The organism is Rhizobium sp. T1470 (genome assembly GCF_042140505.1).
In the GTDB taxonomy this organism is placed as follows: domain Bacteria; phylum Pseudomonadota; class Alphaproteobacteria; order Rhizobiales; family Rhizobiaceae; genus Rhizobium; species Rhizobium favelukesii.
This window is the reverse complement of record NZ_CP148092.1, coordinates 1,609,580-1,666,634: the sequence shown is the minus strand read 5'-3', so window position 1 is coordinate 1,666,634 and position 57,055 is coordinate 1,609,580. Positions and strand designations below refer to the sequence as shown.

The following is a 57,055-nucleotide window of genomic DNA, read 5'->3' as shown; positions in this document are numbered from 1 at the left end:
GTTATGTTGAGATTTGCGGTCGTCGGGATCGATCATGGACACACGTTCGATCACGTGAAGGGCCTGCTCGCGGCCGGTGCAGAATTCGTCGGCTATTGCCCGCAGACATCCGTGCCGGCGCTGTTGGAAGCTTTCCAGAGAACCTATCCGGGTGCGCCACAGATCGACCGCGAGACGATTTTCGCCGATCCGTCGATCGACGTCATCTGCATTGCTGCGATCCCTCGTGACCGCGCAGGCCTGGCCATTCGCGCCATGAAGGCCGGCAAGGACGTGATGACCGACAAGCCCGGTGTGACGACGTTTGCTCAGCTCGAAGAGGTGAAGCGGACTGTCACCGAGACCGGCCGCATCTTTTCGATCTGCTTTTCCGAGCGTCATTGCGTGCGGTCAGCCGTCAAGGCTGGCAAGCTCGTCAACGCCGGGGCGATCGGCACGGTCATCCAGACGCTCGGCATCGGACCCCACAGGCTGCAACTGCCGACGCGGCCGGACTGGTTCTTCGATCCGGAAAAATTCGGCGGCATCATTGTCGACATCGCTTCGCACCAGGTTGACCAGTTTCTCTTCTATACGGGTTCGACGAGCGGCGAGGTCGTGGCAAGCTCGGTCGGCAATTTCGGGATGCCCGACAGGCCCGCCTTCCAGGACTTCGGCGAAGTCCTGCTGCGTTCGGACAAGGCCTCGGGCTACGTGCGCGTCGACTGGTTCACGCCGGAAGCGCTGCCGACCTGGGGCGATGGCCGCCTGACTATTCTCGGTACCGACGGCTATATCGAATTGCGCAAGTATATCGACATCGCCGGACGCCCCGGCAAGGACCACCTGTTCCTCGTCAACGGCAAGGAGATGACGCACATCGATTGCAGCGGCGAGAGGCTCGACTATTTCGATGCCTTTGCTGCCGACGTGCGCGAGCGCAGCCAGACGGCGATGACCCAGGCTCATGTCTACGAGGTCTGCCGCCTTTCGCTCGAAGCACAATCAAGGGCCGCGCGCCTGGGTCATCGCTGAGGAAGCCACCATGTCCAAGAAGTTTCGCGTCGGCGTCATCGGAGCGGGAATCGCCTCGCGCCACCTGTCTGGCTTTTCCTGGAACAAGGAAATGTTTGACGTTGCTGTTGTCTGCTCTTTGGACGAGGACCGCGGCGCTGCGCTTTGCGAAGAGTTCGGTGTTCCAGAATACACGCAGGATGCCGAGACGATGATTGCTCGCTCCGATCTCGACATCATCGACATCTGCACGCCGCCAGGTTCGCACTTCGCACTGTGCCGCAAGGCGATCGAGGCCGGAAAGCACGTCATCTGCGAAAAGCCGCTGTTCGGTTCGATCGCCGAAGTGGACGAGATGGCCCGTATCGTCGCGCGCGCCGAGGGCCCCAGGCTCATGCCGATCTTCCAGTATCGCTATGGTTCCGGACTCCAGAAACTGAAGATGCTGATCGATCTCGGCCTAACCGGCACTCCGTTCCTGACCACGATCGAGACCCACTGGTGGCGCGGCGCGGATTATTATGCCGTCCCGTGGCGGGGAAAATGGGCGACCGAGTTCGGTGGCGGCCTGCTTGGCCACGCAATCCACGCGCACGACATGCTGAACTATGTGCATGGCGCATGTGCCGAGATCTTCTCCTACGGGGCGACGCTGGTAAATCCGATCCAGGTCGAGGATACGGCGGCATTGTCGGTGAAGATGAAGAACGGTTCGCTGGCGACGCTGTCGATGACGCTCGGCTCCCGCAAGGAGATCTCTCGTCTGCGGTTCTGCTTCTCCGATCTCGTCGTCGAGAGTATTGTCGAGCCCTACACGATGGGTCGCGACCCTTGGACCTTCATTGCCGGCACGGAGGCGCATCAGAAGCGCGTGGATGACGCACTTGCCGGCTATGTCGTCAAGGAAGACGGCTATACCAGACAGTTCGAACTCTTCCACCATGCGCTGACGACCGGCGGCCAGCCGCCGGTGACGTTGGAAGATGCCCGCAACTCGCTTGAGCTTGTCACTGCCGCCTATCATTCGCAGCGCACCGGCGTGCCGACGAAACTGCCGATCCTCTCGGATCATCCGCTCTACCATTCATGGCTGCCGGAAGAAGAGCGACGCCAGGCCGCTGGGGCCTGAGGCGAAAATGGTGAAAGGCTTCGAGCATGTCGGCATGGTGACCGGCGACATGGAGCGGTCGCTTGCCTTCTATTGCGACCTTCTCGGCCTGCGCCTTCATCTGCGCAAGACCATGGCCAATGGCACGGAAGTGGCTTTCCTCGATGCCGGCGGCGGCATGCTGGAGATCTTCGCCCCGCCCGCAGGCGCGGCGCGTGCCCCTGACCTGCCGCCGGCCACATCAGGCGTCCTGCATGTTACCTTCCTTGTCGAAAGCGTCGACGAAAGCTTTGCGACGTTGAAAGCGGCAGGCGTCGAGATCAGGGAGAGGCCACGCCCTGCGGTCAACTCGGAAATGCTTGACAGAGTCGCATTCCTTCGCGACCCCGACGGGATCATTGTCGAGATCGCCGAGCGCCGCTGCGCGTTGAAGCGGTCCTGATCGGCGGAAAATATATCGAACAGCAGATCAAAATTTCCGCACTGCGGTAACCACTCGGTAATGCCGATTTGTCAGCCTGAAGAAGACGATACATTCCTTCACGGCTGGGGGTTGGCATGTCACGCAATAAGGACGACTGGATCAATCAGCGCGCTTATGGGCTCTGGGAAGCCGAAGGGCGGCCGGAGGGTCGCAGCGGCGACCATTGGCAGCAAGCGGCACGCGAATATCAGCAACTCGAGCTTACCCGCGCCTCCGTTGACGGCAGCGACCTTGTCGAGCGCCTCCGGGCGATGGGCAAACTGATGCGTTCGATAGACGTTGAGGACGGCAACGATGTTGCCGCTGACAAACGAAAAGCGTCTGATCATTCCCGGACGAGAAACTTGTCTGACTGCAGCCAGAATGGTGGCAGATAAAGCGGCGTGGAAGAGAGCGGCAGGATGTCGTCGGAGAGCGCCACACCGAGCTTGTCTGACATGAAACGGCGCCGCGCGGCAATGCGCGCATGCATATCAGGATAGCGTTGGCGTATCTCTTCGCGCAGCTTGGCGTCCGCAAAGGCCACCATGTCTTCGCAGTTGAGAGCCCAACCGGCTGGCATCGGCACCGGGATGACATCGACCTGGAACGGCATGCCGGATCGCAAGCGCTCGATCGAGCCGGGCCGTACTGGCGAATGCAGCCATTCCGTGACTGCCAAGGTGGCCGGGGTTCAGCGCCGAGTTGAGGCCCGCCGATTTTAGCTTCTCGGTGACCGCGGAAAACAGATCGCCGCCGGTCACGCCAATACGTGCCGTCTCATACCAGGTGATCAAGGCTTCGAAATAGGCCTTTGCGGGCGTCAGGAATGCCTCGTCATGATCGGTGAGGAGGCCGGCGCGGGAAGACAGCGCTCCCCAATAGCCGAGTGCCGTCGTTACGCCATCTCCCTTCTTCAGGCGGCGCGCGGTCGGGCTCCGCAGACCGATGATGTTCCCGCCCTCGCTGACGGAGGCAAACATCGTGTGGTCGTTTACCGGGTCCCCTTCATAGCCGAGGCGACCCAGAGCCTCGAATTCCGTATCTCCCACCCAAACACCGGCAACGACCCTGAAGAGCGCCTGCGAGCAGCGCACGGCGGCCCATTCGAAGGCCGCGAGTTGATCGACGTCGACGATCGCGCGATGGCCGGTCTCCGGATGCATGAGCACGGGCGTCGCGTCGATCAGTTGCGCTGAATGACCAATCGATCGGCCCAGTGCGTTAACGATGAAATGCGGAACGAAGAAGCTCTGGGCGCACTCGTCGTCCTCCTCAGCCGAGAGATATTTCCAGCCGACCAGGCCGATAGAATCCCCGGCCTTGATTCCCGCATCGCGCAGCCGATCGCTTAGCCGCGGGTTTTGGCTGCGGTCCTGTCCCATGAGGCTGAAAGTCTGCGCGCGCAGCACCTCGATGCCGCCAAGACCGGCAATCGCCGTATAGCTCTCGGATTCGTTTCCGGTGATGATCACGCGACGACCGCCCGGACCAAGAAGCAGGAGGGCCTCCTCGAAACGCGGCTCGAAGCCGGAGAGATGCATGATGTTTCCGAAGTGCTCGCGATCGGCATAAACAACCAGCCAGTCGGTGCCTGCAGCTTGCAAGGCTGCGTCTGCTCGCGCTGCGTACGTCGCCGACGGGATTTGCGGCTGCGTCAAGAGGGGGCCTAAATCCGGCAAGGCAACAGGCGCAAGGGTGATTTGCATGCGGTTCCTCCAACCGAAACGAATGTCAAACAAAGATGAAAAGCACAAAAACCGTGTGTGGTAGTGGGCCAGCGGCCAGGAAGCGAAAGATTAGCATAGCCGAAAGACACGACACTGCGGTATCACACCTTCGAAGGTGGAAAGCTCACGATCATGAATCACGACCAAAGCAGCGGTGGTCCTCCCACGATTGCCGACGTGGCGCGCTTGGCCGGTGTCTCGCGCGCCGTCGCAAGCCGGGCGCTTTCCAACGAACCGCGCCCGGTGTCGTCCGAGAAGCGGGAGCGCGTGATCGCCGCCGCGACAAGCCTCGGCTACAAGCCGAACCTCTTGGCGCAGAGCCTGACCACCAAGACGGTCAATCTCGTCGCCGTCGTGGTCAACCACATTCACGATCTCTCAGACCTCGATCTTTTTGACCGGCTCATTGATCAAGTCCAGATGATCGGCAAGCAGGTCATCCTGATCCGCATTGGCTCGGTCGCACGCGTGGAGGAGTTCCTGCGCAATGGTGTCGCCTACCATGTGGATGCCGCGCTGGTGTTTTCCGATTTTGCCGACGCACCGACCGTCCGTCGCATGTTCCGCTCGGATCATGTAATCATGCTGAACGGCCTTCACGACGAGTTCTCGCCAGCGATCATCCCGGACGAGCATGCCGGCATCGCCGAAGCCGTCGCCGATGCCGCGTCGAAGACCGTGCGGACCGCCGGGCTCGTCACAGGGCGCGCGTCGTCTCCGGTCGAGCAGGCACGCATCCGCTCGTTTCACGAAGCCTTTTCGCGTTACGGGATCAATCTGCTTAAAACGGTCCAGGGTGATTATTCCTATGAAAGCGGACATGCCGCAGCCAAGGCGGTTGCCGATGCCGGTTGTCCCGACGCCGTCTTCTGCACATCCGATGCGATGGCGATGGGCATTCTTGACGTATGCCGGACCGATTTTCCCGGCGGCCGGCCGTCGCGGTTCCGGCTCTATGGCTTTGACAATCTGTCGCTGACCGATTTCGACGCCTATCCGATATCGTCGATCGGCTACGATAAATCGCTCTATGTCCGATATATCGTCGAATCCGTTGCCAGTCCCGGCAATTTCAGGCCGGGTCAGCCGCCTGTCACCGTGCCGACACGTTTCGTTCCACGCCTGACGGCCTAATGAAAACGGGCCGCCCGAAGGCAGCCCGCAATTATGTTACCACTGAGGGTTCAGGGCAGGGGGATTGGAGCCGGCACCCCACCACTTCGTGTAATTTGCGGCATAGGCCCCAGACTGGATGTAGTCGGAAACGAACATATCGAGCCAGCGCACGAATTCCGGGTCGCCCTTGGCAACGGCAATGCCGATCGGATCGTTGGAATAGAGGCCCGGCAGGGTGACAAGTGACGGGTTCTTGGTTGCGAGATAGTCGAGCAGTGACGAATCTTCGATTGCCGCGTCGACGCGCTTCTGCTGCAACTGCAGCACGCCATCGGGCGCAAACTGATCGACGTAGACGAGTTGCGCATCGGGAACTGCGATCTTCAGGAAGCTCTCACCCGTCGTGCCGCGACCGACGACGACCTTCTTGCCGGCGAGTTCCTTCAGGTCCTTGATGCCTGCATTCTTTTGAACGATGACGTGCAGGCCGGCGCGATTGTAGGGAATGGTGAAGTTCACCGTCTTGGCACGCTCGGGCGTTGCCGAAGTGTTGGCGACGGCGACGTCGATCTGGCCCGAAACCAGCATCGAGATCCGGGCGTCACCCGACACGTCGACGAATTCGACCGGCACACCGAGCTTCTGGGCAAGCATCGTCGCGACATCGACGTCGTAACCGACTGGATTGTTCTGCGCGTCACGGAAGCCAATCGGCTCGCCACCGAGCGACACGCCGATGCGAACGGTGCCCCGCAAGCGGATATCGTCGATCATCCCGGCGAAGGACGGAAGTGCTGAGCCAGCCGTAATGGCCAAGGGTCACTAGAATGCGCTTCGTGGTTCATTCCCTCTTTTGATTATGCCAGCTTCGCTGTCCGCAATTCCGGTTCGGGCATCGAGTCCTCCCAGAGCCAGTAGCGAATCTCGCCCTCGCATCTGAAATTCACGACCTCATGGTTTCCCTTGGCGTCGACCGCATGGATGACGACGCCGGCCAGGAACCCAGCGGAGAGTTCATTAAGCTCATCAACGGCGAGTTTCACCGCATCGCAGAGCGAATAGCCGAGCTTCATCGCCAGTACGACGGTACGCGCTGTCGAGCAGCGCATCGTCATCTCGCCGGTATGCGTGCAGGCGGCTGCGCCATAGCGGCTGTCGGCATAGAAGCCGGCGCCCGGGATCGGGCTGTCGCCAAGGCGACCCGGATATTTCCACGCCCAGCCTGACGTGGATGTCGCCGCATGGGTGCCGCGTCTCGGATCGGATGACAGGAAGACGGTGGTATCGCGTACGCGCTCCGGATCGGTGATGGCGCGGCTGAGCGGTGCAAGCGCAATGTCAGGGAATTTCGCGAGGTCCTCCGGCGACAGCTCCTCTTCCAGCCGTTTCCACCAGACCCGCCTGCTGTCTTCGAACAGCACGTCATCCTCAGCGAAACCGATTTCAGTGGCAAAACGGCGAGCGCCGTCACCAGTCAGCATGACGTGTGGAAGGCGTTTCATGACTTCGTGGGCAAGGCGTGCGACCGACAGTGTATTCGGAACGGCACCAACGGTACCGACCTCACGCGTGTTGCCGTCCATGACGGCGGCATCAAGCTCCATATTGCCAAGCATGTTCGGCCAGCCGCCATAACCGACGCTGCGCACCTTGACTTCCCTCTCCACCTTGCTGATCCCGGCGACCATCGCGTCAAGGCTGATTGCACCGTCGCGCAGCATCTCCACGCATGTCGGAAAGCCCGGCCAGGCTTCTTTATTGGCCAATAGCAGCATCTAGACCTCTATTCTTTGCGCATCTTGGAAAGGAACTGGGCAACGCGCGGGCGCGCCATGCCGCCTTCGGCGGCGAAGAATTCTTTGGTTGGCAGATCGACCAGCAACCTGCCGTTGTCGAGAAAGACAATGCGATCGGAGTTCTGCCTGGCGAACTCGACCTCGTGCGTGACGAACAACATCGTCGTGCCGTCCTGCGCGAGCTTGGCAAGGATCGCCAGCACCTCCGCCGTCATCTCCGGGTCAAGCGCGCTGGTCACTTCGTCCAGCAGCAGATAGCGCGGCTGCATGGCAAGCGCCCGGCAGATGCCGACGCGCTGGCGCTGACCACCCGAGAGCTGCGCCGGATAGGCGTCGGCCCTGGAACCGAGACCAACGGACTTTAGCAGGGCACGCGCCGTCGCTTCCGCCTCGGCGCGTGGTTTCTTCAACACCTCGATCGGTGCGAGCGTGATGTTGCCGAGCACCGTCATGTGTGGATAGAGGTTGAAGAGCTGGAAGACCGTGCCGGAGCGCTTGCGAGCCTCCGCGATCTCGCGAGGCTTGCCGACATCGAACTCGTCGACCATGATCAGGCCACTTTTCAGCTTCTCCAGGCCGTTGATGCACCGGATCAGCGTCGATTTGCCGGAGCCCGAGGAGCCGAGGATCGAGACGACCTCACCGGGCGCGATCGTCAGATCGACGCCGTCAAGCACAGTGGTATGGCCGAAGGCCTTTTTTACATTTTCAACTTTGATCATGTCAGAGCCCCCTCCAGGCGCTGTGGGCGCGAAGGCGATTTTCTAAGCGCGACCCCAGCGAGGCGACCAGCTTGGCGGCGGCGTAATAGAGCAGACCGACGGCCACGTAGAGGAACGCAATCCGCCACAGGAGTGCAGACGAGGATGTTCGCGCGATCGCCACGAAAGCGCCCATGATGCCGCCGCCGGCGAGCGCAAGGGCACATGTCTCTGCCGTCAAAAGGGCGCCCTGCGCGAGAAAGCCGAGATGGGGCAAGAGAATCGACAGGTCGAGCCGCACGATCTCGCCATAAATGAGAGTGAAACCGGTTTCATCATCTCCTCGTGACGCCTTATTGTCAAGAACGCAGCTGGGATCTCCTGATATATCTGGTCCGCATCGAGCCGATGGGTTAGCAAGCTTGTGCAAGAATTCTTGAAGACGGCTTCGAGCTGGAGTCGGCCAAGCCTCCGTATCTCGCAGACGCCCGTTAGCCCTAGCCACATCGAACGAGCATGCCATGAGCCATATCCCGCAGATCGACTACGCCACTGCTTCAGAAGAGATCCGTGCCGCACATGACGAGGAGGTGAGGGTACGCGGGCGCATGACGAACATGAAGCGGACGTTATTGCATTCACCCGCAGCCCATCGCATCTACGCCGAATGGTTCACGCTGCGCGCCGAACTCTCGGCAATCGCGGATCGGCCGATCTGGATCTTCTCGCATGCCATTTCGAAAGCGGCAAAATCGAAGATCGCCATCACCTTCTTTCGCCGGGCGCTGATCAATGCCGGGTTCAACCCGGACGCGATGCTGTACTCCGAAGAAGAGGCGCTGCTCGATGCCTTCGGCAAGGCAATCGTTGCCGATTCCAACGCGATTCCCGCCGAGATCTGGAAGAAGCTGAAGGAACGCTACGATGGCAAGACGCTCGTCGATCTCGTCGCCTTTGCAGGCATCATGCTCGCGACAGCCGTCTTCAACAATGTCGTCGAGGTCGACTTTGATCCCGAGCTCGAAGCCTTCGCCGAAAATGCCGGCCTGTCAGATGCGTGAGGTCAATCATGGCGCCAGCGCCAGCGGGCCTTCGCCCCTGCGGCGAAAGAAGTGATATGACTAAGCGCAGCGGCTCAGGGTCGCTACCTGCGCAGCTAGCTCGCCTGCCACGAAGACTGCATGTTCGGTGATCTGTGGCAGCCCCATGAGCTCTCCAAAGGTTCCGCGCGCCAGCGGGCCAGAAATCAGCAACGACGGGTCGGGCCGGCCATCGGTCGCGATCGCCTCTGCGCGCTCCGAACAAGCGATGCCGAGACCGGTCGGGTCAAGTTGCAAATGTGACTGATCGCGCAGAGCGGCTAGCCATGCCTGGCTTTCGAGAATGCCACCATGCGCGGGACCCGTTGTGACGACGACTGCATCATAGCTCTTCTTAAGCGGCAAGGCATGTCGGCGTTGCAGCTCCACGTGGATGGCCTCACCCTCGCGCTGCACCCGACCGACGGAGGCCGCCAGCACTTCCATCCTGCCCTGCGCGATCGCCCGCTCCAACACGTCTTCTACCTGCGGCGCGATGCGGAACCGATGAACGTCCCAGTAGGGCCTGATGTGGCGCACGATCCGGCAACGTTCGGCAATCGGCAGGTTCTGCCAGATCGCATGGCCGTGGCCGCGCACCTGGTCAATCACCGCGTGCCACGTCAACCCCGCCGTCTTGGCTTGCGCAATGGCGTGCCGAACGCTCTGCAGCAGTGCCGTCGCACTATGAGCCGGGGCCGTGTCAAACTCGCCGAACGGGTCCTGCGGGAAAGGCGCATGTCCCGTCGACCTCAGCCCGCGGCGCGAAATCGACGTGATCGGCCCGCGATGGCCAGTGCGCGCCAGCGAGGCGACGATGTCGGCTGCGGTCAGACCATTGCCGACAATCAGCAGCCGGTCGTCGGGACGCACGACGTCGAGCGCACCGGCAACGGTGGAATCGGCCACAAACCGGGGATGTCCTTCAAGAGCTCGCAGAGCCCCGGGCGCCGAGGGCGCGGGATGACTGGTGGCGATCACCAGGAAATCGGCAAATATCTGTCCGCCCTGGCTGTCGAAGATCTCCCAGAGCGCGCCGTCCCGGCACACAGCCGTAACGACCGCGCGACGATGGCGCACGGTGCCGCTTTGCACGAGAGGCGTGAGCGCCGAGGCGATGTAAGAGCCGAAGACATGGCGTCGGGGAAAGAGGCTGCCATCAAGCCGATGTGCTTCCGGATCGTCCGCAACGGCATCATTGCGCCCAATCCATTCCAGAAAATCCTCAGGCTGATCCGGAAGTAGGCTCATGCGGGCGGCGGGAACATTGATGCGATGCGCCGGATCAGTGGTATCATAGGCAAGCCCTCTGCCGAGCTCGCGCCGTGGCTCAAAAACGACGATTGCTGGCGGTCGGTCCGTGATGGAACGCGCCAGGTGGTACGCGACGCCCGCTCCGGAAACGCCCCCACCGATAATCGCCACCAGGGGTCGCCGCGTCCGGCGATCGGTGTCATGTCGTGATTTCGCGCTGTCCTGCTTCAATGCCCGCGGTCCAGATCACCTTGCTTGCGAGCGCAGGTTTGGTCTTCGCGCTCGGATGGTTTAGTTTAGGGTCAGGCAAGCATGCCGGCAACGCCAATATTCTACAAAATCAGTAGAATTTTTATCCCGCTATTGTGTTCAGGCGCCGAACAGTTTTTCCGTGCTGCAGCGCAATAGAGATCGGCTTGCTTGGTTTACCATCGGCAGTTTTGAAATTATCTGACCGTTCGAGGCAAGCCTCATCAATTCAAGACGGGAAACACCACAATGAACAAGAAGACGTCCGCCACATCAAGCCTGACGCGTCGTGCAAGCCTTGCCGCTATCGTCGCCTCGGCAATTGCCCTGGTTGCATTCACAGCGCCTGTTGCCTCCTTCGCGGACGACAAGTCGATCAAGGTCGGCATCATGAGCGGCGAGGATGAAGACGTGTGGCGCGTCGTGACCGCGGAAGCCGCCAAGAAGGGCCTGACGATCGAGACGGTCGTCTTCAACGATTACACACAGCCGAACGAGGCGCTTGAACGCGGCGAAATCGACGCCAACGCCTTCCAGCACAAGCCCTATCTCGACAATCAGGTCGAGCAGCACGGCTATCATATCGTGCCGGTCGGATATACCGCCGTCTGGCCGATCGGCCTTTATTCCAAGAAGCACAAGGCAGTCTCGGAAATCGCCGAAGGGGCCACCATCGGGGTTCCCAATGACCCCTCGAACGAGGGCCGCGCACTACGCGTTTTGCAGAACGAGGGCATCATCAAGCTCAAGGACGGCACGGGCATTCTCGCCACCGTGACCGACATCTCGGACAATCCGAAGAATGTCGAGATCAAGGAACTGGACGCTGGCGTCGTCGGACGCGCTATCGAGGATCTGGACGCGGCCGTCGTCAACACCGACTGGGCCTTGAAAAGCGGACTGTCGGCCGCCGACCGCATTGCGCAGGAGCCGATCGCCGACAATCCCTATCGCAACTTCATCGCCGTCAAGCAGGGCAGCGAGAATGAGGCCTGGGTCAAGACCCTCGTCTCCTCCTACCAGAACGATGCGGTTAAGGCCGAGTTCGACAAGGTGTATAAGGGAACCGGCGTCAGCGCTTACTGATCGACATTCGCGCCACGCATTGGGCGCGGTTGAACAAGGCGGTCCGGGCGTTCCTTGCCCGGGCCGCCTTGGACGTTTCCGAAGGGAAAGAACATGAATTCAATCATATCGGCCTCGGCCATCGAGGCTCCGCCGCAGGCCACGGCACAAGAGGTGGTGCGCCTCGTCGACGTGCATCGGCATTTCGGTGCCACTGCCGCTCTCGACGGCACATCGCTCACCGTCCACAAAGGCGAGATCCTCGGCATTATCGGGCGCAGCGGCGCCGGCAAATCCACGCTGATCCGCTGTCTGAACGGCTTGGAGCGCCCCGATCGCGGCCAGATCGAAATCGAGGGCCGCAGCATTGTCGGTCTCGACGAACAGGAGCTGCAGCCGCTTCGCCGCCGCGTCGGCATGATCTTTCAGCACTTCAACCTACTGGCGTCGAAGACGGTCGAAGAAAATGTCGCACTGCCGCTGAAGATCGCCGGCGTCGCAAAGGCGGAACGCCTGAAGCGCGCGCATGAATTGCTGGAGCTTGTCGGCCTCGCTGGCAAGGCAAAAGCCTATCCATCGTCTCTGTCCGGTGGCCAGAAGCAACGGGTTGGCATTGCTAGAGCGCTCGCGGCGCGCCCGGCATTGCTGCTCTCGGATGAAGCGACATCGGCGCTCGATCCCGAAACGACCCGTTCGATCCTGACCCTTCTGAAGGACATCAACCGCAAGCTTGGCCTGACGATCCTGCTCATCACGCATGAGATGGAAGTCGTGCGCAACATTGCCGATCGCGTTGCCGTCATCGATGCCGGTCGTATTGTCGAGGAAGGACAGGTCTGGTCGGTGTTTGCCGATCCGCAGGCGCAGATCACCCAGAGCCTGCTTTCCGGAAGCCGCCCGCAATTGCCTGAGCACATCGCCGCCCGGCTGTCTCCCACCTCCGGCCAGGAGGCGATCCTGAGCATCGACATGGCGGGACCGGCCGCACAGGGGGCGGTTTTTGCCGACCTATCCACGGCGCTGCCGCAATCCTTCCGGCTTGTACACGGTGGTATCGACCATATCCAGAACCAGCCGGTGGCGCGGTTCTTCATTGCCGTCCCGATGCGCGATCCCGCCCTGAAGGACAAGGTTCTGCAGTTTCTGAAGGCTCGCTCGGCGCGGGTGGAGGTTCTTGGCTATGACACCGATCATGTTTAATCTCTTGCTTCGCTCCTTGTGGGAGACGATCCTGATGACCGGCGCCTCAGGCCTGCTCTCGCTCGTCTTCGGCCTGCCGCTCGGTCTCGCACTGGTGCTTACCAACAAGGGCGGTATCGCCGAGAATGCCTGGGTGAATGGCATCCTCGGTGCCATCATCAACGGCTTCCGCTCAGTCCCCTTCATCATCTTGCTGGTCGCTCTGATCCCGCTGACGCGCCTCATCGTCGGGACCGCGCTTGGCACGTGGGCGGCCATCGTGCCGCTCGCCATTGCCGCAACGCCCTACTATGCGCGCATCGCCGAAGTGTCGCTGCGCGAAGTAGACCGCGGCTTGATCGATGCCGTGCGCGCCATGGGTGGCGACCGCTGGACAATCATTCGCGAAGTGCTCGTTCCCGAAGCATTGCCCGGCATCGTCGCCGGATTCACGGTGACGCTGGTGACGCTGATCGGCGCATCTGCGATGGCCGGCGCGATCGGCGCAGGCGGTCTGGGCGACCTTGCCATCCGCTATGGCTACCAGCGCTTCGAGACGACCGTCATGGTGGCGGTCGTTGCCGTGCTGATCGTGCTGGTTTGTGGCATCCAGTGGCTCGGCGACCGGCTGGTCGCCAGGCTTGACCACAAGTAGTCAATAACGAAACGCGGCGGCAGGGTGCGAGGATGGCAGCCTGCCGCTGCCGCCGAACAGCTTTTGCCTGAGCGGTCCCTCGGCGTAGTCCGCCTTAAACAGGCCGCGCTCCTGCAGCACCGGCACGACGAGGTCGACAAAGTCGCGCAGGCTTTCGGGTGCCACCGTGCGCGCCAGATTGAAGCCGTCCACACCAGCATCCAAGACCCATGCCCCCAGACGATCCGCCACCTGCTCGGCCGAGCCGACAATCGGCTTCATGCGACTGCCAAGCACCATCTGGTCGATGATCTGGCGGAGTGTGACCACCTCGCGAGCCTCCCTTGTGATTGCGGCGAGCGCAGACTGATTGGCATTGGTGGATTTCTGCTCGATCGGATCATCGAGGCCATATCTGGAGAGGTCGATGCCCGTTGAGGCGGAATAGTGCGCCAAGCAGGCCTCGACGCTCGCATGCCTGCGATAATCCTCGAGCTTGTCTTTCGCCTCCTTCTGCGTGCGCCCAACGACCACCGTGACGAGACCGAGAACGCGCAAGGCATCGGCACCGCGCCCAACCAACAAGGCTTTGCGTCGCAGTGCCTCCACAGTCGGTCGTGCCGCCTGTGGGGTCGGCGCTGCGATGAAGACGCATTCGGCGTGGCGGGCCGCAAAATCCTGTCCACGCGCAGAGGCCCCTGCCTGGAAGAGCAGCGGCGTGCGCTGCGGCGAGGGCTGTGCAAGGTGGATTGCCTCCATCTTGTAGTATGGACCCTCATGCCTGACGGCGCGCACTTTCGACGCGTCGGCGAAGACGGCCCGAGACTTGTCGCGAAGCACAGCCTCGTCGTCCCAGCTTCCCTCCCAAAGCTTGTAGAGGATTTCGAGGTATTCATCGGCCGCATCGTAACGCGCGTCATGCTCGGGCAACGCTTCAAAGCCCATCGCACGCGCGGCACTGTCAAGATAGCCGGTAACGATGTTCCAGCCGATCCGGCCCTTGGTCAGGTGATCGAGCGTCGACATCCGTCGCGCCAACAGAAAGGGCGGCTCGTAAGTCGTGTTAACTGTGACCCCGAAGCCGAGATGCTTGGTGACATAGGCCATTGCCGAGATCGGCATCAACGGATCGTTGACCGGAATCTGCGCGCCTGCCTCGATGACTGGCGCGGGGCTGCCCTTGTAGACATCATAGACACCAACGATATCGGCGAGGAATATCCCGTCTAGCTTGCCGCGCTCGGCGGTACGGGCAAGGTCAACCCAGTAGTCGAGGTCCGTGTAATGAAGGGACGTATCGCGCGGATGCGTCCACATTCCGTGGTTGATATGGCCGACGCTGTTCATGTCGAATGCGTAGATCTGCATCTGCTTCATGCCATCGTTCCCTATGCCGGCGGGCTGAAGCGTCGTGGACCCCGTGAAGGCACTTGTGCGTTAGCTCTTACCTTTCCACGGAACGAGGGTAGCTTCCAAGAGCCGAACGGCAGCGCTAAAGGCAAATGCACAGGCGGCGATAATGCCGATGCCGACGAAGACCACGTCCGTTGCCAGAAACTGGGAGGCGGACATGATCATGTAACCGATGCCGCGATTGGAAGCGATCAGCTCGGCAGCGACGAGCGTGCCCCAACCGATACCGAGCGCGATGCGGATACCCGTCAGAATTTCCGGCAAGGCCGATGGCAAAACGATACTGAGAAGAAGTTGCCAGGGTCTTCCACCAAGCGATCGCGCCGCATTGACACGCTCGATCGGCAGTGAGCGCACGCCAGCCTGGGCCGAAAGGCAGATCGGCGCGAACATGGCGAGGACGAGAAGCGTCACCTTCGAGGTTTCGCCGATACCGAGCCAGATGATCATCAACGGCAGATAGGCGAGCGGTGGCAGCGGCCAGTAGAATTCGATCGGTGTATCGAGTATCCCCTTTGCCCAGCGGTTGAGCCCCATGAGCAAGCCGAGCGGGATACCAACCGCGATAGCGATCGCTGCGGCCGTCGCGATCCTGAACAGACTTGCCGAGACGTGTTCGCCAAGCGAGGCCCCGGCATAGCCATCGCGATAGACGGCGACGATCTGTGTGACAACCTCCTGGGGTGTCGGCAGGAAGAGGCGCGGCACCACTCCCAGCTTGGCAACCAGCCACCAGGTGGCAATCAACACGACGGCTGTCGCGAGACTGATGACAAGCGTATTGCTTTGCCCGGCGCCATAACCCTGCAGGGAAACGGTCTTCGGCTGGTCGGCTTCGGTCTTGACGACAATGTCCCTCGTTTCGATGACGTCACTCATTCCGCCGCATCCCTGAACCCGTCGGAACCATGCAGAATGGTCCGGATTTCCTCACGTAAACTGCCGAACTCCGGCGCCGTCTTGATCGATCGCGCATTACTGGTCCGGGCGAACTCACGGACGAAATCGAGATCGAAGCGCGCAACGATGCGGCCGGGACGCGGCGACATCACCACGACCTGCGTGCCGAGGAAGAGAGCCTCCTCTATCGAGTGGGTAATGAAGAAGATGCGTTTGCCTGTCTCCTTCCAGATCGATACGAGCAATTCCTGCATCTGCTCGCGCGTCAAGCTGTCCAGGGCCCCGAACGGCTCGTCCATCAAAAGCACGTCGGGCTCGGCTGCGAGTGCCCGGGCAATGCCTACCCGCTGGCGCATGCCGCCCGACAATTCGTAGGGAAAGGCCCGCGCAAAGTCTTTGAGACCGACGAGGCAGAGAAGCTCCTCGGCGCGGGCGCGCCGCACCACTTTTGGAGTTCCGGCAAACTGCAATCCAAGCGCGACATTGTCGACAACCGTCTTCCACGGCAGCAGCGTGTCCTTCTGAAATACGACACCGCGATCGGCGCCGGGACCGCTAACCGCTCGGCCGTCCAGCGTGATCGTGCCTGCCGACAGCGGCAGGAAACCCGCAATCGCGTTGAGCAACGTCGACTTGCCACAACCCGAGGCACCGAGTGCGACGACGAAGCCGCTGTCGGGAATATCGAGGGAAACGCGATCGAGGGCCTGGACCGTTTGGCCGTCGCGCGTCCTGAAATAGACGCTTGCGTGATCGACTTTGAGCATGTGTCGTCTCTTCGTATTGTGACGCTGGCGCGATATCGCGCCAGCGTGCCGGGATGGGAGGATTGTCGTGGTATTTCAGTTGCTTGCGTTGACGAGCGCATCCGGTGTCACAAAAGCCGCGTAGCTCGGCAGCACTTCGCTCACCTTGCCCTGGTCCTTCAGGAAGGCGGCAGTATCCTTGAGAATCTTAGCCGCGCCGGACTTTTCGCCACCGCCGAGCCAGGCTTCGGACGCCTGGACCTCGGGCGTCAGCAGGGTGAGGTTCTTGAGCGCGCCAGCCTGCTGCTCAGACGTTCCGCCAAGTGCCTTGGCAAGGAGCTTGGCATTGTCGCTGTCGGCGGCCCAAGCCTTCTTATCTGCTGCGAAGGAGGCGTAGTACTTGCTGATGACGCCGGCAAAGCTCTTCAGGAACGCCGGGTTTTCGTCGGCAAACTTCGATGCGGCGACCCAGGCGGAGAAGGTCGGAGCGCCTTTGTCCGCCACATCCTTGGAGGTGACGAGCACCTTGCCGTTCTTCTTGAGCTCGGTCAGCGCCGGATCCCAGACAAAGCCGCCATCGATGTCACCGCGATTGTAGCTGGCAACGATCTCTGGCTGCGGAATTGCAAAGACCTGAACCTCCTTTTCCGTCAGCCCCAGCGACTTTATCAGCGCCAGAAGCTGGTAGTGGTCGGTGGAAACGGGTGCCGCAGCAAGCTTCTTGCCCTTGAGGTCAGAGAGAGCCGCAATGCCGGAGCCGTTGCGAACGACGAGCGCCTCGTCGATGCCGGAGATCGAAGAGAGGTAGAAGGCCTTGACCTCCAATCCGCGCGAAGTCGCTGCTGCAAAGGGACTCGAACCGACATAGCCGACCTGCACATCGCCCGACGCGATGGCCGCGAAGATCTCGGCCCCGGAGTTGAACTTGCGGAAATCAATGTCATAGCCGGTTGCCTTGGCAAATTCGCCATTAGCGATCGCGACCGACGACGGCAGTGCATCGGTTTGATAGGCAACAACCACCTTCTTGTCGGCTGCCTGGGCAACAAAAGGTGCCAGCAGGCTGGCGGAACTGAGCGTAATCGCCGCCAATAGTGTTCTGATATTCATGTTTTGCCCCCTTGCGACTGAGCTTCAGCTGCAGCGCTTGAATGTGTTTCGACAGGAAAACACTAGGGCGGACAATCGTTCTCAGATAGGTAAAACCATCTATTTTATAGACTACAGTGATAATATTGTTTTGGACCTGATTTCCAGAACGCACGCTCTGGCGCCAGATCGCCGACCGCGAGGTTCAGGTGCTTTCGATGGTAATGAGATAGCAGAGCGCCCGGCCGCTCAGGACAACATCTGCACCTTCGCCACCCTCCAGCAAAAATGCATCGCCCGGCCCAAGATCGGTGCGATTGCCACCGCATTCGAGGATGACGTCGCCGCGATGGCACAACCCAACCCACGTCGTTGCATGCACTTTTAGCGTTGACGTAGCATCGACATCGATCCGCTCGACCCTATGGCGCAGGCTGGCGCGACGGCTCATGACATTCAGGTCCGTAATGGTTCCATCGGCAAGCGTTGCCGAAACCGAGACATCCGCGGGGAAGGCGAGGGGATCGCTATCCTGCGTCAGCAGCACCGGCGCGCCGCCGTCGATTGAAAGCGACATACCGTTGCCTTCCAGGATCGAAAGCGTGCGGTCGATACCGGGAAAGACGGAGAACGGCCCATCCGTCGCCACCGTTGCCATGCTGACGCGCCAGTCGAAATCCGACAGTACCGCGCCCTTGGGCGAGACCGCAATTTCGACGGTCTCACCGCCACCGTTCTTCCATGGCATACGGCGATAGGTGCTGGCTCTAAGGACGGTGGCAAGGGTCATTTTGGTTCCATCTACGTTAGTGGATTAAGTCCATCGAGGCAGCCATGCAGACCGTAAACATTCACGAAGCAAGACGCATCCGTCGCGGCTCATCGAAAAGGCTGCGAAAGGCGAGGCTTTCATCACAGCCAAGGCTGGAAAGCTCCTGGTGAAAGTCGTTCCCCTCGACGACACCGATGCCTTTCTCAGTCCCGCCAGCATCTGGGCAACCGCCATCAAGCATGCGCAGGCACGCCCAGATTTTCGCGCCGATCCCTCGATATTGAGAGAACGTCTCCTTCAAAACGGCTATATCGAGATGCCCGTCAACGAAAGCACGCACTTGCTATCGCAGCACTCCCGCCCGTTCACAAAGATCCCTTCGACCGGATTCTGATTGCCCAGTCAAAGATCGAATGCATTCCTCTGGTTACGGTCGATAAGGCTGCGCTGCAGTATCCGGGCCTCATGGGATTTTGAGGCCCGGTCCAAGGGATCAATTCCCGAGGATCGCCGGAAGGCGCAGGCCCTGTTCCTTGGCGCAGTCGATGGCGATCTCGTAGCCGGCATCGGCATGCCGCATGACGCCGGTCGCCGGGTCGTTCCAGAGAACGCGCTCCAGCCTCCTTGCTGCGTCGTCCGTGCCATCAGCGCAAACCACCATGCCGGAGTGCTGGGAGAAGCCCATGCCGACGCCGCCGCCGTGATGGAGCGACACCCAGGTCGCGCCCGACGCAGTGTTGAGGAGCGCGTTCAGGAGCGGCCAGTCGGAGACGGCATCCGAGCCATCCTTCATCGCTTCGGTTTCGCGGTTCGGCGAGGCGACCGAGCCGGAGTCGAGGTGGTCGCGGCCGATGACGACCGGGGCCTTCAGCTCGCCGTTCTTCACCATCTCGTTGAAGGCAAGCCCGAGGCGATGACGATCCCCGAGACCGACCCAGCAAATGCGCGCCGGCAGGCCCTGGAAGGAGATGCGCTCGCGTGCCATGTCCAACCAGTTGTGCAGGTGCTTGTTGTCGGGCAGCAGTTCCTTCACCTTGGCGTCGGTCTTGTAGATATCCTCCGGATCCCCCGAAAGTGCTGCCCAGCGGAAGGGACCGATGCCGCGGCAGAAGAGCGGACGAATATAGGCCGGCACGAAGCCCGGGAAAGCGAAGGCGTTTTCGAGGCCTTCATCCTTGGCCACCTGGCGGATGTTGTTGCCGTAGTCGAAGGTCGGGATGCCCATGTCCTGGAAGGCGATCATGGCCTCGACATGCTCACGCATCGAGGCGCGGGCGGCCTTCTCGACCGCCTTCGGATCGGAAACGCGCTTGTCCTTCCACTCGCCCATCGTCCAACCCTTCGGCAGGTAGCCGTTGACCGGGTCGTGCGCGGAGGTCTGGTCGGTGACCATATCGGGGCGGATGCCGCGGCGGACCATCTCGGGTAGGATCTCGGCGGTGTTACCGAGCAGGCCGACCGACTTCGCCTCGCCGTTCTTGGTCCAGCGGGCGATCATCTCCATTGCCTCGTCCAGCGTCTCCGCCTTTTCGTCGACATAGCGGGTGCGCAGACGGAAATCGATCGAGTCCGGGTTGCACTCGACGGCAAGGCACGACGCGCCGGCCATGACGGCGGCCAGCGGCTGGGCGCCGCCCATGCCGCCGAGACCGCCGGTCAGCACCCACTTGCCCTTGAGGTTGCCGCCGTAGTGCTGGCGTCCGGCCTCAACGAAGGTCTCGTAGGTGCCCTGGACGATGCCCTGCGTGCCTATATAGATCCAAGAGCCAGCCGTCATCTGGCCGTACATGGCAAGGCCCTTCTTATCCAGCTCGTTGAAGTGATCCCACGTCGCCCAGTGCGGCACGAGGTTCGAGTTGGCGATCAAGACGCGCGGCGCATCCTTATGCGTGCGGAACACGCCGACCGGCTTGCCGGACTGCACGAGCAGCGTCTCATCCTCGTTCAGCGTCTTGAGCGTCGCGGCGATGCGGTCGAAGTCGTCCCAGGTGCGGGCGGCACGACCGATGCCACCATAGACCACGAGCTCGTTCGGGTTCTCGGCGACGTCCGGGTCGAGGTTGTTCATCAGCATACGCAACGGCGCTTCGGTCATCCAGCTCTTGGCATTGAGCTCGTTGCCGCGCGGTGCGCGGATCTCGCGAATGTTGTGGCGTGGGTTTGCGGTCATGCGGGTTCCCCCTGTCGAGTGATCGTTATCGTTTCAGGCCCGGCGCGATCTGCTCGATGCGCACCAGAATGTCTTTAAGATGGACGCGAAGGCGCTCTGCCTTGGCGGTGTCGTAGGCAAAAGGCGGCGCCTCGGTTTGAAGATGCGTCGATTGCGCAAGCTCCATCTGGACGGCATGCACACCCGTTTCCGGGCGGCCATAGTGGCGCGTTGTCCAGCCGCCCTTGAAGCGACCGTTGAGCACACTGTCGTAGCCCTCGGCGGCTTCGACGACGGTGAGTGTCGCCTGCTCGATAGCGCTGTCGCAGGTCTTGCCCATGTCCGTGCCGATATTGAAATCCGGTAACTTGCCTTCGAAGAGGAAAGGAATGTGTGAGCGGATCGAGTGGCAGTCGTAGAGGATCGCCACGCCGTGGATTGCTCTCACACGCTCGATCTCGGCTGCAAGTGCGGCGTGATAAGGCGCGTGAAAGTCCCGCAGCCGCGCTGCGATGTCGGCTTCACCAGGCGCCTGCCCATCCTTCCAGATCGCCTTTCCGTCGAAATCCGTTTCCGGAATAAGACCGGTAGTGTTCTGGCCGGGATAGAGGCTGACGCCTGCTGGATCGCGGTTCGCATCGATGACGTAGCGGTGGAACGTCGCGCGCACCGTCGTTGGATCGGAAAGCAGGCCGTCATAGAGGTGATGGATATGCCAGTCGGTATCGGCAAGAATCTTGCCGTAGTCGTTCAGGCGCTCCCAGATGTCGGTGGGAACCTCGGTGCCGGTGTGCGGGAAGCCGAGGATAATGGGCGATGTGCCCTGCTTGACGTCGAAAACAGCCATGTCAGCCCTCCAGAACCGGCAAGATGCCGCGTGAGACGGATGCGTTCAGCGCGCCCGTGGCAACGAGGTCGCTTGCCGCCTTGAGGTCGTTTGCCATGTAGCGGTCAAGCTCCAGCGTCGGCACCGCATCGCGAATGGTGGTAATCGCCTTTTGCAGCTCGGGACTTGTTGTGAGCGGTGCGCGGAATTCCACACCCTGGGCCGCCGTCAGTGCTTCGATGCCGATAATGCTGAAGAGATTGTCAGTCATCTGCAGCAGCCGCCGGGCGCCGTGGCAGGCCATGGAGACGTGATCTTCCTGGTTGGCCGATGTTGGTGTCGAATCGACGGAAGCCGGATGTGACATCTGCTTGTTTTCCGACATCAGCGCCGCGGACGTGACTTCCGCGATCATCAGACCGGAGTTAAGACCGGGCTTCTTTGCCAGGAAGGCCGGCAGTCCGTAGGAGAGTGCGGGATCGACAAGCAGGGCAATGCGCCGCTGGGCGATCGCGCCGATTTCACAGACGGCAAGGGCGAGCTGGTCGGCTGCGAAGGCAACCGGTTCGGCATGGAAGTTGCCGCCCGAGACAACGGAGTTGTCCGACAGCACCAACGGGTTGTCGGTAACGGCGTTCGCCTCGATCTCCAGCGTGCGTGCGACCGAACGCAGGAGGTCCAGGCAAGCGCCATCGACCTGCGGCTGACAACGAATGCAATAGGGATCCTGGACGCGCTCGTCGCCTTCGATATGGCTCTGGCGGATAACCGAGCTTTCGAGCAACGCGCGAAGCGCGGCTGCCGTATCGATCTGGCCCCTGTGGCCACGCAGTGTGTGAATATCGGGATGGAAGGGGGCAGACGAGCCCATTGCCGCGTCCGTCGACATGGCGCCGGTGATCAGTGCCGCCTGTGCGGCCCGGTGTGCCCGGAAGAGGCCGGCGAGTGCCAGCGCCGTCGAGGTTTGCGTGCCGTTGATGAGCGCCAGGCCCTCCTTGGCAGCGAGCACGATCGGCTTCAAACCGGCTTTCGCAAGGGCTGTCGCGCCCGACAGGCGCTCGCCATCGAAGAAGGCTTCGGCTTCGCCCATCATCACGGCGGCCATATGGGCAAGTGGCGCGAGATCACCGGAGGCGCCGACGGAGCCCTTTTCCGGGATAACCGGGATCACACCTTTTTCCAGCATGCCTTCGATCAGCCGCACCAGCTCCAGCCGCACGCCCGACGCACCGCGGCCGAGCGAGACCAGCTTCAAGGCCATGATCAGGCGAACAACATTTTCGGCAAGCGGCGCGCCGACGCCGCAGCAGTGCGAAAGGATCAGATTGCGCTGCAGGGTTGCGACGTCGGCCGCGTCGATCTTGATCGAGGCGAGCTTTCCGAAGCCGGTATTGATGCCGTAGACGGGCGCGTTGCCAGCCGCGATCTCGGCGATGCGAGCAGCGGCCTTGGCGATGCCGGCATCGAAGGATGCATCGAGTTTCGCCGGCGTGCCGGTCCAGTAGATCGTCTCCAGATCCTTGAGCGAAACGGAGCCGGGATGAAGGATAATGGTCAACGGTCGATCCTTTCGCCCTTGAAGACATGTGCATGAAGCGGGTTGAAGCCGATGCGGTAGACGAGTTCAGCCAGGCTCTCGACGTCCCAGATCGCGAAATCGGCGCACTTGCCGTTCTCAAGCGTCCCGGTCTCGTCCAGCAGACCAAGGGCGCGCGCACCTTCACGCGTCGCACCGGCAATGCATTCCTCGACGGTCAGGCCGAAGAGGGTCGCAGACATGTTCATCGTCAGAAGCAGCGATGTCAGCGGCGAGGTGCCGGGATTGCAGTCGGTCGCAATGGCAATCCACGTGCCGGCCTCACGCAGTGCCTGGACGGGCGGCTTCTGCTTTTCATTGATGGCGTAGAAGGCGCCCGGCAACAAAACCGCGACCGTACCGGCCGCGGCCATGGCTGCGGCACCTTCGGCATCCAGATATTCGAGATGATCGGCAGAGAGCGCATCGTAGGAGGCGGCAAGTTTCGCGCCGCCGAGATTGGAGAGCTGCTCGGCATGCAGCTTGACTGGCAGACCGAGGGCTTCGGCCTTGTCGAAGACGCGGGCGATCTCGGCGGTCGAAAAGGCAATTCCCTCACAGAACCCATCGACGGCATCGACCAGGCCCTCGGCGTGGGCGTATTCAAGCCCCGGAATGACCACGTCGGTGATGTAGTCACCGTTGCGGCCCTTGTATTCGACCGGCGTTGCATGGGCGCCGAGATAGGAGGTGACGACGCGAACCGGGCGGACGCGCTCGAGCTGACGGGCAGCGCGCAGCATCTTCAATTCGCCGCCGACATTCAGGCCGTAGCCAGACTTGACCTCGATTGTCGTCACGCCTTCGCAAATAAGGGTATCCAGGCGGGGAAGGGCTGCTTCGACAAGGCCTTCAACCGAAAGCGCATTTGTCGCCTTGACGGAGGAGACGATGCCGCCACCGGCACGCGCAATCTCTTCATAGGTCGCGCCTTCGAGGCGCATTTCGAATTCGCGGGCGCGATTGCCGCCGTAGACGATGTGGGTGTGGCAATCGACGAGACCCGGGGTAACCCAGCGACCTTCGAGGTCCGTGATCTCTGCGCGCTCGATTGCGGACACCGGCAGTTCGGCCTCCGGGCCGACGAAGCGGATGCGGCCACCCTCGGTGACGATTGCGCCTTTGTCGACGATGCCGAGACCGCGCTTCTGCGGATCGAGTGTTGCCAGGCGCGCATTCCGCCAGAGATGCGGAGGCACGTCGCCAGGTCCCTCTTCGCTTGAAAATTTGTTCCCATTCATCAGCTTTGCGCCTTTCCTTATACGGAAACATGTATATACATAATAAACGGGTGACAAGTGGAATTTTGTGCGTCTCCATGGAAAAGAAAGATGCGCGGCGCCAAACAGGAGAAAAAGCGTTATGGCTCAGACGGCAGCGATCAGACTTCATGCGAGCGTGGCGCTCTTGCCGCAGGGTTGGCAACAGGATGTGCGCCTGACGATCGCGGACGGCCTTATCACAAACGTCGAAACAGGCGTCGCCGCTGAGGCGGCAGACGAGCATCATGATACGCTCGTCCCAGCGATAGGTAACCTGCATAGCCACGCTTTCCAGCGCGCCATGGCTGGCCTTGCCGAAGTGAGGGGCCCAGCAAACGACAGTTTCTGGAGCTGGCGGACCGTCATGTACAAGTTCGCATTGTCGATGACGCCCGACCATGTCGAGGCTGTCGCCGCCCAGCTCTACATGGAGATGCTGGAGGCCGGATTTTCCCGGGTCGGCGAGTTTCATTATTTGCACCACGACAGGGACGGCACGCCCTATGCCAATATTGCCGAACTGGCCGAGCGTATCGGCGCGGCAGCAAACACCAGCGGCATCGGCTTGACGCTGCTTCCGGTATTCTATGCCCATTCCGGATTCGGCGGTGCGGCGCCAATCGAGGGCCAGCGCCGCTTCATCAACACGCTGGACAGCTTCGCCAACCTGATGGACGGCTGCCGCAAGGTGACAGGCGCGCTTCGAGGTGCTGAGCTCGGCCTTGCCCCGCACAGCCTGCGTGCCGCAACACCCGAGGAACTGGCCAACGTCGTGCCGCTGGCCGGTGAGGGGCCGATCCATATCCACGTCGCCGAGCAGGCCAAAGAAGTCGAGGATTGCATCGCCTGGTCGCGCGCGCGCCCTGTCGAATGGTTGCTTGCCAATGCGCCCGTTGATAACCGCTGGTGCTTGATCCATGCGACGCATATGACGGACGAGGAAACACGCGGCATGGCGCGCAGCGGGGCAATCGCCGGCCTTTGCCCGATCACCGAAGCCAACCTCGGCGACGGCACCTTCCAGGCGCCACTCTTCATCGAAGAAGGCGGCCGTTTCGGCGTCGGCTCAGATTCCAACGTGCAAATCTCGCTTCCAGGCGAACTGCGCCAACTCGAATACTCCGAGCGTCTGGCGCTAGGGGCCCGCAATGTCCTTGCCACATCAGGCGGTTCGACCGCGCGCAGCCTTTTTGATCATGCGATCACCGGTGGCGGCGCCGCGCTGAAGGCGCCGGCGGGCATCGCAGTCGGCCATCACGCGGATCTCATCTCGCTCGACACGACAGTCGTGCCCTACCTTTCGGGCGACCAGTTGCTCGATCACTGGATCTTTGCCGGTGGCGTTGCCGTCGACAGCGTCTGGGCGCTCGGCCGCAAGCAAGTGGAAGGCGGCCGCCACGTGGCGCGCGATGCGATCAACCGCCGGTTCCTGAAGGCGATGGGCGAGCTTCTTTCGGCATAGGGCTTTCCAGGTCGCGACATTCACATTAGAGCGGGAGGAATTAACCGGAGCGTGACGATGAACCAAAGCAAGGATACAACCTTGCACCAGCGGATCGTGAGCGACATCGAAGGCCGCATCGTCTCGGGCGAGTGGCCGCCGGGTCATCGCATCCCGTTCGAAGTGGATCTCTCCAAGGAATACGACTGTTCGCGTATGACCGTGAACAAGGCGCTGACCCAGCTCGCCAAGGCGGGCCTCATCGAGCGCCGCAAGAAGTCCGGCAGCTTCGTCACGCAGCCGCAGGCGCAATCGGCCGTTCTTGAGATCCACGACATCAGGGCTGAGGTACAGTCACTCAATCTTGCCTATTCCTTCGCCGTGTCGAGACGCGAGCAACGCAAGGCGAAGCCCGACGACATCAGACGCCTCGATGTCGCGCCAGGATCTTCAGTTGTCGATTTGGCCTGCATCCATCAGGCAGGCGGACGACCGTTCTGCCTGGAGGAACGGCTAATCAGCCTGTCCACCGTACCCGAGGCGGCCGACGCCAATTTCTCAGAAACGGCGCCTGGCGCCTGGCTGATCAATCAGATCCCCTGGAGCAGCGCCGAGCACCGCATCCAAGCCGTCTCGGCCGGTTCGGACGAGGCCGCCGCCCTCGACATCCCGCGCAACACCGCCTGCCTGGTCGTCGAGCGCCGCACCTGGAGCAATGTCGGGCCGGTCACGCATGTGCGCTTCACCTATCCCGGCGACCGGCACGCGCTGGTGGCGCGCTTCACCCCCGCGTCGCAATAGCGGTCCTTGGCTTATCGGGCGGTCCAACTCACAAATCCGGTTCGCTCCCACATCCTGCCGCCGATCTGGGTGACATGGACATGATCTAGCTGGTGAACTCCACCACGAAACTTTAACGAAAGGCGTCTCGTTCTGGGAAAGAGAGGGCGCGCGAGGTCCGGATGCGGGAAGGCCCGAAAAGAACGCGCGTCATCGACATTCTCGGAGGCTACTTTGCAGATATCTCAATGGTCAAGGATGACTTTCGGTCGCTAGCAGGCGGCGTCGGTCGAAAAGGTGGAGGCCTCGACTGTAACCGGGTTGTCGGTCCTTAAGCTTCGGCCGGTCCACACCCACCAGCTTGCGTCGGGAGGGAGGTGTGCGGCCGACGCCAGCCCTTCATATGCAGCGGGTTCGGACGACGAGACATGCGCCTCGCGGCGATGCTGATCGGTTGATTTACACATAGATATTCGCTTGGTGCATAGCGCATGGCTGACTTGCGCAAAATCGCATTCATTTTAGGCGAAATTCGAGTATCGTCTGTCGCAAGCTGCCAAACAAGGAGCCTTGAGACGAACTGAGATGCGGGCGTCCTTCCGTTCCTCCCGATGGGCGCTCGCGGGATGGTCATCCCCCATCAATGTGCGTGAGTGAAATGGCAGCCCCAAGCCTTAAAGCGCGATGAGGACGCTGCGAGCAGCAACGCGAGATTCACGAAGGGAATAACCTTGAGACAGGACGACCTTCAGCCGCTGCCAACTGGCGCTATTCTTGTGGTCGAGCCCGACGGCGATCTTTGTTCTCGCGTGTCCAGCCAAATTATATGCGCTGGCCTCTCTTCTATTTCTGCAACAAACGCCGAACAGGCCCTTACCGTCCTCGGCCAGCGAACCGATATCGCGCTCGTGTTCACGGCTGTAAACATGCCCGATGCCCGGTCCACTTGACGGCGTTGCGCTCGCTCTGCGCATTCATCGCGAGCGACCCGATCTAGCTATCGTCACAACATCAGCGGACGTAAGTCTGCGGCAGTCCTCGCTTCCCCGACGCTGTCGTTTCCTCAAGAAGCCCTATGAGCCCGAAGAAGCAATTAGATGCTTCAGGTTTCTGTTGGAACTAGAGGCGACATGATGGCCTTCGCAATACGAACGAAGGCCCGCTCAAATCACCGAACGATCTTAACCGTGATCCCCACGGGATGGGCACAGCATGAGCCTCATCACCAAGTCTTGAACTCCGCGTCCAGCCTGTGCCGGCGCGCCATTAGCGAACGGTGCCTGTGCACCACCTAAGCGATCACCCGGATTTGCGCTCGTAAACCTCGACGACGCCAGAGGAAATGACTGTGACTTCGTCGGGTTGGATGTTCTGATAGTTGCGCCGGGTACCGCAAACCGCACCGTCTTCTGCGAACACTTCAACAATCCCAGCGTCATGAATGATGCGCAAATTGCTGTCGGTGGCAATATCGTTGCGGTAATGGATTGAGCCATTGTCTTGAGGCAGGATGATCGAGAGAATGCCAGCCTCCACACTTACATCAAAGGCGGGCGAGCCTCCAGACGTTGCTTTGACGCGCGCTCCCTCAAGTTGTCCGTTGATTCTAATCTCAAATGGCGTACCGCTGAGCGCAAAGGCACCACTCGATCTGCCGGGGATAACAGTGCTGCCATAAGCGGCGTCGAATTCCGAGACCGGCAGCATCGTCAGGCGATTGCGTTCGTCCAGCCCGATTTCGCGAGGGAGAGCCAGCTCGCCGCTATATACGGAATTTCCGGGCTTTCGGGTTTCCCAGTTGAACACCCATGCCATAGCGAGCTGCCTTTCACCCGCCCTGAAGCTCTGCATCGCATAAAAATCGCTGCCGAAGTCGAGAAGTTGCAGCTGATCGGAGATGGGACGAAAGCAGTCATTCTCGAAGTCGCCGACAAGGGCGTAGAGCAAGTTGTGCCGTCCCGTGCCTGGTTCTGTATATCCGACAAAGCCCATTACCAGTGCCCACCGACCTTCGAGAGGGAAGAAATCCGGGCATTCCACGGCCCGCGCACCGCACTCCTGAAAATGTGCGGGCGCGTGGTAAAGCGGACCAATGTAGTTCCATGAAATACCATCGGGCGAACCGTAGAGTAGCACGGCAGGGCAGCCGTCGATGGACGCGCCAAGCACCATGCGAAACGCGTCTGCGGCATCATCCCACCAGACCTTCGGGTCGCGAAAATCGTGCTGCACGCCAGGTGGACGCTTTTCGAGGATTTCAGTTATGGTCTCGGCCTTTACCAAGCCACGACCGGGTACGGCGATCTTCTGAACCTCACGATATCCCTCAAACAGATCGTAGGCGGGCAGTCGCTCGGTGTAGTAAAGCTTCAGGCTGCCATCGCGGTCAAAAAACGCATTGCCCGAGAACGCGCCTCCGGTCGCCCCAAGCCGCCAAAGGTTTTGTTCGGGGTGGAGAAAGACCGGCAGATGTGTCCAGTGGAAGAGATCCTTGCTGCTTGCATGACCCCAATGCATTGGACCCCAGTCAGTGCCGGCCGGATGAAACTGGTAGAACAGATGCCATGTGTCGCCAATTATGCACAGACCGTTGGGGTCGTTCATCCAGTTCCTGATCGGGGAGAAGTGCAGCTTCGGCCGGGCAGGATCGCTGCTGCACCAGGCATCGGTTTCGAACCCGGTCATCCTTGAAAGCTGCTCGCCGAACGTCCAGATCGTGATACCCGTCTCCGCGACCGTTTCGGGCACGTAGCTGTATGCCCATGTGAACTCCGTAGTTCGCGGATCCCAACTGACCATTACCTCACAGGTCTCCCTGTGGTGGTAGCTGTAGTACTCCGGATGCTGCGAGAAGCAATCCATCGCCCAGAGGATCTTGCCATCCTTTTCAATCTGGAACTCGCGGGGTTGGTCGGAGTTCTCGATGGCCTTGGCCCAGAACTCGAGTCGGGTCCCGGTGTCCAGTTCAATACGGCAACTCTGCATTCGTTTTTCCTCCAAAGCGGCTCAATCGTCCTCGCATCCCTTCCAGATAGCATTACTTGATGTCGACGTCGACATTGCCTGTTGACAATAATGTCGACGTCGACATAGTGTCGCATCACGAAGCGATACAGGATGCGCTCTATGGGAGGGGACGCTGATGGCGCGGCTTACGCTGCATGAGATTCGAAAGTCATACGGTGCCGTCGAAGTGATCAAAGGGATCAATCTTGACGTGCCTGATGGTGAATTCGTTGTATTCGTCGGCCCCTCCGGGTGCGGAAAGTCCACGTTGCTGCGCATGGTCGCCGGGCTCGAGACCATCACCGGCGGTGAACTCGCGCTGGACGGGCGCGCGATGACCACTGCCAGTCCCTTCGAAAGGGGCGTCGCAATGGTTTTTCAAAGCTACGCGCTCTACCCTCACATGACAGTCGCGCAGAACCTGAGCTACGGCCTGCGTGTTGCCGGGACCCCTCGGGCTAGCATTGATCTGCGAGTACAAGAGGTCGCGCGGTCCTTGCAGATTGGTGCGGCGCGACAATCAGGATGAGAATGCGCGTCAATCAAGATGAGAATCTGTCAGCGCTGCTGGAACGTAGGGAGGGCGTAGCCCGACCGGAGTTCCAGCAGCGCTGATGGCGAGATTTTTCGGCTCGTTTGTGTATCGCGGCCGGCCCAGTATCGAGGTGTATTCCTGAGAGGAGCACCGATTGCCGGGTCGCCATGTAAACGATCATCAAATGAGGCTTTTTATGAAGTTGCGTCAGACGCATTCGGTCACTGTTGCGGCCGCCAAATCCTCCATAAGCGTTGCCACAGCCTACCGCCTTGATAGCGATGCCAGGCTACCATCCCAAAAGAAGCCGGCCCGTGAACGGCGGCGTCCCGATCCACTCGTCGACATCTTCGACGCCGAAGTTGTGCCGATCCTGAAGTCCTCGCCAGGTATTCGATCTGTGGCCCTCTACGAGGAGATGCTGCGGCGTCATCCGGAACTCGGACAGGGAATTCGGCGGACTCTGGAGAGGCGGATCAGTGCATGGCGGTCAATACATGGCCAAGAACAGGAGGTTATCTTTCGGCAGGTTCATGAGCCAGGCAGGCTTGGACTATCCGACTTCACCGATATGGGCAGCATTGGCGTTCGCGTCGCCGCTGCGCCGCTTGATCATCTTCTTTATCACTTTCGTCTTGTCTGGTCCGGCTTTGAGCATGCGCACGTCATCTTGGGCGGAGAGAGCTTTGTCGCCCTGGCGGAAGGTTTGCAGAATGCTTTGTGGTCGGTGGGTGGGGCACCATTGAACCACCGAACGGATAGCCTCTCTGCTGCTTTCCGCAATCTCGACAACGACGCAAAGCGGGATTTGACGCAACGCTACGAGCAGCTCTGCGAGCACTACCTGATGACGCCGACGCGCAACAACAAGGGTATCGCCCATGAGAACGGCTCGATCGAAAGCTCCCATGGCCATCTCAAGAGTGCGATTAAAGACGCACTCTTGATGCGAGGTTCAAATGATTTCGACGACCTCGACAGCTATCGCAGCTTCATCGATGAGATTATCGGCCGTCGCAATGCGCTGAAGGGCAAGCGAACCGATGTGGAACGAACGCATCTGCAACGTTTGCCCGAAAGACGAACGACCGATTTCGAGGAGATCGTTCTGCGTGTCGCGCGCACCGGGGGCTTCACACTGCGTAAAGTCTTCTACACAGTTCCTTCCCGACTGATCGGACACACGCTGCGCATTCGCCTTTTCGACGATCGCCTTGATCTGTTTGTCGGCGGAACACCATTGATGACACTGCCCCGAGGGCGCGCTCACTCCAGTGGCAAGCATAGTCAGATCGTCGACTATCGGCATGTCATTCATTCGCTGCGCCGCAAACCCATGGCTCTGCTCGGCCTTGTTTATCGCGATCAGCTCTTTCCACGGCAATCGTATCGGCAGACCTTCGACCTCTTGATTGAACGGATGCCAGAGAAGCAGGCGTGTAAGTTGATGGTCGAGCTCCTCGCACTTGCGCATGACCGCGGCTGCGAGGCTGAACTCGCCGACCAACTTCAGCTCAGTCTCGACGCCGGTAAACTGCCGAACATGCAGCGCCTGAACGCACTGTTCGCTCCCGATCCGGCCGCGATACCCGGTGTCGTCGTCCAACTGGCTCCTCTTTCCAGCTACGAAGTTCTGCTCGCATCGAACGAGATGGGAGATGCAGCATGAAGAATAGCAGCTCCGTCGACGCCGCACGCCTTTCCCTGCTGCTCAATGAACTCCGCCTGCCAGCGATCAAAGTTCTGTGGCCGCAATTTGCTGAACAGGCCGACAAGGAAGGCTGGCCAGCAGCGCGCTTCCTTGCGGCCATCGCCGAGCACGAGCTCTCGGAACGAGACCGGCGCAGGATTGAACGTCATCTCGCTGAGGCAAGACTGCCGCCCGGCAAGACCATTGACAGCTTCGACTTCGATGCCGTGCCAATGATCTCGAAAGCCCAGGTCATGGCGATCACCGCTGGCGACGCATGGATCGCTAAGGGCGCTAATGTCCTGATGTTCGGCCCACCAGGCGGAGGCAAGAGTCATTTGGCGGCCGCCATCGGGCTGGCACTTGTCGAAAATGGTTGGCGGGTTCTCTTCACGCGCACGACGGAACTTGTTCAAAAGCTTCAGGTCGCTCGCCGCGAACTTCAACTGGAATCCGCGATCAACAAGCTCGAAAGATTCGATCTGCTCATTCTCGATGATCTTGCTTACGTCACCAAGGATCAGGCCGAAACAAGCGTTCTGTTTGAACTGATCTCCGCGCGATACGAGCGTAAATCCATGCTGATTACGGCAAACCAGCCGTTTGGAGAATGGAACCGTGTATTCCCGGATCCGGCGATGACGCTCGCCGCGGTGGACCGGCTTGTTCATCACGCAACGATCTTCGAGATGAACGTCGAAAGTTACAGGCGTCGCTCTGCCATGGAGGCAAAACGCCAACGTGGAAGACCGTCCTCCTACGCGACAATCAACAACACAAACGAGATTGTCGCGGAGCGTCAATCAGACCAATGAATGACGCTTGCGAGCGTCAATCAAACAGATAAACTCACCCAGCCAGCGACACACGGGATTCTCATCCAGATTGTCGCGCGCCTCTCATCCAGATCGCCGCGCTATACAGATTGGGCACCTTCTAGGTCGCCATCCGAAGGACCTCTCCGGCGGGCAGCGGCAGCGTGTCGCCATAGGTCGCGCGATCGTGCGCGAACCCAGAATATTCCTGTTCGATGAACCGCTTTCCAATCTTGATGCCGCGCTGCGTGTCCAAACCCGGATCGAGATCGCCAGACTTCAACAACGATTGAAGTCAACGACCATCTACGTGACGCACGATCAGACAGAAGCGATGACGCTCGCCGACAGGATCGTCGTACTGAACGCGGGCCGCATTGAGCAGGTCGGAACGCCCCTTGAACTCTACGGGAACCCGCAGAACATGTTCGTTGCCGGATCTATCGGCTCTCCAAAAATGAATTTTCTAAAAGTTCACGCCCGAGGAACCGAGGCCGGCGCAGAAATCCGGACAAGCCGGCACCTGGGCACGATCCCCTTCCACGTCCGAGGGGAGGCGGATCTAACGCTGGGAATCCGACCCGAAGACCTCATGCTCACGACCGACGGATCAGGGCCTTTGTCATTCCGACTCGACATCGAAGAGCACCTGGGGGAGTTCCGGCTTCTTTATCTTACTGCCGAGGATGGCAGTCCCGTCATCGCGAAGACCACGCTGCAGGACCGCTTCGCTGAGGGCGACGTCCTCCGTTTCACGTTCGACCCCGCAACAGCCCATCTCTTCGATGCGCAAGAGCGGCGTCTCGCCAACTTTAACAACAAAGTTGCTGCCTGAAAGGACGCACTAGATGAGTAATCCAGGTCATTCCATGCTTGCCGATCTGACCAGAACGAAGAGGGCCCGGACCCGCCGGCTCTCGAGTTGGGACCAGGAAGGGCGAAATCAGGACTATTGGCTGATCGGCCCCGGTGAAACGGTAACCCTTGCCGACATAACTGGGCCGGGGTGCATTACCCATATCTGGACAACCCAGTTCTGCCGCCGCACGCTCGGCCCAAGTGTAATCGATCCGGTGTTGGGGCAGTACATTGCCCCAGTCAACGAGATCCACAATGCGCTGGGCGTGACCTGGGAAGAAGCTGACCCGCACTATTACCGAAAGGTTCTGGTGCGGATCACCTGGGACAATGCGGATCGTCCAGCCGTCCTCGTGCCGCTTGGCGACTTTTTCGGCGTTGGCCATTCAATGCCAGTGAGCTTCTCTTCCCTTCCGCTGTCGGTGTCGGCAAAGCCCGAAGAAAGCTACGTCCACGGCGGATCCGCATCGTTCAACAGCTACTTCCAGATGCCGTTTAACAAACGCGCTGTGATCGAACTCATCAACGAAAACGACGTGCCATACGGCCAGTACTTCTATGTCGACTACGAACTTTACGACCAGCCACTCGACGAGGATATCGCATACTTTCATGCAACGTGGCGGCGTGAGAACCCTTGCGACGGCTGGGGACCGCAGATCCAGACGAACTCGCCGGAGGCGAATACTGTCAACCTTGACGGCAAGGGGAACTACACCGTGCTCGAAACGCAGGGCCGCGGACAATATGTCGGATGCCTACTTTCAGTCGCCCATTTCCAGGGTAGCTGGTGGGGCGAAGGCGACGACATGATCTGGATCGACGATGATCCCGAGTGGCCTCCTTCCATTCACGGCACGGGTACGGAGGACTACTTCAATCATGCTTGGGGAATGCAGGACAAGAAGGATCTCTATAATGGAGCGCCGATCCATGAGAGCATCGTGCCGGGCTACGCGGTGTCCTACCGCTTTCATCTGACGGATCCGGTGCGCTTCGACAAGAAGATCAAGGTCACGATCGAACACGGCCATAATAATCATCTCAGCGACGACTGGGCCTCCACAGCGTACTGGTACCAGACGCTCCCGTCGCCCAAGTTGTCGGTGCCCACGCTAGAGGACCGAATTCCGACACCGCCTGGACGACGCAAGCCCATGGCCGTAGCTCGAGAGACGCTGACCGAGGAACAGAAGGCGATGGTCGATCGATCCGCCGTACGCCTCGAGGAGTATCTCCACCTGCGGAACCTGGAAATCCAAAAGAAGCTTGATCGTACCCGCAAGCGTGAGGCTTCCAACAAGGAATTCGGAAGACTCAAATAGTATCCACTGACGGAGGGAGGACACTGTCATGCAAATATCGAGACGTCGACTGCTTCAGACTTCGGCTATTTCCGCGGCGATCGTGACGTTGCCGCAATGGGCTCTTGCGCAAAGCCAGACCCTGACCACCTACAACTGGGGAACGCCGGAGGAGGGGGCCGCATATGCCAAGGCTTTTGCTCGCTTCAGCTCCCAATTTCCCGACGTAAAGGTGATCGACAACCTGATCCCGCTGACGACCTGGTCCGACTACGCGGACGGCCTCGTCACCCAGATAGCCGGAGGAAACGTTCCTGACATCATCAATATCGCCATTGAAGGCGTTCGGCTCGCGGTAAGCCGCGGCTTGCTGGAGCCACTCGACGACTACATTGCCGCCAGCCCGAAGGCGCAGGAACTCCTGGCGAAGATCCCGAAAGAGTTGAAAGATGCGCTGACGGTCGACGGCAAGCTTTACGAGATACCAAACGGTTGGCAGTGTATGGTCATCTACTACAATAAGCTCATCTTCGATGCCGCGGGAGTTAAATATCCCAGGGAAGATTGGACTTGGGACGACTTCTTGGAAACGAGCAAAGCACTAACCTCGGGAGAGGGTGCCAAGAAAGTCTACGGCTACGGTATGCCCTGGTTTAACTTCGCGCACTACCCGTGGTTTCTGACCAACGGTACATACCCGATCAGTAAGGACGGATCAGCGTCCAATCTCACGGATCCGAAACTGATAGAAGCGACCACGTTCCTGCATGATCTCGTGCATGTCCACAAGGTCTCGCCTGATACCAACGAGCGCTAATCAAAACCGGTGCGCCCAGTCACGCATTCCAATCGACATGATCTTCCACGGCTGAGCGACCAGCTTGTTCCATGCGTCGCAGCAATGGGCGACGATGTCCTCGTAATCTTTGAAGATCCGGTTGGACAACCAGTTGTCACGCAGAAATTGCCACACGTTCTCGACGGGATTTAATTCGGGCGAGCGTGGCGGCAGGAAGAGCAGTGTGATGTTGTCGGGCACATCGAGCTTCGGCGTGACATGCCACCCCGCCTGATCAACGATCAGCACGGCATGAGCGCCGTCATCGACGGCCTGGCTGATTTCGATCAAATGCTGGTTCATGGCGCTGGTGTCGCAGTAGGGAAGAACGAGACCCGCACCTTTGCCCTTCTTGGGGCAGATAGCGCCGAAGATATAGGTCCACATCGTGCGTTGATCGTGTGGTGCCGAAGGCCTTGTTCCCCTGCGTGCCCATCGCCGGGTGATCTTGTTCTTTTGGCCTATCCGAGCTTCGTCGGCCCACCAGAGCTCAATCTCGACGTTCTTCGGGAGCCTGCCTTTGATGGCTGCCAGTGTGGCGGGGAACTTTTTTTAAAACTCTCCAGGTCGCCTTCGTTCTGGGCGTAATGGCGCGGGCGGGCAGACAGCTTTGCAAAGCCGAGCGCCTTCAATTCGCGGCCAATGGTCGTTTCATCGACGGATATCCGATATTCTTGGAACAGCCATTGAGCAAGATCCTTGCGCCGCCAGCGCACAACGCCATGCACCGCCGGTATCGGGCCACTTTCGACGATCTTTGCCAAAGCCTGGCGATGCACGTCGGAAAGCTTTCCTTGATTGCCGGGTGCTTTGCCATTGATGAGCCCCGACGGGCCACGCGCATTGAAGCGAATAACCCAGTCGCGGACAATTTGCAGGGTCACGCCTCCGATCCTGGCCGCATCGCTGCGGGAATGGCCATCATAGATTTCGGCAAGGGCAAGAAGCCGCCGAGCCTGTGCCGCATCCTTCGTGCCTTTGGCCAACGCCCGAAGAGCGAAGCCGTCGAAGTCATCGCGCAGTGGAATTCCTGATGTCATCCGCAAACCTCCGTTTGCGGTATTGATTCAGAACTCAACTGATTTGGAAACCTCAAAAAGAGTCAGAGATCGCTCACGCTGGTATGACCCGATCGGATTGACCGTCTATGACAAGTTTGCAGGCGGCGCGCTCGCGATGACTTCGGCTGGACGTTGGCCTGTGCCGGGATGGGTAAAATCGGGCTTCACCTCCTTCGATGTCGTCTCGTGGCCCAAAAAGAACGGTGGGGAGACGGTCTTTGGATGCGCTGGCTGGGGCATTTCGCCGGAGTCTAAAAACAAGCAGGCGGCATTCGATGCAATTCTTGAACTGATCAGCCTCGAAACGGTGGCCGAGATCGTGGAAATCGGGCAACAGATCCCGATATACAAGGAGGCCGCTGAAAGCCCGACGTTCCGCTCCGCGCCGGCAAACGCAGCACTGTTCTACAACGTGATTGATGACATGCGTCCGGTTGCCGCTCCAACCTACTTTAGCGAACTTGACCGCATCCTCTCAAGGACCATGGACAGCATCATCACTCAGGCGGAGACGCCTGAGGATGCGCTCGCCAAGGCCGACAAGGAATTGAAGCGAGCAATCCGCAAGGGGTAACTGAAATGGCGCAGCGCCAATCCTTCACGCAAAAATGGTTCTCCCTGCAAACGCGCCAGGAAACATTTGCTGGTTTCCTCCTGATAGCCCCAGTGCTTTGCGGCTTTCTGTTTTTCATCGCTGCGCCAATGCTGAGCACGTTCTGGCTCAGCTTCCAGTATTACGACTTATTGTCCCCGCCAAAGTGGGCGGGGCTCGACAACTTTCTCTGGATGCTTGATGACGATCGCCTCCATACCGTACTTCGAAACACATTGTTCTTCGCCGTCTTCGCGGTATTGGGGAATACGGTTCTGGCAGTGGTGCTTGCGGCGATCCTTAATCAAAAGATGCCCAAGGCACTCCAGACAGTTTTCCGCGCGGCCTTCTTCTTTCCCTCACTGGTTGGCTTGGTCTTCGTCGCCGTGGTCTGGCAGTTCTTTTATCACAAGGATCTCGGCATCATTAACTACTACCTGTCGAAACTTGGGATAGGGAAGATTCCCTGGCTTTCGAGCGCCAGTACAGTTCTCTACTCCGTCATCATTCTGGATATCTGGAAGAACGTCGGCTTCGGAATGCTTATTGCTCTTGCCGGACTGCAGGGCATTTCGCCTGAATACTACGAGGCAGCGAAAATCGACAACGCCGGCAAGATACGTCAGTTCCTCGATATTACCCTGCCGCTCCTTTCCCCAACGATCCTTTTCCTCCTGGTGATGAATTCGATTGGAGCTTTCCGGGTGTTCGACTCGATTGTGGTTCTGACCAAAGGAGGTCCCGGCGACGCCTCGCGATCTATCGTCATGTACATACAGGAAGTCGGCTTCCGAGATTTGGAGATGGGCTATGCCTCTGCCGTTTCACTCTTACTCCTCGCCCTGGTCGGCATCGTTACGATCATCAACTTCGTGGCTTCGAAGTACTGGACCTTCTATGAATAACGCAGCCACGTCACGTTCCTCGCTACAAGGTGTCATCCGGACTCAGTTGGCGACTTATCTGCTGTGGGGGGTGCTTGCACTAGGCTCGCTGCTGATGGCTGCGCCGTTCATCTGGATGTTCACTGCAACGCTGTCGCCGCTGTCGGAAGCATTCACGCTACCCCCTCGGTGGTTACCGGGAAGCGACGTCACTATTGAGAGCTACCTTCGTGCAGTAAGGGACTACCCGCAGCTTATCCGGTATTTCTGGAATTCGGTTTATATCTCGACGCTGGTGACGGTCGGTTACGTCGCTGTCACGACAATGGCGGGCTACGCCTTTGCCCGCCTGGAGTTTCCGTTCAAGAAATTGCTGTTCGGGATGCTGCTCGTTTCCCTGATGGTGCCCATACAGACGATGATCGTTCCCCTATATATCATCATGCGGTCGATTGGACTCCTTGGAATGCCGGGCGCAATCATTCTGCCGGGCATGATCGGGGCTTTCGCTCCAGGGCTGTCGGGGGTTTTTGGAGTATTCCTGATGCGCCAGTTTTTCCTGACGGTCCCGAAAGACCTGATCGAAGCAGGAAAAGTTGATGGTGCCGGGCCCATCAGGATCTTTTGGACGATTGCTGCGCCCCTCGCAAAGCCGCAAATGGCCGCTCTCGCTATCATCGTTTTCACAACGACTTGGAACGACTACTTTATTCCACTGGTATTCATGCTTACGGGAAACAACCAAGTCCTTCCGCTGGCCGTTGTCGGGATCAGCGGCGGGCGCGGGGGCGAAGTGCCCGCAGCAGTCATTCTGGCTGCGGTTTCGATTTCCATACTTCCAATTTTGATCGCATTTGTGGCAATGCAGCGCTTGATTGTTGAAAGCTTCATGCGCGCCGGAGTTAAATGAGGACGCGATGGTCACCATAAAAGATATTGCTCTGCATGCGGGCGTGTCGGATCAGACTGTCAGTCGTGTGGTCCGCAATGACAAGCGTGTAGACGAACGCACGCGGGCTCGTGTCAACGAAGCCATTGACCGCCTCGGCTACGTTCCGAACCGGGCCGCCCTCATGATGCGCCAGAACAAGTCCGGTATCATCGGTGTCATGACCGATGTTATATCGACTACGCCCGACTCCACCGAGATCATCCGTGGCATTCAATCGGCAGTGGAGGGCGCTGGCTACTCGATGCTGATGGTGAATACGGGCGGCGACCTCGAGCGGACAAGGCAGTGTTGGCGCGAACTCAAGGGGCATCGTGTGGATGGTGTGATCTACGGCACCATGTTCCAACGTGGACTGGGGCCGGACGAACTTGATCCGGAGGTCAAGACGGTTCTGGTCAACTGCCACGAGCCACCAGGCCTGGAAGTGTCGAAAATCGTTCCGGGCGAGCCTCACGGCATGAGAGAAGCAATCGACGCGGCGATCGCCGAAGGTCATCGAAACTTTGGATACGTTCGTCTCAACCCGCTTATAATGGCTGCCGATATCCGGGAGGCCGCATTGCGGCTACGATTAAGTGAACATGGGTTGGCGTTACGGGACGAGTGGTGTGTTGCCGGGGTGACGGGCCCGATCTTCGGAGACAAGTTTGTGGCGTTTGAAAATGCGAGAGCATTGCTTGCAAATCTCGAACGCCCGAGCATCCTGTTTTGTGGAAACGACGAAATAGCTCTTCAGGTTTTCTGCGCCGCAAGCTCGCTGGGCATTCGCATTCCTAACGAGTTGAGCATTGTCGGCTTCGATGATTTCAAGGTTGTCACCGAAGTGATGAGGCCGAGTCTGACCACCGTCGCCTTGCCCTATTTCGAAATGGGGCAGGCAGCTGTCGCCGCCTTGGCGTCGATAATCAGCAGCGAGCCTGTTCCCCGTGTTCAGTCGGTGGCCTGCAGACTAATAAACCGTGAGTCCGTCGGAAAGGCTGGTTGATGGAATAAGCGCCGTCTCCGGAGACGATCGCGGCATCGGCGTAGAGACCACAACGAGTTCCGGCCACATAGCGCCATCGGCAACAAGGTGCGGATTTCGCTCATGAACGGCTCATCGGCCCCATGGCCGGGTTGAGCCACAACCCCGGAAAATTCCAGCTCCCGCTGGCCCAAAATCGGTTAGCACTTCAAAAAACCGTTGGAGCGAACTCAAAATTGGATAGAACTTGGGGGCAAGGTCATAGTCCCTGACAAACGAGCGATTTCCATTAAGCGGGCTCACCATCTAGCGTTCCGCTTGCCTCGCGCTCTAATTCGTAATAATTGAAGTTACATGAAACGCGATAGCCGACTCTCCTCAGTCCTTCACGCGCTGCTCCACATGACAGAGCATGGTGGCACCATGACGTCAGAAGCCCTCGCGCTCTGCATGAACACCAATCCCGTTGTCGTGCGACGGACGATGGCGCTCTTGCGCGAGGCCGGGATCGTGGCTTCGGCGCGCGGACATTCCGGCGGCTGGAGCATCACGAAAGACCTGGGCGCCGTCACCCTTTTCCAGTTGCACGAGGTGTTGGGGGAACCCGCGATCTTCGCCATTGGCAATCGAAACGAAATGCCGGAGTGCCTCGTCGAGCAGTCGGTCAACGCTGCGCTGGACCAGGCCTTCGCCGAGGCTGAAGCGCTCCTGCTGGAACGTTTCGCCAGCGTCACCATTGCCGACCTCGCCACTGACTTCGCCCGTCGGCACACGCAGGTTCGCGCAGAAAGGAATGCGCCATGAAATATGACGTCATCATTGTCGGCGGCAGCTATGCTGGGATGGCTGCCGCGCTCCAGCTCATCCGTGCCCGCCGCTCCGTCCTCGTGATCGACGCCGGCCTGAGGCGCAACCGATCTGCCAGCCATTCGCACGGCTTTCTTGGGCAGGATGGTGCGGACCCGGCCGAAATCGCTGCGACGGCGAGGGCCCAATTGCACGCCTATCCGACACTGACGTGGATCGACGAAACCGCGCAGGCCGTAGCCGGCGTCAAGGACGCATTCGTCGTCACCACCGCGGACGGTCGTCGACATGAAGGACGACGACTTTTGTTCGCCGTCGGCGTGACAGACACACTGCCTGAAATCGAAGGAATGACTGAACGTTGGGGCAAGAGCATCTTTCATTGCCCCTACTGCCATGGCTACGAATTGAGCCAGGGCACGATCGGGGTGATTGCAGCAGGGCCGATGTCGATTCACCAGGCGCAACTGATCCCGGAATGGGGTGCCGTTACCTTCCTCACCAATGCTGCAGTGGCACTCGATGCCGACAGCCGCGCTGATCTCACTGCACGAGGAGTGACGACGGAGGCGACGCCAATCGCACGCATCGAGGGACATGCCGACGTCGTTCTCGTCGATGGGCGCACGCTGTCCTTCGCCGGTCTTTTCACTGTTTCGCGCAACGCCCCCGCCACACCGATCGCGGGCCTTCTGGGCTGCGAGCTGGAAGAGACGCCGTTCGGCAGCCAGATCCGCACCGACGACACCAAGGAAACGACAGCACCCGGTGCCTTTGCTTGCGGCGACGCTGCGCGCGTGCCGCATTCGGTTTCGCTGGCTGTGGCCGATGGAGCGTGGGCAGGCGCACAGTTGCATCGATCACTGGTCTTTTAGCACCAGGTGCCCTGCTGCGGGCTAATTCACCACCTCTATGATCCTAGCGCCGGCAAACCGCTTCTTCTCGATACTCGTATATTCGATCCTGACCAGCTTTCCCGCGAGCGGCTTTAGAGGCACATTCTTGCCGTCGGGTCCAATAGCATCCGCCAGAATCAGGTGGTGGCCGCGCAGAACAACGTCGCTTGCATCAACGATCTTGATTCTGTTGCGATCGTCGCCTTCGAGGCGCCCGATCACACAGCCGGCCACGGAGGAGCCACAGCTCAAAGGTTTGTCCCCCTTCTCGACCTTCTTCGCCATCTTGGTCTGATTTGTAGCGACCATCGATTTGGTCCGCAGGTCTGCCGTTGGCTTTGGTCCGTCGCATGGTCCGGTTGGGTGGAGCGTCTTCCCGATCGAATTGGTGCTGATCACCTTGTTGTCCTGAGAAATGTTTTCGCAGATTTTGCCCTGAGGCGCCCTTTGTGCCCGGATCAGCCCGACACCCACGTTGCGGAAGGTATTTCCGTAGACGTCATTGTTGATGCCGTCAGTCTCCTCATCGCCGCCGAGACGCACGCCTGCTCCGACCACGTCGTAGACCAGGTTGTAACGGAAGACGTTGCCGTTGCCGCGCGAGTCAAAGCCGCCAGAGTTGGGGTCTTTCTGTCCCGTGCAACTGTTCTTCTCGACGATGTTGCCGCTTGAGCCTTCCTTGATGTCGACGCATTCGTTGCCGGCGGTCGCGATGACATTGTCGTGGATACGATTCCCATCGGAGTGGTCGATCGCGCCGTCTGGCGCGCCACGCCCGCCCAACTGCTCCGGCGCGGTCCCTATATAAATACCCTCGCCATTCTTGCCGCCGTCATTAAAGGAGAAGTCGAAGCGGCCGCACGAACTTATTCTGGAATAAGCGATTTCATTCTGCCTCGCCTGATAGCGCAGGCGAACACACTCGCCGCCCGCGTTGCGGATATTCATCCCCAGCACTCGAAGGCCGGTCAACGCCTTTCCCGGCGTGTTTCCGATCACGTAGAGCAGTTTGTCCCGATAGCTCTTTTTGGTGTTCGCGCTCTCGAAATGGCCGTCGATGGTGAAATTCCGTAGCTCGATATAGCTGTGGTTGACTTCGACGATCCTTGCTTGACCACCGCCTTTGACGACAGATGCCAGCGATCCCTCGATCGTGATCGGATTTCCGAGTTCGCCATCGCGGACCGAGCGGAAATCCTGCATATAGGTTCCAGGCGCAAGCGCGATCGTGTCGCCCGGCCGTGCCAGACGGAGTGCTTGCTGGATTGTGAGCCCTTCATCTCGGCCCTCATTTTTCGGCGCAACGTTTATTGTTGCGCTGAAGGCCAGGCTGACAGTGCCGAGGAACCCGGCAAACCCCAGCATGGTCGCCATCAGACGACGAGACACGCATGCCTTCCAGATCAAGCAGGTCATGGGAATACCCCTGGTGGACGCAAGGTGCAATAAAAGCATGCCCTAATATTTGATTCAATTGCTGCATTTGACTTCGCCGGCTCCCTGATTTTCAAAACGCTCATGAGCTTCCGGCGCCAGGCACGTTGCAGCCAGGCCGCTCTCACTCCATGATGGTCCCCATCTGTTACCGGAAACCGCGGCGACCAATGCGTATCTTTCTCATCCGACATGGCGAATCGCTGGGCAATATCAATGAACAGGCATACCGGCAGTTCGGCGACCACAACGTTCCGTTGACCCTGTGGGGCTATCGACAGACGCTGGCGGCTGCTCGAGCGATCGCCGCTTATCTCTTCGAATTGCCACGCCCAGAGATCCAGCAACTTGACATCTGGTATTCGCCCTATCTGCGGACGCGGCAAAGCAAGGACGCATTGGTGGAGGTCCTGCCTCCTCACATGGTGGCGGCTGTCCGGGAAGACTATTTGTTGCGCGAGCAGGATTTCGGCCTCTTTACCGACATCTACGACCACGCCGAGCGCAAACAGAAATTTCCCGATGAGTTCGAGAAATGGGCAAGACTGCGCAGCAACAGTGGCAAATTCTATGCAAGGCCGCCAGATGGAGAGAGCAGGGCGGATGTGGCTCAGCGGCTTCGTTTGTTCCTACAAACCGTGACGCATGGCGATGGCAACAACGACCTCGTCATCGTCGGCCATGGCGTCACCAACAGAGCGTTCGAAATGAACTTTCTCCACCACGCCGTCGATTGGTTCGAGCGCTCCGACAATCCTGGAAATTCGGACGTGACATTGATCGAAGGAACGCGCCTCCAAGGCTATAGATCAATTCTCCTCCACAAGGCTGGCGATCGCAGGGCCGGGGAGGATGAGCTGCGCGATGCCTATGGGTCTGAACTCACATTCACATCGAAGGCCGAGACATAGCCAAACGCGCGTGCGGCACTTGCGAAATATCGGCTATTGCTGGACAGGCGCCAGACCGCATTCCATGACCTCCGGCTCGTCCTTGATGCTCGCCTTGATGCGAAGCGCCCAGTTCGGCCCCAGTTGGAAACCATGTGCCCGCAACATATCGACGACCTTTGGACAGTCGGCCGGACTGTCATACTGTCCGGCCAGAGAAACCTCGATGATCGTCTGGCCGGCATCGACGGAGCAATTGCCGTTCAAGCCAGTATTCTCGAGAAACGAACACACAGCCTGCGCGCGCTCAAAGCCCTTGCCATCGTCAGAAGCGACGGGTGATCCGGCCGCGACGACGGCTGCCTCGATCAGGGATATGAAGGATCTCATTGCTTCCTCCATGGAGGGAGGCTCGCAACACCGGTTGCCACGATGCCTTAAAGCCTCCCTCGTCCTTCCAGGAGATGAAGGATGAAGGGGACATAGGTCTGAAATCGGGTCAGGAAAGAGGGGTAGAAGTCTGAGGTGAACGATTATCCAAGTGGCTGCAACGGGCGATAGCGATGCCAGAAAATATGCGCCCGCAAGGTGCCGCAGTCGTATTTTTTTGGCCATCGTGTCGAATTTCCCGGTCGTCAAACGTTCCTCGTCTGAGTGGCGGACATCTTCACGCATGCCGCCGCAAGTCCGATCAACAACGCTTCAGAGGAGGATCCTGCGATGGACGCAAATAACCTTGTTTCTGCAAGGGAACTGGCCAGAAGAAACGGCCTCAGTTTTCCGAACGAAAGTCCCGAGTACCGACAGGCACGCGATGATCTGCTCGCCGAGGAAATCGAATTGCGCCGGCATATCGAGCGCGTTGCCAAGCAACGCCGGGCATTGCCGCTTGGTGGCCCGGTGACGAAGGACTACCGCTTTCAGGGGCCGGACGGCCAGATGACGTTGAAAGACCTGTTTGCGGACAAGCCGACACTGGTGATCTACAATTACATGTACGGGCCACAGCGTGAGCGACCATGCCCGATGTGCACCTCAATGCTGTCGGCACTTGACGGTGAGATCCCTGATATTCGCCAGCAGGTCGCCTTCGCCGTCGTTGCGCGCTCGCCGATCGAGCGGCTATTGGCTTTCAAGAAGGAGCGCGGCTGGCATCATTTGCCGCTCTACTGCGATACGACCGACGAGTTTAGCCGCGACTACCATGCCATCGGCGCTGATGGCAGTGATGATGCCGCCTACAACGTCTTCACGATCCGGGATGGTCGTATCCATCACTTCTGGAACCCGGAAATGGGGCCCGCAACCGCCGATCCCGGCCAGGATCCACGCGGCGCGCCGGACTTCATGCCGCTCTGGACCGTGCTCGACACGACGCCTGAAGGGCGACCGCCGACCTGGTACCCAAGCCTCACCTACAACACCACGCGGTAGGGTATGGCCGGCCTTGGACGCGAGCGTCAGCGTTGCCTGCCGACGCTCGCATACATGCCTGTGGTGCGGAATTCGGTCGGATTCGTGCCGTAGACGCGCCGGAACACCTTCGAGAAATAGTTGGCGTCCGCAAAGCCGGAGCGGATAGCCACCTCCTTGACGGGCATGTTGTCCGTCTTGGTCAGAAGCTTCACGGCGCGTTTGAGCCGCTTTTCCAACACGAACTCTGCCGGCGGCAGCCCTTCATTGGCGGCAAACATCCGCGAAAAATGCGCTCGGCTGAGACCGGCGATCTTCGCCAGATCCTCCACCGGCAGCGGGTGTTCAAGATTGCTCATGATGTAATCGATCACATGCTGCATCGTCCGGTACTCCTCGCTGAAGACCGGATGAGACCCAAAGACATCGTCATAAAGCGCCATGGCCGCTTCGTAGGCGATTGCCGAGGCAAGTCCCGGCGACTCGGCGCCGTTGATCAGTCGCAGGCTGCAATCGGCCAGATGCGCGATCGTCCTTGGCTGCAGCTTCAGGACCGGACCAGTCACCGAAAGGATCGACCGGTGGATGCGCAGTGCTTCCTCGCCATTCATCGAGATCCAAAAGAATTCCCAGCGCTCGCCATCCTCGAGCCAGTAGCGGTGATTGTGCGGTACCAGAACCAGCAGCGTCTCGCCCTCCTTCACCCGAAGCTGGCGATTCTCATATCGCAAATTCCCTGCACCGCTGATCGTATGCTGCAGGACGGTAAAGGGCGTTTGCCCGCGCTTGCGGCCATCCCAGTCATATGTCGCATTCTCGCGGATCTCGTAGCCAGTGCTGGTCGGCATAGTGTGCAGGCTCTGGCGGCCGCGCGGCAGCGAGACCGTCCGCATGACCGGGCCGTTGTCAATCAAATTCTGCAGCACAATATTACCCATCAAAGCATAATCCTTCTCTGGCGGCGTCGCCGAATTTGCGCATAATCCTGCCTCAAGAGAGAGAACACCGCCAGCACCGAGGAGCGGCGGGGAGGGGAATAGGCAGAGTTTTTGGCCTTTTTTGACGTCGTGCGCAAGCCCGCGTGCTATTCTTCTTCTCATCGTTCAGCGCCGGCAATTTGATCGCATTGAGGCAAGGATCATGAGTTTCAAAATCGCTATCATCGGCGCGGGCAGCGTCGGCTTCACGAAAAAACTGTTCACCGACATCCTCTGCGTTCCGGAGTTCAGGGATGTGGAATTCGCTCTTACGGACATGAGCGATCACAATCTTCAGATGATCAAGCAGATCCTCGACACCATCGTCTCCTCCAACAAGCTGCCGACCAAGGTGACGGCGACAACCAACCGTCGCGAAGCGTTGACGGGTGCGCGCTACATCATCAGCTGCGTGCGCGTTGGTGGTCTGGAAGCCTACGCGGACGACATCCGCATTCCGCTCAAGTATGGTATCGACCAGTGCGTCGGCGACACGATCTGCGCCGGCGGCATTCTCTACGGACAGCGCAACATTCCCGTCATCCTCGACTTCTGCAAGGACATCCGCGAGGTTGCCGAGCCGGGTGCCAAGTTCCTGAATTATGCCAACCCGATGGCGATGAACACCTGGGCCGCGATTGAGTATGGCAAGGTCGACACGGTCGGTCTTTGCCACGGCGTTCAGCATGGGGCCGAACAGATCGCCGAAGTGCTTGGCGCAAAGTCGCCTTCCGAACTCGACTATGTCTGCTCGGGCATCAACCACCAGACCTGGTTCGTCGATCTGCGCTTGAACGGCCGCAAGATCGGCAAGGACGAGCTCGTCGCAGCCTTCGAGGCGCATCCGGTCTTCTCGCAGCAGGAAAAGCTGCGCATCGACGTGCTGAAGCGCTTCGGGGTCTACTCGACAGAAAGCAACGGCCACCTGTCGGAATACCTGCCCTGGTATCGCAAGCGGCCGGATGAGATTACCAAGTGGATCGACATGTCCGACTGGATCCACGGCGAAACCGGCGGCTATCTGCGCCACTCCACCGAAACCCGCAACTGGTTCGAGACCGAGTTCCCGCAATTCCTGGAATCGGCATCCAAGCCGATCGATCCGGCCAAGCGTTCGAACGAGCATGCGAGCCATATCCTCGAGGCCCTGGAAACGGGGCGTGTCTACCGCGGCCACTTCAACCTCAAGAACAATGGGGTGATCACCAACCTGCCGTCGGATGCGATCATAGAATCGCCCGGCTTCGTCGATCGCTTCGGCATCAACATGGTCTCCGGCATCACCATTCCGGAAGCCTGCGCTGCCACCTGCATTGCGTCGATCAACGTGCAGCGCATGTCGGTACATGCAGCCATCAGCGGTGATATCGACCTCCTGAAGCTTGCCGTGCTGCATGACCCGCTGGTCGGGGCTGTCGCAACCCCAGAAGAGGTCTGGCAGATGGTCGACGAAATGGTCATCGCCCAGGCGCGCTGGTTGCCGCAATATGCTGATGCGGTTCCCGCCGCCAAGGAGCGGCTGGCGAAATCGACCGTCAAGACCCGCGAGTGGGCCGGGGCGGCTCGCCGCAACGTGCGCTCGATTGACGAGTTGCGTGCCGAAAAGGCGGCGCTCAAGCAGGCCGTCTGAGTTCCCCGGAGAACGGGTGGCGATGGGGCTCCGGGAGGGACCCCATCGCCGCAAGCCCGTCGCCGGGTCGTTTGAGGAGAACCGGGGCAGCCGCAAGCGCCTCGAAACAAAAAGGGAGAGACGATGAGAAATTACCGCAACCTTGGCATCCTTGCCGGACTGGCGCTGAGCGTCTCGGTCTCGGCTTTGAGCGCCTATGCTTCCGAGCCGACAGCACCGCCTGTTCCGCCGCAGTTCCCGGCGGAAGGCAAGATCAAATACGTCGCGAGAGATTCGATCGAAGAGTTCAAGGCGCTGCCTGAATATCACGAGCCAGACTGGGTGACGAAGAAATTTGTCGGTACCGGCAAGCTGCCGCCCGTCAAGGATCGCCTGCCCAAGGAACCTCTTGTCTTCAAGACGGGAAACATGGTGGATGGCCCCGGCGTCTACGGCGACACTCTTCGGCACGTCATCGGCGGCCGGCCAGAAGGCTGGAACTATGGTGCTGGCCAGACACAGGGCTGGGGCGGCATCGATATCGGCCTTTCCGAATGCCTGACGCGCACCGCACCACTCTTCCAGGTTCAGGCAAAGGACACCGAGCCGCTTCCGAACCTCGCCAAGAGCTGGGATTGGTCCGAGGACGGCCACAAGCTGACCATGCACCTGATCGAAGGCGCGAAATGGTCGGATGGCGTGCCCTTCAACGCTGACGACATTATGTTCTATTGGGACGATGAGGTCATCGACCCGAATGTCTCGCCGCTCGGCGGCGGCGCATCGCCGGAAGCCTTCGGTGTCGGAACGACGCTGAAGAAGATCGACGATTACACCGTCGAATGGACCTTCAAGGACGCCTTCCCGAAGCAATATCTCTATACGATGTCCTACCCGAGCTTCTGCCCCGGTCCGGCGCATATCCTGAAGCCGCAGCATCCGAAGTACTCGAAAAACACCTACGACCAGTTCAAGAATGCCTTCCCTCCGGAATTCATGAACATACCCGTCATGGGTGCATGGGTGCCGGTCGAGTACCGCCCGGATGACATCATCGTGCTGCGCCGTAATCCCTATTACTGGAAGGTCGACGAGAAGGGCAACCAACTGCCTTACCTCAACGAGCTGCACTACAAGCTGTCGACCTGGGCCGACCGTGACGTGCAGGCAGTTGCCGGTTCCGGCGACTTTTCCAACCTGGAGCAGCCCGAAAACTTCGTGGCGTCGCTGAAGCGCGCTGCCGAAAAGACGGCACCGGCGCGTCTGGCCTTCGGACCGCGCCTGATCGGCTACAATATGCGCATGAACCTGTCTGCCAACGGCTGGGGCGATCCCGATGCCCGCGGTCAGGCGATCCGTGAACTGAACCGCAATGAAGACTTCCGCAAGGCGATCACCATGGGTCTCGACCGCAAGGCGATCGGTGACTCGCTCGTCAAGGGTCCGTTCACGGCGATTTATCCCGGTGGCCTGTCGTCGGGCACAAGCTTCTACGATCGCAAGTCCGTCGTCTACTATCCTTTCGACCTCAAGGGTGCCAAGGAACTGCTTGCCAAGGTTGGCTTGAAGGACACGGATGGTGACGGCTTCGTCAATTTCCCCGCCGGCACCGAAGGCGGCAAGAACGTTGAGATCGTCCTTCTCGTCAACAACCAGTATACGACCGACAAGAGCCTTGCCGAAGGCGTCGTCGGACAAATGGAAAAGCTTGGCTTGAAGGTCATCCTCAATGCTTTGGACGGTACAAAGCGTGACGATGCCCATTACAGCGGCCGCTTCGACTGGCTGATCCAGCGCAGCTCGCCGGAGCTTGCATCAGTGGTGCAAAATACCGAGCAGCTTGCGCCCGTGGGCCCACGTACGAGCTGGCAGCATCGCGCTGGCACCGACGGCAAGGTTGACCTGATGCCCTACGAAGAAAAGCTCGTGGACATCGTCACGAAGTTCCAGACGAGCCAGGACAACAACGAGCGTGTCGATCTTATGAAGCAGTACCAGAAGGTAGCGACCGAGAATGTCGATACGGTCGGGCTCACGGAATATCCAGGTGCGCTGATCATCAACAAGCGCTTCTCGAACGTGCCGGAAGGGACCCCGATCTTCATGTTCAATTGGGCCGAAGACTCCGTCATCCGCGAACGTCTGTGGGTGGCTGCCGACAAGCAGGGCAAGTACGAGCTGTTCCCCGAGCAGCTGCCTGGCAAGCCCGGTGACAAGGGCCCGGTCAACTAAGAGTTCCCTCCCAACCGAGGACTCCGGTCGCGCGTGAAGCGCGGCCGGGCAACGTCAACAAGCCGGCCGCACCGACAGGCGCGACTGGCGGCAAGGAGAGCGAACCGTCCGATGTTACGATTCCTGCTCGTGCGCATAGCCTCTGCGATACCCGTCCTCATCATTTTGAGCGTCGTGACCTTCGCGATCATCCAGGCGCCGCCCGGTGACTATGCCGACTACATCCGTTCGCAGCTGATCAATCAGAGTGGGGCCTCTTTTGCCCAGGCTGAGGAACAGGCTCAAGCCTATCGCGTCGAGCATGGCCTCGATCAGCCGATGGTCGTCCAGTATTTCAACTGGATCAAGGGTATCGTGACCAAAGGCGATTTCGGCTACAGCATGTTCTATAACAAACCGGTTGCCGATGTGGTCAGCGAACGCCTGCCGCGCACTCTGGCGCTTGCCCTGGTTTGCCACATCTTCGCATCCGTGCTTGGCATCGGTTTTGGTATCTGGGCGGCAACCCGACAATATTCCTGGATCGACACCCTGCTCTCGGGCGTCTCCTTCCTCGGCATGACGGTGCCGCGCTTCCTGATGGCGCTGATCATCGTCTACCTGCTCGTGTTCCAGTTCAACGTCTCGGAGATCGGCAGCTTCTTCTCGCCGCAGTATGGCGGAGCGCCCTGGTCCTGGGCGAAATTCGTCGATCTCGTCAGCCACGTGTGGCCAGTCGTCGCCATCGCCACCTTCGGCGGGCTCGCCTACAACATGCGCGTCATGCGCGGCAATCTGCTCGATACGCTGAATGCGCAATATGTTGAGACGGCCCGCGCCAAAGGTCTGTCCGGCGCCGCGGTCGTCATGCGTCATGCGGTGCCGAACGCGCTTCATCCACTCGTCATGTACCAGGGCGTCGTTCTTCCCTACATGCTGACCGGGGAAATCGAGACCGCGATCATCTTCTCGCTTCCAACCGTCGGACCGGCGATCGTCGGCTCCATGGCGATCGGCGACGTCTACGTGACGGCCACCTTCATGATGGTGCTCTCTGCCACACTGATCGTCGGCAACATCATCGCCGACATGCTGCTTGCCATGCTGGACCCACGCGTCCGCCAGTACGGAGGAGCCTGATATGCTCGCCTTCGATTCCGCTCCCCCGCCGCCGCATGAAGAAGCCGTCAACAATGCGCCGCACGGCAATGAGAGCTACCTGGCGCTCGTCTGGCGGCGGTTAAGACGCTCCTGGACGGGAGTGATGGGCCTCGTCCTCGTTGGCTTGTTGCTCATCATGGCGATCTTTGCCGATTTCTTTGCGCCCATGGACCCGAAGGCCACCGATGTTGGCTTTGCGCCGCCGCAGGTCATGAGCTTCCATGACAGGGACGGCAATCTCACCTATCCGCCGCGTGTCTATGCGCTTGGTGAATCCGAAGAGCTCGATCCCGTCACCTTCCAGCCAATCGTCGGCCCTGACTACGACAATCCGCGCCTCCTCGGCTTTTTCGTGAAGGGTGCGGAATACAGGCTCTTTGGTCTCATCCCGGCGAGCCGCCACTTCTTCGGTTCAGTGGACGGCCAGCCGGTGCACTTTCTCGGAACCGACAAGTTCGGCCGTGACGTCCTCTCACGCGCCATCATCGGTTCGCGCATTTCACTGACGATCGCGCTTACCGTCGTCTTCATCGTGACGATGATCGGCACGACGGTCGGCATGGTATCAGGCTATTTCGGCGGCACCTTCGACACCTGGGTTCAGCGCTTCGTCGAAGTGGTGCTCGCCTTCCCGCAGCTGCCTCTTTATCTCGCCCTGACCTCACTGATCCCGGTGACGGCGCCGACCAATGTCTTCCTCGGCTTCGTGATCATCGTCATGTCGGCGCTCGGCTGGGCACAGATGTCGCGCGAAGTGCGCGGCAAGACACTGGCGCTCGCCCGCATCGATTATGTGCGTGCCGCCATGGCGGTTGGCGCCACCGACCGGCGCATCATCTTCCAGCACATATTCCCGAACGTGATGAGCCACGTCATCGTCGCTGTCACGCTGCATATCCCGAGCGTCGTGCTGCTCGAGTCCTTCCTCGGCTTCCTTGGTTTTGCCGTGAAGCCGCCGCTGATCTCCTGGGGCCTGATGCTGCAGGACACCGCGAATTACTCGGTGATCGGTACCTATCCCTGGATCCTGGCGCCCGTCGGTTTCGTGCTGATCACCGTCTTTGCCTTCAATGCGCTGGGCGATGGTCTGCGCGACGCCGTCGATCCTTATTGAGGTGAAGAACATGGCCCTTGCACTCGTCAACTCCTTCGCCCCGCCCGTTCGCCTCGATCACGAGGGCCGCACTGAAAGCCCGATCATCGACGCCCGCAACATCGCCGTGAATTTCAAGGTCGAGCATGGCACGGTCGAGGCCGTGAAGGATATCTCCTTTCAGCTTTATCGTGGCGAAACGATTGCGATCGTCGGTGAATCCGGTTCGGGTAAATCCGTGACGGCCCGCACCGTCATGGGGCTGTTATCCAAGCGGGCGGTGGTCGCGCCGAAATCGACCGTCGAATATGACGGTGCCAATATCCTTCAGTTTTCCGAGCGCCAACGCCGCAAGCTACGCGGTGACCGTATCTCGATGATCTTTCAGGAACCGATGAGCTCGTTGAACCCGATCTACACGATCGGGAGCCAGATCGTCGAGGCAATCCGTGTTCATCGCAGGATGAGCAAGAAGCAGGCGCAAGCCCGCGCCTTGGAACTGCTGAAGCACGTTCAGATCCCGGATCCGGAGGCACGGCTCAACCAGTATCCGCATCAGCTTTCCGGCGGCCAGCGTCAGCGCGTGATGATCGCCATGGCACTTGCCAACGACCCCGATGTGCTGATCGCCGACGAACCGACCACGGCGCTCGACGTTACTGTGCAGGCACAGATCCTCAACCTCATCCGCAACCTCCAGCAAGAGCTGCGCATGGCGGTGATCCTGATCACCCACGACCTGACGGTGGTGCGGCAGTTCTCCGACTATGTCTACGTGATGCAGCATGGCGAGATGCGCGAACACAACACCACGGAAAAGCTCTTTGCCAATCCTCAGCATGCCTATACCAAGCACCTCCTCGGCTCCGAGCCTCGCGGTCAGGCCATTCCACTGCCGGAAGGATCGGATGTCATCCTGGAGGCCAGGGACGTGCGCGTCTCCTTCATGATGCGCCACGGCAGCTTCTTCAAACCACAGTTGAAGGAACTCGTTGCCGTCGATAGCCTGAACCTCACGCTTCGTCGCCATGAGACGCTGGGTCTGGTCGGCGAATCCGGTTCCGGCAAGACCACGTTCGGCCAGGCACTGCTCAGGCTGAACGATCCGGATGGTGGCGAAATCTTCTTCGACAAGCTGCCGATTCATGGCAAGTCGCGTTCGCAAATGCGACCGCTACGCTCGCGCATGCAGGTCGTCTTTCAGGATCCGTTCTCCTCGCTCAATCCGCGCATGACGATCGGGCAGATCATCGAAGAAGGGCTTGTCGTCAACAAGCTCGGTGCAACCAAGGCCGAACGGCTCGATCGCGTCCGCCAGGCGCTGATTGCGGCGGGCATGCCCGGCAATATCCTATCTCGCTTTCCGCACGAATTTTCCGGCGGCCAGCGTCAGCGAATCGCCATTGCCCGCGCCATCGCGCTCGAGCCGGAATTCATCCTGCTCGACGAGCCGACCTCGGCGCTCGATCTGTCGGTCCAGGCGCAGATCATCGAACTGCTGCGCAGGCTGCAGGACGAACGGGGTCTCAGCTACCTCTTCATTTCGCACGATCTCAAGGTCGTGCGTGCCCTCTGCCACCGGGTGATTGTCATGCAGAATGGCAAGATCATGGAAGAGGGACCCGTCAACGACGTTCTCACCAATCCCAAGACCGCCTACACGGAACGGCTCGTCAAAGCCGCTTTCGAGGTCGCCTGATTGCACATGCCGGAGGTTATAATGGCAAGAAATCCCAAGATCACATTCATCGGCGCTGGCTCCACTGTCTTCATGAAGAACATCATCGGCGACGTGCTGCAGCGCCAGGCGCTGTCGGGTGCGACGATCGCACTGATGGACATCAATCCGCAGCGGCTTGACGAAAGCGCCATCGTCGTCAACAAGCTGATCTCGACGCTTGGGGCAAAGGCGAAGGCCGAGACCTATTCGGACCAGCGCAAGGCGCTTGCCGGTGCCGACTTCGTGGTCGTCGCCTTCCAGATCGGCGGCTACGAACCCTGCACCGTTACCGATTTCGAGATCCCGAAGAACTACGGCCTGCGCCAGACGATCGCCGACACGCTCGGCGTCGGCGGCATCATGCGCGGCCTTCGCACCGTGCCGCATCTGTGGAAGATCTGCGAGGACATGCTTGCCGTCTGCCCTGAGGCGATCATGCTGCAATATGTCAATCCAATGGCGATCAACACATGGGCGATTGCGCAGAAGTATCCTGATATCAAGCAGGTCGGCCTTTGCCACTCGGTGCAGGGCACTGCGATGGAACTGGCGCACGACCTCGACATTCCCTACGAGGACATCCGTTACCGTTCCGCCGGCATCAACCACATGGCCTTCTACTTGAAGTTCGAACATCGCCAGCCGGATGGTTCCTACAAGGATCTTTATCCAGATCTGGTGCGCGCCTATCGCGACGGCCGCGCGCCGAAACCCGGCTGGAACCCGCGCTGCCCGAACAAGGTGCGCTACGAGATGTTGACGCGGCTTGGCTATTTCGTCACCGAGAGCTCGGAGCATTTTGCCGAGTACACGCCGTACTTCATCAAGGACGGGCGCGAGGATCTGATCGAGAAGTTCGGCATTCCGCTCGATGAATATCCAAAGCGCTGCATCGAACAGATCGAGCGCTGGAAGGGGCAGGCGGAAGCCTATCGTTCGGCCGACAAGATCGAGGTCAAGCAGTCGAAGGAATATGCCTCCTCGATCATCAACTCGGTCTGGACCGGCGAGCCCTCGGTGATCTATGGCAACGTCCGCAACAATGGCTGCATCACCTCGCTGCCCTACAACTGCGCCGCCGAAGTGCCGTGCCTGGTCGACGCGTCGGGCATCCAGCCAACCTTTATCGGCGACCTGCCGCCGCAGCTGACGGCGCTCATGCGCACCAACATCAACGTCCAGGAACTGACGGTCCAGGCGCTGATGACCGAGAACCGCGAGCATATCTACCACGCCGCAATGATGGACCCGCACACCGCAGCCGAACTCGACCTCGACCAGATCTGGTCCATGGTGGACGATCTGCTCGCCGCCCACGGCGACTGGTTGCCGGCATGGGCACGCACCGGCAAAAAGGTTCAGGCCGCCTGACCATCTCTCTCCCGGTCACGGCCCCAAGAGGTCCCGCGGCATCGTCGCGGGACTTTTGACGTCCGGGCGTCCCAGCGCTCAACGACCGTTGGTTCGCCGCGCAATTGATTAAATCAATATCTCTGATATAGAACGAGATTGTGCATTCTTAATCTTTGCCGATCGGAACCCCATGAGCCGCAATTTTCTTGTCGTCGACCCCGAAGAAGGTATGCCCATTCTCAAGGGCCTAGCCTCGCCGGCGCGGGTGGCGGTGCTGAAGCTTTTGCATGAGAAGGGGGCGCTTAACGTCAACGAAATCGCTGATATCCTTGATCTGCCGCAGTCCAGCGTCTCGACCAACGTGCAGATGCTGGAAGAGGCGGGGCTGATCCACACGGAAACCCTAAAGGCCCGCAAGGGCAATCAGAAGGTCTGCCGTAGCGTTTACGATGAAATCCTCGTCGTCTTCAAGAATGAAATCAAGGAAACCGAACCGGACGGGATCGAGGTGTCGATGCCGCTCGGGCTATATACGAGCTTCGAGGTGACGGCGCCTTGCGGGCTCTGTTCAGCCGATGGCATCATTGGGCTGCTCGATGTTCCCAATACCTTCCTTGATCCGGACCGCATGAAGACCGGGCTCATCTGGTTCACGCGGGGCTATGTCGAGTATCAGTTTCCCAACAATGCGCGACTGACGAATACCAGCATTCGTGAGATCGAATTCGTCATGGAGTTGAGCTCCGAAGTTCCTGGCACCAGTGCCGACTGGCCCTCCGACATCACGCTTTCGGTCAATGGTGCCGAGATTGGAACTTGGACATCTCCCGGCGATTTTGGCGACAAACGCGGGGTCTTCACCCCCGACTGGTGGAAGCTGAAGGGCTCACAATACGGCAAGCTGAAGAACTTTCGCATCAATGACGAGGGCGCTTTCGTTGACGGTTTGCGCATCTCCAACACGACGCTGAACGCTCTCAGACTATCGGAACATCATTCGATCCGGCTGCGCATCGGCGTCCACGACGACGCCAAACATCCGGGCGGCATCAACATCTTTGGCCGTGGCTTTGGCAACTACGATCAGGACATCGTGATGCGTCTCAAGACGCGGTGAACCTATTCGATTTTGTGCATTTTACGCTTGACCGCGCATCAGGCTTCCGCTTTATTCATCTTAAATTGTGATACAAATCACAAATAGCGATATAGTGGAGGATAGCATGAAGGCCGCGGTCACAGCGCACAGCAAATACACGATCTCTGACATCGATCCGCGCCTCTATGGTTCGTTCATCGAGCACCTCGGTCGCGCCGTCTACACCGGCATCTATGAACCCGACCACCCGACCGCCGACGAAAACGGCATGCGCAAGGACGTCATCGAGCTCGTTAAGGAGCTGAACGTCCCGATCGTACGTTATCCCGGCGGCAACTTCGTTTCTGCCTACAATTGGGAAGACGGCATCGGCCCGAAGGAGAGCCGCCCGACGCGCCTCGATCTTGCCTGGCATACCTGCGAAAGCAACAAGGTCGGCATCCATGAATTCGCCGATTGGTGCACCGCGGCCAACACCGAGATGATGCTTGCCGTCAACCTCGGCTCGCGTGGCCTCGATGAGGCGCGCAACTTCCTCGAATATGTCAATCATTCCGGCGGCAGCGAATGGA

53 protein-coding genes and 4 pseudogenes (1 of these 57 only partly in view) are annotated in these 57,055 nt (G+C 59.7%); 36 read left to right on the top strand and 21 right to left on the bottom strand.

Translation table 11 applies throughout. The features are described from left to right. The first annotated feature begins 3 nt into the window (after positions 1-3). The 4 genes from WGT02_RS29280 (at position 4) to WGT02_RS29265 (ending at position 2,962) form a co-directional block, all read left to right on the top strand. A complete protein-coding gene (locus tag WGT02_RS29280; protein WP_208246622.1) occupies positions 4-1,014 on the top strand; it encodes a Gfo/Idh/MocA family protein in 1,011 nt (336 codons plus the stop codon). A 10-nt stretch (positions 1,015-1,024) separates the two neighbouring features. Further along, the gene (locus tag WGT02_RS29275) at positions 1,025-2,122 is read left to right on the top strand and encodes a Gfo/Idh/MocA family protein (RefSeq protein WP_024314568.1); all 1,098 of its coding nucleotides are present in this window, start codon (positions 1,025-1,027) and stop codon (positions 2,120-2,122) included. Between the two features lie 7 nt (positions 2,123-2,129). Continuing rightward, positions 2,130-2,543, top strand: coding sequence for a VOC family protein (locus WGT02_RS29270; protein ID WP_208246620.1), 414 nt, complete (start codon positions 2,130-2,132; stop codon positions 2,541-2,543). Positions 2,544-2,659: 116 nt separating this feature from the next. Continuing rightward, entirely contained in the window at positions 2,660-2,962 is a 303-nt protein-coding gene (locus tag WGT02_RS29265; RefSeq protein WP_208246618.1) for a DUF2934 domain-containing protein, read from the top strand. Here WGT02_RS29265 and WGT02_RS29260 read toward each other — a convergent pair. Next, positions 2,911-4,273, bottom strand: a pseudogene (locus WGT02_RS29260) (Xaa-Pro aminopeptidase). The gene WGT02_RS29265 and the pseudogene WGT02_RS29260 sit on opposite strands and share 52 nt — an antisense overlap. A gap of 153 nt (positions 4,274-4,426) precedes the next feature. Here WGT02_RS29260 and WGT02_RS29255 point away from each other — a divergent pair. After that, entirely contained in the window at positions 4,427-5,428 is a 1,002-nt protein-coding gene (locus WGT02_RS29255) for a LacI family DNA-binding transcriptional regulator (RefSeq protein ID WP_208246616.1), read from the top strand. 36 nt (positions 5,429-5,464) lie between these two features. Here the strand turns inward: WGT02_RS29255 and WGT02_RS29250 are convergent, their stop codons facing one another. From WGT02_RS29250 to WGT02_RS29235, 4 genes are read right to left on the bottom strand one after another with little or no spacing between them, the layout of a single operon-like run. After that, complete coding sequence (locus tag WGT02_RS29250) at positions 5,465-6,226, bottom strand: transporter substrate-binding domain-containing protein (protein ID WP_208246614.1); 762 nt, start codon at positions 6,224-6,226, stop codon at positions 5,465-5,467. 41 nt (positions 6,227-6,267) lie between these two features. After that, positions 6,268-7,185: an isoaspartyl peptidase/L-asparaginase gene (locus WGT02_RS29245; RefSeq protein WP_208246612.1), complete on the bottom strand. Its 918-nt coding sequence runs from the start codon at positions 7,183-7,185 to the stop codon at positions 6,268-6,270. Positions 7,186-7,193: 8 nt separating this feature from the next. Further along, positions 7,194-7,928: an amino acid ABC transporter ATP-binding protein gene (locus WGT02_RS29240; RefSeq protein ID WP_208246610.1), complete on the bottom strand. Its 735-nt coding sequence runs from the start codon at positions 7,926-7,928 to the stop codon at positions 7,194-7,196. A gap of 1 nt (position 7,929) precedes the next feature. Beyond that, positions 7,930-8,208, bottom strand: coding sequence for a hypothetical protein (locus WGT02_RS29235; protein WP_225040051.1), 279 nt, complete (start codon positions 8,206-8,208; stop codon positions 7,930-7,932). Positions 8,209-8,428: 220 nt separating this feature from the next. Between WGT02_RS29235 and WGT02_RS29230 the strand changes: the two genes are divergently transcribed. Beyond that, positions 8,429-8,968 (top strand): hypothetical protein, encoded by a 540-nt coding sequence (locus WGT02_RS29230; protein WP_024314576.1) that lies wholly within the window; start codon positions 8,429-8,431, stop codon positions 8,966-8,968. Between the two features lie 60 nt (positions 8,969-9,028). Here the strand turns inward: WGT02_RS29230 and WGT02_RS29225 are convergent, their stop codons facing one another. Then, complete coding sequence (locus tag WGT02_RS29225) at positions 9,029-10,471, bottom strand: FAD/NAD(P)-binding protein (RefSeq protein ID WP_225040053.1); 1,443 nt, start codon at positions 10,469-10,471, stop codon at positions 9,029-9,031. A gap of 267 nt (positions 10,472-10,738) precedes the next feature. Here WGT02_RS29225 and WGT02_RS29220 point away from each other — a divergent pair, with 267 nt between their 5' ends. From WGT02_RS29220 to WGT02_RS29210, 3 genes are all read left to right on the top strand, one after another. Beyond that, complete coding sequence (locus WGT02_RS29220) at positions 10,739-11,575, top strand: MetQ/NlpA family ABC transporter substrate-binding protein (protein ID WP_208246608.1); 837 nt, start codon at positions 10,739-10,741, stop codon at positions 11,573-11,575. A gap of 93 nt (positions 11,576-11,668) precedes the next feature. Next, a complete protein-coding gene (locus WGT02_RS29215; RefSeq protein ID WP_208246606.1) occupies positions 11,669-12,754 on the top strand; it encodes a methionine ABC transporter ATP-binding protein in 1,086 nt (361 codons plus the stop codon). Continuing rightward, positions 12,735-13,388, top strand: coding sequence for a methionine ABC transporter permease (locus tag WGT02_RS29210; protein ID WP_208246604.1), 654 nt, complete (start codon positions 12,735-12,737; stop codon positions 13,386-13,388). Before WGT02_RS29215 ends, WGT02_RS29210 begins: the two co-directional genes overlap by 20 nt. Here the strand turns inward: WGT02_RS29210 and WGT02_RS29205 are convergent, their stop codons facing one another. From WGT02_RS29205 to WGT02_RS29185, 5 genes are all read right to left on the bottom strand, one after another. Beyond that, positions 13,389-14,744, bottom strand: a complete 1,356-nt coding sequence (locus WGT02_RS29205) for an LLM class flavin-dependent oxidoreductase (RefSeq protein ID WP_208246602.1) — start codon at positions 14,742-14,744, stop codon at positions 13,389-13,391. A gap of 60 nt (positions 14,745-14,804) precedes the next feature. Then, positions 14,805-15,659: an ABC transporter permease subunit gene (locus tag WGT02_RS29200; RefSeq protein ID WP_024314582.1), complete on the bottom strand. Its 855-nt coding sequence runs from the start codon at positions 15,657-15,659 to the stop codon at positions 14,805-14,807. Continuing rightward, positions 15,656-16,447 carry a taurine ABC transporter ATP-binding protein gene (locus WGT02_RS29195; protein ID WP_208246600.1) on the bottom strand — a complete coding sequence of 264 codons (792 nt, stop codon included), beginning with the start codon at positions 16,445-16,447 and terminating at the stop codon, positions 15,656-15,658. The genes WGT02_RS29200 and WGT02_RS29195 overlap by 4 nt, the downstream gene beginning before the upstream one ends. 75 nt (positions 16,448-16,522) lie before the next feature. Next, entirely contained in the window at positions 16,523-17,536 is a 1,014-nt protein-coding gene (gene tauA, locus WGT02_RS29190) for a taurine ABC transporter substrate-binding protein (protein WP_024314584.1), read from the bottom strand. 184 nt (positions 17,537-17,720) lie between these two features. After that, positions 17,721-18,305 carry a HutD family protein gene (locus tag WGT02_RS29185; RefSeq protein ID WP_024314585.1) on the bottom strand — a complete coding sequence of 195 codons (585 nt, stop codon included), beginning with the start codon at positions 18,303-18,305 and terminating at the stop codon, positions 17,721-17,723. Between the two features lie 44 nt (positions 18,306-18,349). On the opposite strand from WGT02_RS29185, the pseudogene WGT02_RS29180 reads away from it, so the two are divergent. Then, positions 18,350-18,480 (top strand): annotated as a pseudogene (locus WGT02_RS29180) (type II toxin-antitoxin system Phd/YefM family antitoxin); the annotation flags it as partial. Continuing rightward, positions 18,454-18,681, top strand: coding sequence for a hypothetical protein (locus tag WGT02_RS29175; protein ID WP_225040219.1), 228 nt, complete (start codon positions 18,454-18,456; stop codon positions 18,679-18,681). The pseudogene WGT02_RS29180 and the gene WGT02_RS29175, both read left to right, overlap by 27 nt. A gap of 99 nt (positions 18,682-18,780) precedes the next feature. Here WGT02_RS29175 and hutU read toward each other — a convergent pair whose 3' ends face one another. The 4 genes from hutU to hutI are packed head-to-tail and all read right to left on the bottom strand — an operon-like array spanning position 18,781 to position 24,079. Continuing rightward, positions 18,781-20,457, bottom strand: coding sequence for a urocanate hydratase (gene hutU / locus WGT02_RS29170; RefSeq protein WP_024314586.1), 1,677 nt, complete (start codon positions 20,455-20,457; stop codon positions 18,781-18,783). A 25-nt stretch (positions 20,458-20,482) separates the two neighbouring features. Further along, on the bottom strand, positions 20,483-21,283 hold the full coding sequence (gene hutG, locus WGT02_RS29165; protein ID WP_024314587.1) for an N-formylglutamate deformylase: 801 nt from the start codon (positions 21,281-21,283) through the stop codon (positions 20,483-20,485). Between the two features lies 1 nt (position 21,284). After that, entirely contained in the window at positions 21,285-22,820 is a 1,536-nt protein-coding gene (gene hutH, locus WGT02_RS29160) for a histidine ammonia-lyase (protein ID WP_024314588.1), read from the bottom strand. Then, positions 22,817-24,079 (bottom strand): imidazolonepropionase, encoded by a 1,263-nt coding sequence (hutI, locus tag WGT02_RS29155; RefSeq protein ID WP_024314589.1) that lies wholly within the window; start codon positions 24,077-24,079, stop codon positions 22,817-22,819. Before hutI ends, hutH begins: the two co-directional genes overlap by 4 nt. Positions 24,080-24,200: 121 nt before the next feature. Here hutI and WGT02_RS29150 point away from each other — a divergent pair, with 121 nt between their 5' ends. After that, on the top strand, positions 24,201-25,562 hold the full coding sequence (locus tag WGT02_RS29150) for a formimidoylglutamate deiminase (protein WP_024314590.1): 1,362 nt from the start codon (positions 24,201-24,203) through the stop codon (positions 25,560-25,562). A gap of 57 nt (positions 25,563-25,619) precedes the next feature. Further along, on the top strand, positions 25,620-26,342 hold the full coding sequence (hutC, locus tag WGT02_RS29145; RefSeq protein WP_024314591.1) for a histidine utilization repressor: 723 nt from the start codon (positions 25,620-25,622) through the stop codon (positions 26,340-26,342). A gap of 1,278 nt (positions 26,343-27,620) precedes the next feature. On the opposite strand, the gene WGT02_RS29140 is transcribed toward hutC, so the two are convergent. After that, the gene (locus tag WGT02_RS29140; protein WP_208246597.1) at positions 27,621-29,306 is read right to left on the bottom strand and encodes a GH32 C-terminal domain-containing protein; all 1,686 of its coding nucleotides are present in this window, start codon (positions 29,304-29,306) and stop codon (positions 27,621-27,623) included. Positions 29,307-29,463: 157 nt separating this feature from the next. Between WGT02_RS29140 and WGT02_RS29135 the strand changes: the two are divergent. The 4 genes and pseudogenes from WGT02_RS29135 to WGT02_RS29120 all read left to right on the top strand — a co-directional run. Further along, positions 29,464-29,838 (top strand): annotated as a pseudogene (locus tag WGT02_RS29135) (ABC transporter ATP-binding protein); the annotation flags it as partial. 208 nt (positions 29,839-30,046) lie between these two features. Beyond that, positions 30,047-31,531 carry an IS21 family transposase gene (gene istA / locus WGT02_RS29130; protein ID WP_208244988.1) on the top strand — a complete coding sequence of 495 codons (1,485 nt, stop codon included), beginning with the start codon at positions 30,047-30,049 and terminating at the stop codon, positions 31,529-31,531. After that, the gene (istB, locus tag WGT02_RS29125) at positions 31,528-32,367 is read left to right on the top strand and encodes an IS21-like element helper ATPase IstB (protein ID WP_208245483.1); all 840 of its coding nucleotides are present in this window, start codon (positions 31,528-31,530) and stop codon (positions 32,365-32,367) included. Before istA ends, istB begins: the two co-directional genes overlap by 4 nt. A gap of 7 nt (positions 32,368-32,374) precedes the next feature. Next, a pseudogene (locus tag WGT02_RS29120) lies at positions 32,375-32,542 on the top strand (hypothetical protein); the annotation flags it as partial. Here WGT02_RS29120 and WGT02_RS29115 read toward each other — a convergent pair. Further along, positions 32,489-32,653: a hypothetical protein gene (locus WGT02_RS29115; protein ID WP_375679641.1), complete on the bottom strand. Its 165-nt coding sequence runs from the start codon at positions 32,651-32,653 to the stop codon at positions 32,489-32,491. The pseudogene WGT02_RS29120 and the gene WGT02_RS29115 overlap by 54 nt on opposite strands. A gap of 48 nt (positions 32,654-32,701) precedes the next feature. Here WGT02_RS29115 and WGT02_RS29110 point away from each other — a divergent pair, with 48 nt between their 5' ends. Genes WGT02_RS29110 through WGT02_RS29100 form a run of 3 tightly spaced genes read left to right on the top strand, consistent with a single transcriptional unit; the run spans position 32,702 to position 35,346 of the window. Then, a complete protein-coding gene (locus WGT02_RS29110; RefSeq protein WP_318246578.1) occupies positions 32,702-33,202 on the top strand; it encodes a TOBE domain-containing protein in 501 nt (166 codons plus the stop codon). 13 nt (positions 33,203-33,215) lie between these two features. Continuing rightward, positions 33,216-34,550 carry a glycoside hydrolase family 172 protein gene (locus WGT02_RS29105; RefSeq protein ID WP_208246591.1) on the top strand — a complete coding sequence of 445 codons (1,335 nt, stop codon included), beginning with the start codon at positions 33,216-33,218 and terminating at the stop codon, positions 34,548-34,550. A 28-nt stretch (positions 34,551-34,578) separates the two neighbouring features. After that, entirely contained in the window at positions 34,579-35,346 is a 768-nt protein-coding gene (locus WGT02_RS29100) for an extracellular solute-binding protein (RefSeq protein WP_208246588.1), read from the top strand. On the opposite strand, the gene WGT02_RS29095 is transcribed toward WGT02_RS29100, so the two are convergent. Beyond that, a protein-coding gene (locus WGT02_RS29095; RefSeq protein ID WP_208245220.1) for an IS630 family transposase occupies positions 35,347-36,407 on the bottom strand; the annotation gives its coding sequence in 2 pieces (ribosomal slippage) (positions 35,347-35,915 and positions 35,915-36,407; 1,062 coding nt in all). Between the two features lie 97 nt (positions 36,408-36,504). Between WGT02_RS29095 and WGT02_RS29090 the strand changes: the two genes are divergently transcribed. The 6 genes from WGT02_RS29090 to WGT02_RS29065 all read left to right on the top strand — a co-directional run bounded on the left by WGT02_RS29090 (position 36,505) and on the right by WGT02_RS29065 (position 41,502). Further along, entirely contained in the window at positions 36,505-37,002 is a 498-nt protein-coding gene (locus tag WGT02_RS29090; RefSeq protein ID WP_225040179.1) for an extracellular solute-binding protein, read from the top strand. Between the two features lie 5 nt (positions 37,003-37,007). Next, on the top strand, positions 37,008-37,925 hold the full coding sequence (locus WGT02_RS29085) for a carbohydrate ABC transporter permease (RefSeq protein WP_024314596.1): 918 nt from the start codon (positions 37,008-37,010) through the stop codon (positions 37,923-37,925). Then, positions 37,918-38,814, top strand: coding sequence for a carbohydrate ABC transporter permease (locus tag WGT02_RS29080; RefSeq protein ID WP_157997415.1), 897 nt, complete (start codon positions 37,918-37,920; stop codon positions 38,812-38,814). Before WGT02_RS29085 ends, WGT02_RS29080 begins: the two co-directional genes overlap by 8 nt. Then, positions 38,780-39,841 carry a LacI family DNA-binding transcriptional regulator gene (locus tag WGT02_RS29075; protein WP_141652552.1) on the top strand — a complete coding sequence of 354 codons (1,062 nt, stop codon included), beginning with the start codon at positions 38,780-38,782 and terminating at the stop codon, positions 39,839-39,841. Before WGT02_RS29080 ends, WGT02_RS29075 begins: the two co-directional genes overlap by 35 nt. A gap of 333 nt (positions 39,842-40,174) precedes the next feature. Beyond that, positions 40,175-40,624 carry an Rrf2 family transcriptional regulator gene (locus WGT02_RS29070; protein ID WP_208246577.1) on the top strand — a complete coding sequence of 150 codons (450 nt, stop codon included), beginning with the start codon at positions 40,175-40,177 and terminating at the stop codon, positions 40,622-40,624. Beyond that, on the top strand, positions 40,621-41,502 hold the full coding sequence (locus tag WGT02_RS29065; RefSeq protein ID WP_208246575.1) for an NAD(P)/FAD-dependent oxidoreductase: 882 nt from the start codon (positions 40,621-40,623) through the stop codon (positions 41,500-41,502). The genes WGT02_RS29070 and WGT02_RS29065 overlap by 4 nt, the downstream gene beginning before the upstream one ends. 21 nt (positions 41,503-41,523) lie before the next feature. Here WGT02_RS29065 and WGT02_RS29060 read toward each other — a convergent pair whose 3' ends face one another. Continuing rightward, positions 41,524-42,912 (bottom strand): hypothetical protein, encoded by a 1,389-nt coding sequence (locus tag WGT02_RS29060; RefSeq protein ID WP_225040055.1) that lies wholly within the window; start codon positions 42,910-42,912, stop codon positions 41,524-41,526. A 215-nt stretch (positions 42,913-43,127) separates the two neighbouring features. Here WGT02_RS29060 and WGT02_RS29055 point away from each other — a divergent pair, with 215 nt between their 5' ends. Beyond that, positions 43,128-43,868, top strand: a complete 741-nt coding sequence (locus tag WGT02_RS29055; protein WP_208246570.1) for a histidine phosphatase family protein — start codon at positions 43,128-43,130, stop codon at positions 43,866-43,868. Between the two features lie 33 nt (positions 43,869-43,901). Here the strand turns inward: WGT02_RS29055 and WGT02_RS29050 are convergent, their stop codons facing one another. After that, on the bottom strand, positions 43,902-44,237 hold the full coding sequence (locus WGT02_RS29050; RefSeq protein ID WP_024314603.1) for a hypothetical protein: 336 nt from the start codon (positions 44,235-44,237) through the stop codon (positions 43,902-43,904). Positions 44,238-44,567: 330 nt separating this feature from the next. On the opposite strand from WGT02_RS29050, the gene WGT02_RS29045 reads away from it, so the two are divergent. Beyond that, positions 44,568-45,281: a DUF899 family protein gene (locus tag WGT02_RS29045; protein ID WP_208246568.1), complete on the top strand. Its 714-nt coding sequence runs from the start codon at positions 44,568-44,570 to the stop codon at positions 45,279-45,281. A gap of 26 nt (positions 45,282-45,307) precedes the next feature. Here WGT02_RS29045 and WGT02_RS29040 read toward each other — a convergent pair whose 3' ends face one another. Continuing rightward, positions 45,308-46,198 carry an AraC family transcriptional regulator gene (locus WGT02_RS29040; RefSeq protein WP_208246566.1) on the bottom strand — a complete coding sequence of 297 codons (891 nt, stop codon included), beginning with the start codon at positions 46,196-46,198 and terminating at the stop codon, positions 45,308-45,310. A 202-nt stretch (positions 46,199-46,400) separates the two neighbouring features. Between WGT02_RS29040 and WGT02_RS29035 the strand changes: the two genes are divergently transcribed. From WGT02_RS29035 to WGT02_RS29000, 8 genes are all read left to right on the top strand, one after another. Continuing rightward, positions 46,401-47,867 carry an alpha-glucosidase/alpha-galactosidase gene (locus tag WGT02_RS29035; RefSeq protein WP_208246564.1) on the top strand — a complete coding sequence of 489 codons (1,467 nt, stop codon included), beginning with the start codon at positions 46,401-46,403 and terminating at the stop codon, positions 47,865-47,867. 123 nt (positions 47,868-47,990) lie between these two features. Continuing rightward, on the top strand, positions 47,991-50,078 hold the full coding sequence (locus WGT02_RS29030; protein WP_208246562.1) for an ABC transporter substrate-binding protein: 2,088 nt from the start codon (positions 47,991-47,993) through the stop codon (positions 50,076-50,078). A 111-nt stretch (positions 50,079-50,189) separates the two neighbouring features. Next, complete coding sequence (locus WGT02_RS29025; protein WP_208246560.1) at positions 50,190-51,197, top strand: ABC transporter permease; 1,008 nt, start codon at positions 50,190-50,192, stop codon at positions 51,195-51,197. Between the two features lies 1 nt (position 51,198). Further along, positions 51,199-52,332, top strand: coding sequence for an ABC transporter permease (locus WGT02_RS29020; RefSeq protein WP_208246558.1), 1,134 nt, complete (start codon positions 51,199-51,201; stop codon positions 52,330-52,332). Between the two features lie 10 nt (positions 52,333-52,342). Then, on the top strand, positions 52,343-54,010 hold the full coding sequence (locus WGT02_RS29015) for an ABC transporter ATP-binding protein (protein ID WP_208246556.1): 1,668 nt from the start codon (positions 52,343-52,345) through the stop codon (positions 54,008-54,010). Positions 54,011-54,031: 21 nt separating this feature from the next. After that, a complete protein-coding gene (locus WGT02_RS29010) occupies positions 54,032-55,402 on the top strand; it encodes an alpha-glucosidase/alpha-galactosidase (RefSeq protein ID WP_208246554.1) in 1,371 nt (456 codons plus the stop codon). A gap of 172 nt (positions 55,403-55,574) precedes the next feature. Then, positions 55,575-56,501, top strand: coding sequence for a transcriptional regulator (locus WGT02_RS29005; RefSeq protein WP_024314612.1), 927 nt, complete (start codon positions 55,575-55,577; stop codon positions 56,499-56,501). 106 nt (positions 56,502-56,607) lie between these two features. Beyond that, positions 56,608-57,055, top strand: the 5' end (the start) of a protein-coding gene (locus WGT02_RS29000) for an alpha-N-arabinofuranosidase (protein WP_208246552.1). Its footprint extends 1,064 nt past the window's final position; the window shows 448 of its 1,512 coding nt (coding positions 1-448); the start codon lies at positions 56,608-56,610; its stop codon lies off the right edge, out of view.

Bases quoted from the DNA above. Each gene is read 5' to 3' on its own strand.
- WGT02_RS29030 (WP_208246562.1), top strand. From the start codon at position 47,991: ATGAGAAATTACCGCAACCTTGGCATCCTTGCCGGACTGGCGCTGAGC.
- WGT02_RS29140 (WP_208246597.1), bottom strand. From the start codon at position 29,306: ATGCAGAGTTGCCGTATTGAACTGGACACCGGGACCCGACTCGAGTTC.
- WGT02_RS29020 (WP_208246558.1), top strand. From the start codon at position 51,199: ATGCTCGCCTTCGATTCCGCTCCCCCGCCGCCGCATGAAGAAGCCGTC.
- WGT02_RS29070 (WP_208246577.1), top strand. From the start codon at position 40,175: ATGAAACGCGATAGCCGACTCTCCTCAGTCCTTCACGCGCTGCTCCAC.
- WGT02_RS29215 (WP_208246606.1), top strand. From the start codon at position 11,669: ATGAATTCAATCATATCGGCCTCGGCCATCGAGGCTCCGCCGCAGGCC.
- hutG (WP_024314587.1), bottom strand. From the start codon at position 21,283: ATGGCTGTTTTCGACGTCAAGCAGGGCACATCGCCCATTATCCTCGGC.
- WGT02_RS29105 (WP_208246591.1), top strand. From the start codon at position 33,216: ATGAGTAATCCAGGTCATTCCATGCTTGCCGATCTGACCAGAACGAAG.
- WGT02_RS29045 (WP_208246568.1), top strand. From the start codon at position 44,568: ATGGACGCAAATAACCTTGTTTCTGCAAGGGAACTGGCCAGAAGAAAC.
- WGT02_RS29200 (WP_024314582.1), bottom strand. From the start codon at position 15,659: ATGAGTGACGTCATCGAAACGAGGGACATTGTCGTCAAGACCGAAGCC.
- WGT02_RS29110 (WP_318246578.1), top strand. From the start codon at position 32,702: ATGACGCTCGCCGACAGGATCGTCGTACTGAACGCGGGCCGCATTGAG.
- WGT02_RS29240 (WP_208246610.1), bottom strand. From the start codon at position 7,928: ATGATCAAAGTTGAAAATGTAAAAAAGGCCTTCGGCCATACCACTGTG.
- istA (WP_208244988.1), top strand. From the start codon at position 30,047: ATGAGGCTTTTTATGAAGTTGCGTCAGACGCATTCGGTCACTGTTGCG.
- WGT02_RS29055 (WP_208246570.1), top strand. From the start codon at position 43,128: ATGCGTATCTTTCTCATCCGACATGGCGAATCGCTGGGCAATATCAAT.
- WGT02_RS29005 (WP_024314612.1), top strand. From the start codon at position 55,575: ATGAGCCGCAATTTTCTTGTCGTCGACCCCGAAGAAGGTATGCCCATT.
- WGT02_RS29015 (WP_208246556.1), top strand. From the start codon at position 52,343: ATGGCCCTTGCACTCGTCAACTCCTTCGCCCCGCCCGTTCGCCTCGAT.
- WGT02_RS29255 (WP_208246616.1), top strand. From the start codon at position 4,427: ATGAATCACGACCAAAGCAGCGGTGGTCCTCCCACGATTGCCGACGTG.
- WGT02_RS29245 (WP_208246612.1), bottom strand. From the start codon at position 7,185: ATGCTGCTATTGGCCAATAAAGAAGCCTGGCCGGGCTTTCCGACATGC.
- WGT02_RS29035 (WP_208246564.1), top strand. From the start codon at position 46,401: ATGAGTTTCAAAATCGCTATCATCGGCGCGGGCAGCGTCGGCTTCACG.
- WGT02_RS29185 (WP_024314585.1), bottom strand. From the start codon at position 18,305: ATGACCCTTGCCACCGTCCTTAGAGCCAGCACCTATCGCCGTATGCCA.
- WGT02_RS29220 (WP_208246608.1), top strand. From the start codon at position 10,739: ATGAACAAGAAGACGTCCGCCACATCAAGCCTGACGCGTCGTGCAAGC.
- WGT02_RS29270 (WP_208246620.1), top strand. From the start codon at position 2,130: ATGGTGAAAGGCTTCGAGCATGTCGGCATGGTGACCGGCGACATGGAG.
- WGT02_RS29195 (WP_208246600.1), bottom strand. From the start codon at position 16,447: ATGCTCAAAGTCGATCACGCAAGCGTCTATTTCAGGACGCGCGACGGC.
- WGT02_RS29230 (WP_024314576.1), top strand. From the start codon at position 8,429: ATGAGCCATATCCCGCAGATCGACTACGCCACTGCTTCAGAAGAGATC.
- hutC (WP_024314591.1), top strand. From the start codon at position 25,620: ATGAACCAAAGCAAGGATACAACCTTGCACCAGCGGATCGTGAGCGAC.
- WGT02_RS29065 (WP_208246575.1), top strand. From the start codon at position 40,621: ATGAAATATGACGTCATCATTGTCGGCGGCAGCTATGCTGGGATGGCT.
- istB (WP_208245483.1), top strand. From the start codon at position 31,528: ATGAAGAATAGCAGCTCCGTCGACGCCGCACGCCTTTCCCTGCTGCTC.
- WGT02_RS29275 (WP_024314568.1), top strand. From the start codon at position 1,025: ATGTCCAAGAAGTTTCGCGTCGGCGTCATCGGAGCGGGAATCGCCTCG.
- hutI (WP_024314589.1), bottom strand. From the start codon at position 24,079: ATGAATGGGAACAAATTTTCAAGCGAAGAGGGACCTGGCGACGTGCCT.
- hutU (WP_024314586.1), bottom strand. From the start codon at position 20,457: ATGACCGCAAACCCACGCCACAACATTCGCGAGATCCGCGCACCGCGC.
- WGT02_RS29080 (WP_157997415.1), top strand. From the start codon at position 37,918: ATGAATAACGCAGCCACGTCACGTTCCTCGCTACAAGGTGTCATCCGG.
- tauA (WP_024314584.1), bottom strand. From the start codon at position 17,536: ATGAATATCAGAACACTATTGGCGGCGATTACGCTCAGTTCCGCCAGC.
- WGT02_RS29210 (WP_208246604.1), top strand. From the start codon at position 12,735: ATGACACCGATCATGTTTAATCTCTTGCTTCGCTCCTTGTGGGAGACG.
- WGT02_RS29010 (WP_208246554.1), top strand. From the start codon at position 54,032: ATGGCAAGAAATCCCAAGATCACATTCATCGGCGCTGGCTCCACTGTC.
- WGT02_RS29085 (WP_024314596.1), top strand. From the start codon at position 37,008: ATGGCGCAGCGCCAATCCTTCACGCAAAAATGGTTCTCCCTGCAAACG.
- WGT02_RS29100 (WP_208246588.1), top strand. From the start codon at position 34,579: ATGCAAATATCGAGACGTCGACTGCTTCAGACTTCGGCTATTTCCGCG.
- WGT02_RS29205 (WP_208246602.1), bottom strand. From the start codon at position 14,744: ATGAAGCAGATGCAGATCTACGCATTCGACATGAACAGCGTCGGCCAT.
- WGT02_RS29040 (WP_208246566.1), bottom strand. From the start codon at position 46,198: ATGGGTAATATTGTGCTGCAGAATTTGATTGACAACGGCCCGGTCATG.
- WGT02_RS29280 (WP_208246622.1), top strand. From the start codon at position 4: ATGTTGAGATTTGCGGTCGTCGGGATCGATCATGGACACACGTTCGAT.
- WGT02_RS29050 (WP_024314603.1), bottom strand. From the start codon at position 44,237: ATGAGATCCTTCATATCCCTGATCGAGGCAGCCGTCGTCGCGGCCGGA.
- WGT02_RS29025 (WP_208246560.1), top strand. From the start codon at position 50,190: ATGTTACGATTCCTGCTCGTGCGCATAGCCTCTGCGATACCCGTCCTC.
- WGT02_RS29150 (WP_024314590.1), top strand. From the start codon at position 24,201: ATGGCTCAGACGGCAGCGATCAGACTTCATGCGAGCGTGGCGCTCTTG.
- WGT02_RS29265 (WP_208246618.1), top strand. From the start codon at position 2,660: ATGTCACGCAATAAGGACGACTGGATCAATCAGCGCGCTTATGGGCTC.